45 protein-coding genes and 1 tRNA gene (2 of these 46 cut by a window edge) are annotated in these 57,671 nt (G+C 66.0%); 23 read left to right on the top strand and 23 right to left on the bottom strand.

Going from position 1 to position 57,671, the window contains the following annotated elements:
- Positions 1-358 carry the start of an alpha-hydroxy acid oxidase gene (locus SJY20_RS11460; RefSeq protein WP_380787058.1) on the bottom strand. The gene continues 815 nt to the left of window position 1, outside the view, so the window shows 358 of its 1,173 coding nt (coding positions 1-358); it begins with the start codon at positions 356-358; its stop codon lies off the left edge, out of view.
- A 208-nt stretch (positions 359-566) separates the two neighbouring features.
- Here SJY20_RS11460 and SJY20_RS11455 point away from each other — a divergent pair, with 208 nt between their 5' ends.
- The 8 genes from SJY20_RS11455 (at position 567) to SJY20_RS11420 (ending at position 10,318) form a co-directional block, all read left to right on the top strand.
- Positions 567-1,034, top strand: a complete 468-nt coding sequence (locus SJY20_RS11455; protein WP_380787057.1) for an NUDIX domain-containing protein — start codon at positions 567-569, stop codon at positions 1,032-1,034.
- Between the two features lie 132 nt (positions 1,035-1,166).
- Positions 1,167-2,651: a carboxylesterase/lipase family protein gene (locus SJY20_RS11450; RefSeq protein WP_380787056.1), complete on the top strand. Its 1,485-nt coding sequence runs from the start codon at positions 1,167-1,169 to the stop codon at positions 2,649-2,651.
- A gap of 168 nt (positions 2,652-2,819) precedes the next feature.
- Entirely contained in the window at positions 2,820-4,970 is a 2,151-nt protein-coding gene (locus SJY20_RS11445) for a TonB-dependent receptor (RefSeq protein ID WP_380787055.1), read from the top strand.
- A 7-nt stretch (positions 4,971-4,977) separates the two neighbouring features.
- The gene (locus SJY20_RS11440) at positions 4,978-6,375 is read left to right on the top strand and encodes an FAD-binding oxidoreductase (protein WP_380787054.1); all 1,398 of its coding nucleotides are present in this window, start codon (positions 4,978-4,980) and stop codon (positions 6,373-6,375) included.
- Between the two features lie 126 nt (positions 6,376-6,501).
- Positions 6,502-7,437: an alpha/beta hydrolase gene (locus SJY20_RS11435; RefSeq protein WP_380787053.1), complete on the top strand. Its 936-nt coding sequence runs from the start codon at positions 6,502-6,504 to the stop codon at positions 7,435-7,437.
- A gap of 8 nt (positions 7,438-7,445) precedes the next feature.
- Positions 7,446-8,750: an MFS transporter gene (locus SJY20_RS11430; protein ID WP_380787052.1), complete on the top strand. Its 1,305-nt coding sequence runs from the start codon at positions 7,446-7,448 to the stop codon at positions 8,748-8,750.
- Positions 8,751-8,846: 96 nt separating this feature from the next.
- Positions 8,847-9,599 (top strand): helix-turn-helix transcriptional regulator, encoded by a 753-nt coding sequence (locus tag SJY20_RS11425; protein ID WP_380787051.1) that lies wholly within the window; start codon positions 8,847-8,849, stop codon positions 9,597-9,599.
- Positions 9,596-10,318, top strand: coding sequence for a FadR/GntR family transcriptional regulator (locus SJY20_RS11420; RefSeq protein WP_380787050.1), 723 nt, complete (start codon positions 9,596-9,598; stop codon positions 10,316-10,318). Before SJY20_RS11425 ends, SJY20_RS11420 begins: the two co-directional genes overlap by 4 nt.
- A 194-nt stretch (positions 10,319-10,512) precedes the next feature.
- Here the strand turns inward: SJY20_RS11420 and SJY20_RS11415 are convergent, their stop codons facing one another.
- Entirely contained in the window at positions 10,513-10,809 is a 297-nt protein-coding gene (locus SJY20_RS11415; RefSeq protein ID WP_380787049.1) for a putative quinol monooxygenase, read from the bottom strand.
- Between the two features lie 71 nt (positions 10,810-10,880).
- Positions 10,881-11,681, bottom strand: coding sequence for a type 1 glutamine amidotransferase domain-containing protein (locus SJY20_RS11410; protein WP_380787048.1), 801 nt, complete (start codon positions 11,679-11,681; stop codon positions 10,881-10,883).
- Positions 11,682-11,792: 111 nt separating this feature from the next.
- Between SJY20_RS11410 and SJY20_RS11405 the strand changes: the two genes are divergently transcribed.
- Positions 11,793-12,704, top strand: a complete 912-nt coding sequence (locus SJY20_RS11405) for a LysR substrate-binding domain-containing protein (RefSeq protein ID WP_380787047.1) — start codon at positions 11,793-11,795, stop codon at positions 12,702-12,704.
- Here the strand turns inward: SJY20_RS11405 and SJY20_RS11400 are convergent.
- Positions 12,701-13,114, bottom strand: a complete 414-nt coding sequence (locus SJY20_RS11400; RefSeq protein ID WP_380787046.1) for a winged helix-turn-helix transcriptional regulator — start codon at positions 13,112-13,114, stop codon at positions 12,701-12,703. The genes SJY20_RS11405 and SJY20_RS11400 overlap by 4 nt on opposite strands.
- Before the next feature lie 83 nt (positions 13,115-13,197).
- Between SJY20_RS11400 and SJY20_RS11395 the strand changes: the two genes are divergently transcribed.
- Positions 13,198-13,929 carry an SDR family NAD(P)-dependent oxidoreductase gene (locus SJY20_RS11395; protein WP_380787045.1) on the top strand — a complete coding sequence of 244 codons (732 nt, stop codon included), beginning with the start codon at positions 13,198-13,200 and terminating at the stop codon, positions 13,927-13,929.
- A gap of 71 nt (positions 13,930-14,000) precedes the next feature.
- Positions 14,001-14,807: a transglutaminase family protein gene (locus tag SJY20_RS11390; protein ID WP_380787044.1), complete on the top strand. Its 807-nt coding sequence runs from the start codon at positions 14,001-14,003 to the stop codon at positions 14,805-14,807.
- Between the two features lie 67 nt (positions 14,808-14,874).
- On the opposite strand, the gene SJY20_RS11385 is transcribed toward SJY20_RS11390, so the two are convergent.
- The 7 genes from SJY20_RS11385 to SJY20_RS11355 all read right to left on the bottom strand — a co-directional run bounded on the left by SJY20_RS11385 (position 14,875) and on the right by SJY20_RS11355 (position 24,211).
- Positions 14,875-15,150 carry a hypothetical protein gene (locus SJY20_RS11385; protein ID WP_380787043.1) on the bottom strand — a complete coding sequence of 92 codons (276 nt, stop codon included), beginning with the start codon at positions 15,148-15,150 and terminating at the stop codon, positions 14,875-14,877.
- Positions 15,151-15,232: 82 nt separating this feature from the next.
- Complete coding sequence (locus tag SJY20_RS11380; RefSeq protein ID WP_380787042.1) at positions 15,233-16,255, bottom strand: oxidoreductase; 1,023 nt, start codon at positions 16,253-16,255, stop codon at positions 15,233-15,235.
- A 316-nt stretch (positions 16,256-16,571) separates the two neighbouring features.
- The gene (locus SJY20_RS11375; RefSeq protein WP_380787041.1) at positions 16,572-17,921 is read right to left on the bottom strand and encodes an MFS transporter; all 1,350 of its coding nucleotides are present in this window, start codon (positions 17,919-17,921) and stop codon (positions 16,572-16,574) included.
- A complete protein-coding gene (locus SJY20_RS11370) occupies positions 17,918-18,808 on the bottom strand; it encodes an ROK family protein (protein WP_380787040.1) in 891 nt (296 codons plus the stop codon). The genes SJY20_RS11375 and SJY20_RS11370 overlap by 4 nt, the downstream gene beginning before the upstream one ends.
- Positions 18,805-20,607: an alpha-amylase family glycosyl hydrolase gene (locus tag SJY20_RS11365; protein WP_380787038.1), complete on the bottom strand. Its 1,803-nt coding sequence runs from the start codon at positions 20,605-20,607 to the stop codon at positions 18,805-18,807. The genes SJY20_RS11370 and SJY20_RS11365 overlap by 4 nt, the downstream gene beginning before the upstream one ends.
- Before the next feature lie 14 nt (positions 20,608-20,621).
- On the bottom strand, positions 20,622-23,129 hold the full coding sequence (locus SJY20_RS11360) for a TonB-dependent receptor domain-containing protein (RefSeq protein ID WP_380787037.1): 2,508 nt from the start codon (positions 23,127-23,129) through the stop codon (positions 20,622-20,624).
- 98 nt (positions 23,130-23,227) lie between these two features.
- Positions 23,228-24,211, bottom strand: coding sequence for a LacI family DNA-binding transcriptional regulator (locus SJY20_RS11355; RefSeq protein ID WP_380787036.1), 984 nt, complete (start codon positions 24,209-24,211; stop codon positions 23,228-23,230).
- 232 nt (positions 24,212-24,443) lie between these two features.
- Here SJY20_RS11355 and SJY20_RS11350 point away from each other — a divergent pair, with 232 nt between their 5' ends.
- From SJY20_RS11350 to SJY20_RS11330, 5 genes are all read left to right on the top strand, one after another.
- Complete coding sequence (locus SJY20_RS11350; protein ID WP_380787035.1) at positions 24,444-26,729, top strand: TonB-dependent receptor; 2,286 nt, start codon at positions 24,444-24,446, stop codon at positions 26,727-26,729.
- Entirely contained in the window at positions 26,726-27,289 is a 564-nt protein-coding gene (locus SJY20_RS11345; protein ID WP_380787034.1) for a hypothetical protein, read from the top strand. The genes SJY20_RS11350 and SJY20_RS11345 overlap by 4 nt, the downstream gene beginning before the upstream one ends.
- Entirely contained in the window at positions 27,286-28,764 is a 1,479-nt protein-coding gene (locus SJY20_RS11340) for a PepSY domain-containing protein (RefSeq protein WP_380787033.1), read from the top strand. The genes SJY20_RS11345 and SJY20_RS11340 overlap by 4 nt, the downstream gene beginning before the upstream one ends.
- Positions 28,765-28,911: 147 nt before the next feature.
- Positions 28,912-29,130 carry a hypothetical protein gene (locus SJY20_RS11335; protein WP_380787032.1) on the top strand — a complete coding sequence of 73 codons (219 nt, stop codon included), beginning with the start codon at positions 28,912-28,914 and terminating at the stop codon, positions 29,128-29,130.
- Positions 29,131-29,233: 103 nt separating this feature from the next.
- Positions 29,234-29,776: a hypothetical protein gene (locus tag SJY20_RS11330; RefSeq protein ID WP_380787031.1), complete on the top strand. Its 543-nt coding sequence runs from the start codon at positions 29,234-29,236 to the stop codon at positions 29,774-29,776.
- A 724-nt stretch (positions 29,777-30,500) separates the two neighbouring features.
- Here the strand turns inward: SJY20_RS11330 and SJY20_RS11325 are convergent.
- Positions 30,501-30,791, bottom strand: a complete 291-nt coding sequence (locus SJY20_RS11325) for a hypothetical protein (RefSeq protein WP_380787030.1) — start codon at positions 30,789-30,791, stop codon at positions 30,501-30,503.
- A gap of 556 nt (positions 30,792-31,347) precedes the next feature.
- On the opposite strand from SJY20_RS11325, the gene SJY20_RS11320 reads away from it, so the two are divergent.
- Positions 31,348-31,527 carry a hypothetical protein gene (locus SJY20_RS11320; protein ID WP_380787029.1) on the top strand — a complete coding sequence of 60 codons (180 nt, stop codon included), beginning with the start codon at positions 31,348-31,350 and terminating at the stop codon, positions 31,525-31,527.
- 340 nt (positions 31,528-31,867) lie between these two features.
- Here the strand turns inward: SJY20_RS11320 and SJY20_RS11315 are convergent.
- The 8 genes from SJY20_RS11315 to SJY20_RS11280 form a co-directional block, all read right to left on the bottom strand.
- A tRNA-Glu gene (locus SJY20_RS11315) sits at positions 31,868-31,942 on the bottom strand.
- Between the two features lie 74 nt (positions 31,943-32,016).
- On the bottom strand, positions 32,017-33,390 hold the full coding sequence (locus tag SJY20_RS11310; protein ID WP_380787028.1) for a class II 3-deoxy-7-phosphoheptulonate synthase: 1,374 nt from the start codon (positions 33,388-33,390) through the stop codon (positions 32,017-32,019).
- Between the two features lie 93 nt (positions 33,391-33,483).
- The gene (locus tag SJY20_RS11305; RefSeq protein WP_380787027.1) at positions 33,484-34,422 is read right to left on the bottom strand and encodes a D-2-hydroxyacid dehydrogenase; all 939 of its coding nucleotides are present in this window, start codon (positions 34,420-34,422) and stop codon (positions 33,484-33,486) included.
- Positions 34,419-35,846, bottom strand: coding sequence for a cysteine--tRNA ligase (gene cysS, locus SJY20_RS11300; protein WP_380787026.1), 1,428 nt, complete (start codon positions 35,844-35,846; stop codon positions 34,419-34,421). The genes SJY20_RS11305 and cysS overlap by 4 nt, the downstream gene beginning before the upstream one ends.
- Positions 35,847-36,012: 166 nt before the next feature.
- The gene (locus tag SJY20_RS11295) at positions 36,013-36,741 is read right to left on the bottom strand and encodes a hypothetical protein (protein ID WP_380787025.1); all 729 of its coding nucleotides are present in this window, start codon (positions 36,739-36,741) and stop codon (positions 36,013-36,015) included.
- Between the two features lie 463 nt (positions 36,742-37,204).
- Positions 37,205-37,762, bottom strand: a complete 558-nt coding sequence (gene rpsI / locus SJY20_RS11290; RefSeq protein ID WP_380787024.1) for a 30S ribosomal protein S9 — start codon at positions 37,760-37,762, stop codon at positions 37,205-37,207.
- Positions 37,762-38,241: a 50S ribosomal protein L13 gene (gene rplM / locus SJY20_RS11285; RefSeq protein WP_332781816.1), complete on the bottom strand. Its 480-nt coding sequence runs from the start codon at positions 38,239-38,241 to the stop codon at positions 37,762-37,764. Before rplM ends, rpsI begins: the two co-directional genes overlap by 1 nt.
- Positions 38,242-38,364: 123 nt before the next feature.
- Positions 38,365-39,402 carry a COX15/CtaA family protein gene (locus SJY20_RS11280; RefSeq protein WP_380787023.1) on the bottom strand — a complete coding sequence of 346 codons (1,038 nt, stop codon included), beginning with the start codon at positions 39,400-39,402 and terminating at the stop codon, positions 38,365-38,367.
- Between the two features lie 61 nt (positions 39,403-39,463).
- Here SJY20_RS11280 and SJY20_RS11275 point away from each other — a divergent pair, with 61 nt between their 5' ends.
- The gene (locus SJY20_RS11275) at positions 39,464-39,928 is read left to right on the top strand and encodes a Fur family transcriptional regulator (RefSeq protein WP_380787022.1); all 465 of its coding nucleotides are present in this window, start codon (positions 39,464-39,466) and stop codon (positions 39,926-39,928) included.
- A 121-nt stretch (positions 39,929-40,049) separates the two neighbouring features.
- Here the strand turns inward: SJY20_RS11275 and SJY20_RS11270 are convergent, their stop codons facing one another.
- On the bottom strand, positions 40,050-40,607 hold the full coding sequence (locus SJY20_RS11270) for a GNAT family N-acetyltransferase (protein ID WP_380787021.1): 558 nt from the start codon (positions 40,605-40,607) through the stop codon (positions 40,050-40,052).
- Between the two features lie 66 nt (positions 40,608-40,673).
- On the opposite strand from SJY20_RS11270, the gene dxs reads away from it, so the two are divergent.
- The 3 genes from dxs (at position 40,674) to glpK (ending at position 49,151) form a co-directional block, all read left to right on the top strand.
- A complete protein-coding gene (gene dxs / locus SJY20_RS11265; RefSeq protein ID WP_380787020.1) occupies positions 40,674-42,599 on the top strand; it encodes a 1-deoxy-D-xylulose-5-phosphate synthase in 1,926 nt (641 codons plus the stop codon).
- 157 nt (positions 42,600-42,756) lie between these two features.
- Positions 42,757-47,607, top strand: a complete 4,851-nt coding sequence (locus tag SJY20_RS11260) for a Calx-beta domain-containing protein (protein WP_380787019.1) — start codon at positions 42,757-42,759, stop codon at positions 47,605-47,607.
- Between the two features lie 77 nt (positions 47,608-47,684).
- Positions 47,685-49,151 (top strand): glycerol kinase GlpK, encoded by a 1,467-nt coding sequence (glpK, locus tag SJY20_RS11255; RefSeq protein WP_380787018.1) that lies wholly within the window; start codon positions 47,685-47,687, stop codon positions 49,149-49,151.
- Between the two features lie 138 nt (positions 49,152-49,289).
- On the opposite strand, the gene SJY20_RS11250 is transcribed toward glpK, so the two are convergent.
- The gene (locus SJY20_RS11250; RefSeq protein WP_380787017.1) at positions 49,290-51,752 is read right to left on the bottom strand and encodes an alkaline phosphatase PhoX; all 2,463 of its coding nucleotides are present in this window, start codon (positions 51,750-51,752) and stop codon (positions 49,290-49,292) included.
- 49 nt (positions 51,753-51,801) lie between these two features.
- The gene (locus tag SJY20_RS11245) at positions 51,802-54,180 is read right to left on the bottom strand and encodes a TonB-dependent receptor (protein ID WP_380787016.1); all 2,379 of its coding nucleotides are present in this window, start codon (positions 54,178-54,180) and stop codon (positions 51,802-51,804) included.
- A 164-nt stretch (positions 54,181-54,344) separates the two neighbouring features.
- On the opposite strand from SJY20_RS11245, the gene SJY20_RS11240 reads away from it, so the two are divergent.
- Entirely contained in the window at positions 54,345-55,997 is a 1,653-nt protein-coding gene (locus SJY20_RS11240) for an alkaline phosphatase D family protein (RefSeq protein WP_380787015.1), read from the top strand.
- Between the two features lie 280 nt (positions 55,998-56,277).
- Positions 56,278-57,671, top strand: partial view of a TonB-dependent receptor gene (locus SJY20_RS11235; RefSeq protein WP_380787014.1) — the start only. The gene runs 1,792 nt beyond the window's last position; the window shows 1,394 of its 3,186 coding nt (coding positions 1-1,394); it begins with the start codon at positions 56,278-56,280; the stop codon falls past the right edge of the window.

Below are 57,671 nucleotides of genomic sequence, written 5' to 3'. Positions count from 1 at the left end.
GGTCTTCCAGTCGCGTCGTTCCCATCGTCGACAGGCTATAGAGTATGCCGTGCCGCGCGGCGGCGCGTGCGACGGCGAGCTCGGCATGGCCGTGGAACATGCGGGTGAGCCCCGTCGGCGCCAGCATCAGCGGCCAGCGTGACGGCTGTCCGAACAGCGTCGTGCCGGTCTGGATTGTCGAGACGTCATTCAAGACGTCCGGTACCAGTTCATAGTCCGAAAATGCGCCGACGTTTCGGCGCAGCGACACTTCGTCGTCGGCACCGCCGTCGATATAGTCGAAGATCGGTCGCGGCAGCCGTTTGCGTGCCATCAGGCGCAGATCGGCGATGTTGTTCGCACGTTGAAGTCGCGTCATGGGCCCTGCCACTGGTTGAAGTCGGTGCGGATTGCTCCCGTGATCAGGATGTCGGAGAAGCCATTTCAATCTGACCGCATTCGGAGCGAGCGACAAAACCATTCGCTGTGCCGGTCCGCTGCTTGGTTGTGCCCCCCAAACGGCATCGGGCGTAAACCAAGTTCTCGGGTACCTTGGGGCGAGTCGATAAAGGCAGAGGGATAGACGCGTGGGTGTACGTCATCGATTGATCGGCACGGTAGCGAGGCTCGCATGGCGGATCGGCAAGCCGCGCACGATCGGCGTTCGCGCGCTGCTGCTGGATCGGAACGAGCGGGTCGCGCTAGTGCGGCATACCTATGGCGATCACTGGTATCTGCCGGGCGGCGGCGTGAAGAAGGGCGAGAGTATCGCCGCCGCGCTTGTGCGCGAGCTTGCGGAAGAGGTGGCGATTACCGACCCGGTGATCGACCGGGTTCTCGGAGTCTATCACAGTCGAGGAGAGGGCAAGGACGACCACATCGTGATCTTCGTCGTGCGAACCGCGGCGAGCGGTATCCTGAGACGTGCTGACCTGCGGGAAATCGAACAGGCTGCTTGGTTCTCCTTGGATGACCTGCCGGAGATGACATCCCCCGCGACCCGACGACGCATCGCCGAATATCGGCAGGGTGCGACCGGCGCCGGGGCCTGGTGATACCGCCGCTTGCCGGTTCGCCGGACTGCACGATGAAAGCAACGATGGGCATAACGTGAGTTCGCGACGTGCTTTGCCGGGCTGCTACCTCTGTCCTCCGACCGCGGCTGCGGATCGGGAGGAGAGAACATCGTGAGCCAACCCATCGTCTCGACCGCCGACGGTATCGTGCAAGGGAGCGCCGGAGGCGACGTGCGGCGGTTCCTCGGCGTACCCTACGCGGCGCCGCCGGTAGGTTCGGACCGGTTCGCGCCGCCACAATCGGTCGTGCCGTGGCAAGGCGTACGCGACGCGACAATGGCCGGACCTAATGCGCCGCAGCGGACCAAGGCGTTCCCCGGCCTCGATACCGTACCGCTGATCGGCGAGGGCTGGGCGCCGGGCGACGAGTATCTGACGGCGAATATCTGGCGGCCCGACGACGACCGGACTGGCTTGCCGGTGATGGTGTTCATCCACGGCGGCGGGTTCGTGATCGGCAGCAAGGATGCGCCGGTGCAGGACGGCAGCACGTTCGCCCGCGATGGCGTGATCTGCGTCGCGATCAACTACCGCATGGGCGTCGACGGCTTCCTGCCGATCTCGGGCGTGCCGACCAATCTCGGCCTGCGCGACATGATCGCGGCGCTGACGTGGGTAAGGGACGGGATAACCGCGTTCGGCGGCGATCCTGACAACGTGACCGTGTTCGGTGAGTCCGCGGGTGCCATGGCAATCGCGGACCTGATCGCCTCGCCGCTCGCCAAGGGATTGTTCCGGCGCGCGATCGTCCAGAGCGGGCATGGCGGGATGACGCGGTCGGTTCCGGTGATGCAGCGGCTGGTGAAGAAGCTGGCCAAGATCCTGAAGATCACGCCAGACGCGGCCGGTTTCGGGAGCGTAGCGTATGACCGCCTGATCGATGCGGTCGAGGCGGTATCCGCACCGACCGCACGGATCGACCTGCGCGATGATGCTGGCCACGAGCCGGTGTTCGGGATCAGCCGCTTCGTTCCCGTCCACGGCGACGACGTACTGCCCCAGCGTCCGCTCGATGCGCTGGCGAATGGCGCGGGCTCCGAGGTCGACCTGCTGATCGGTACCAATGCGGAGGAGATGAACCTGTATCTCGTCCCCACCGGCGTGCGCGACAAGATCGGGCGGTTGCTCGCGACCTACGTCCTCCACAAATCCCAACCGCATGCGCGTAAAGTGCTCAAGGCGTACGGGATCGGTACGAAGGGCAGGAAGCCGGGGCAGGCGCTGACCGATGCGATGAACGACCTCGTCTTTCGCTGGCCCGCGCGGCGGTTTGCCGAGGCGCACAAGGGGCGCACGCACATGTACGAGTTCGACTGGCGCTCACCGATGTTCGGCGGCGAGCTCGGCGCGTCGCACGGCATGGAGCTGCCGTTCGTGTTCGACGCCTTGGCGTGCGTGACCGGCGAGCAGGGTCTGTGCGGACCCAATCCACCACAGGATCTCGCCGAACGGATGCACGCGCTATGGATCCGGTTCGCGACCGACGGCCGCCTGCCCTGGGTCGAATTCGATGCCGAAACGCGGCAGGTTTATTCGCTTGTCCGGCAGGAAGCGCGGCACGAGCCGGTCATGCCGGCCGCACCATTCCTCCCCTGAAGCGCCGAGCGAGACGATGGCGGCGACGCCTGTCGAACGTGCACCGATCGGCGAAGTCCGCGAGCCGGACGGCACAGTGCGAGACCTTTCATACAGGTAAGCTATCGGATAGCTTTGTCCTTGGAAGTAGCCGGCGAAGGATCGGCGCTCTGAAGGGATGAGGATCCAATGCGCTTCAAGACATTGCTCGCCGCAGGATGCGCCGCTGCAGCTCTCACGATCACGCCGGCCCTTGCGCAGGACGCGACCAAGCCGACGCCGCCCGCGAACTCCGACGACATCATCGTTACCGCCCGCCAACGCCAGGAATCGCTGAAGGACGTGCCGATCGCGGTGACCGCGATTTCGGGCGACCGGCTGAAGGAGTTGCAGGTCAACACGGTGAAGGACGTCGCGTCCTACACGCCGGGCCTCAACATCAATTCGGACAGCGTCGGCCGCGCCTTCGTCTCGATCCGGGGGATCGGCACGACGCTGATCGACACGGTCCAGCCCGGCGTCGGGATATTCATCGACGGCGTCTACCAGCCCAACACGTCGTACCTGAACTCGCCGATCGTCGACGTCGCGCGGATCGAAGTGCTGCGCGGCCCGCAAGGCACGTTGTTCGGCAACAACACGCTGGGCGGCGCGATCAACGTCATCACGCGGCAGCCTGGCAACGAGTGGGAAGGGCGGTTCGATGCGGCGGTCGCCGGCACCGACAACTACGCCTCGGTTTCGGGCTCGGTCAGCGGCCCCATCGTCCGTGATCTGCTCCAGTTCCGGATCGGCGCGTCCTATCACGAGCAGGACGGCTTCATGCGCAACACGCTGACGATCGGCGACATGAACCCGCTGAAGCAGCAGAGCATCGGCGGCACGCTCCGCTTTACGCCAACCGACTGGGCGGTGTTCACCGTCAACGGCAATTACGACCAGGCCGCCGGCGGCAGCACGTCGTACATCCATGTCGCCGGGCCGACCGATTACCGGCTCGACGGCGCGACCAACGTGCTGAACCGCGCGGTGATCGATTATTACGGCGCGAGCGTGAAGGGCGAGTTCGATGCTGCGTCGCTGAAAACCAAGATCACCGCGATCGGCGCCTACAACCAGAAGAACGTCGCCGGGATCAACGACGGCGATTTCGGCCCTGTCGACCTGCTCCGCACCCGTGGTGGTTCGACCTTGAAGACCAAGACCGCCGAACTGCGCTTCGATACGCAGTGGAGCGACGCGTTCTCGACGTTGATCGGGTTGTACGGCAACCGCTACACGCAGACGAGCGATCAGCTGACGACGATCGATTTTCGCGCGCTGCTGGGGCCGACCTTCCCGGCGCCAGCATCTACCACGCCGTCTTCGACCTACGTCCGAAACGACACGCGCGCGATCTTTGCAACGGCGTTCCTCAAGATGGGCTCGCTCGATCTCGCCGTCGGTGGGCGCTACGATCACCAGAAGCTGGTCGCGAGCCAGGTCAACGGTATCACGGTCTATACCGCGCCCGAGTACAAGAAGGACCAGTTCCAGCCGCGCGTCACGCTGACGCAGCACTGGACGCCCGCGGTGATGAGCTATGCCTCGGTCGCCAAGGGTATCCGCGGCGGTGGCCAGAACGGTCCGGGCACGCGGCCGGAGGATGCGACCTACAAAGGCGACAATGTCTGGACCTACGAACTCGGCACCAAGTTCGACGCGTTCGACCGTCGCCTGACGATCAACGCGGACGTGTTCTACAACGACTACAAGGACTTCATCGGCCAGAACTCACTCGCCCCGAACACCAGCGGTGGATTCGTCGCGATCAACCTCAACACCGGCACGGTCGAGAGCTACGGCGCTGAGGTCGAGGCGCATCTACGCGTCACCGATCATTGGCGGATCGACGCCGGCGCGTCCTACCTCCACGCGCGCATCACGGACGACAGCCAGTATTTCGCGACCACCGGCGTCCACGTATCGAGCGACCGGGTGATCTTCACGCCCGACTACAATTTCAACTTCAACACGACCTATACCGTGCCGGTCGGCGCCAATGCGGTGCTGCTCGACGCCGGCATCTTCGGCAAGGGCAGCCGGATCGGCTCGTCGCTCGATCCCGCCGTCGCGCCGCGGTTGTCGCCTTATGCGATCACCAATGCGTCGCTCGGGTTCCGCTTCTCGAGCGGCCTTACGGTCACCGCGTTCGGCACCAACCTGTTCAACACCAAGTTCATCGAAAGCTATATCGACAAGTCGGCGCTGGTGCGGGCGGGGCTCGCGCCGCTGGCGTCGAACCTGGCGATCCAGGGCGACCGCCGCCGATACGGCGTGCGCGCGAGCTTCCGGTTCTAGGATGACCATGCATCTTGCCCAGATCGAGCGCGCGCCGCTCGACCCGGCGTTCGTCGCGGCGCTCCAGCAGCGCTTCGGCGATGCGCTGCACATGACCGACGCGATGCGGCTCCACCACGGCAGCAGCGAGGCGCATTTCGCCCCGATGCTGCCCGACGCGGTCGTCTTCGCGCGATCGACCGAGGAGGTGGTCGATCTCGTCAAACTGTGCACCGCCGCCAAGGTGCCGATCGTGGCGTTCGGGGCGGGCACCTCGATCGAGGGCAACACGCTGGCGGTGCACGGCGGCGTCTCGGTCGACCTGTCCGAGATGACGCAGATCGTGTCGGTCAACGCCGAGGACTTCGACTGCACGGTACAGGCGGGGGTTCGCCGCGAGCAGCTGAACGAGCATATCCGCGACCTGGGGCTGTTCTTCCCGATCGATCCGGGCGCCAATGCCACGATCGGCGGGATGGCCGCGACGCGCGCGAGCGGGACCAACGCGGTGCGCTACGGCACGATGCGCGAGGCGGTGCTGAGCCTGCGCGTGGTGACGCCCGACGGCCGCGAGATCCGCACCAGCCGCCGCGCGCGGAAGTCGGCGGCGGGGTATGACCTCACCCGGCTGTTCGTCGGCTCCGAGGGAACGCTCGGCATCATCACCGAAGTGACGCTGCGGCTGCACGGCATTCCCGAAGCGATCTCGTCCGCGGTGTGCAGCTTCGACACGTTGAACGGCGCAGTGGACACGGTGGTGCAGGCGATCCAGATCGGTGTGCCGCTCGCCCGCGTGGAAATTCTCGACGACATGCAGATGAAGGCGGTCAACGCCTGGTCGAAGCTCGACTATCCAGAACTGACCACGCTGTTCTTCGAATTCCACGGCTCGCCGCGCTATGTCGACGAGCAGGCGGAAACGGTGCGCGAGTTGGCGGCGGCGAATGGCGGCGGCGACTTTCGCTGGTCGAACCTGCCCGAGGAACGCTCGAAGCTGTGGAAGGCGCGGCACGAGGCCTATTACGCGGCGGTCAATCTGCGGCCCGGTGCGGTCGGCTGGGCGACTGACGTGTGCGTGCCGATCAGTCGGCTGGCCGAGTGCATCGGCGAGACCAAGGCCGATTTGCAGGCGTCGTCGGTCCCCGCGACGATCCTGGGGCATGTCGGCGACGGCAATTTCCACGTCGTCTTCTCGATCGATCCGGAGTCCGAGGCGGAACTGGCGGAGGTGTCGGCGATCAACGCGCGGATGGTCGAGCGGGCGCTGGCGATGGACGGCACCTGCACCGGGGAACACGGCATCGGCATCGGCAAGCAGGACTGGCTGGTCGCGGAACTCGGCGATGCGGTCGATCTGATGCGGACGCTGAAGCACGCGCTCGACCCCCACAACCTGTTCAATCCGGGCAAGATCTTCGCGTTCTGAAACTGCTCCCCTCCCTGGAAGGGAGGGGCGGGGGGTGGGTTGGCTTATGGGCAGGCGCTAGTGTTCGCCCCGAGCCGACCCACCCCCGACCCCTCCCTTTCAGGGAGGGGGGAAGAAGGATTTATCATGGACAGCCTGCGCCTCGTCGACCCTACGCTCCGACCGTTGCTGGAGATGATGCCGCAGATATCGCTTACCGCGGACATCCTGCCGGCGATGCGCGACCGGCCGTCTATGCTGCCGCCCGCCGACGAGACGCTGGCGACGCTGGAGATCCATACGGTTCCGGGGCCGGCTGGAGCGCCCGATATCGACCTGCACGTCTTTCGCCCGGCGGGCGTCACCGGCGTCCTGCCGTGCATCTATCACATCCACGGCGGCGGCTATGTGATGGGCAAGGTCAGCGACTCCGATCCGCTGCTCCGCCCGCTGGCCGCCGATCTTCGGTGCGTCATCGTGTCGGTCGAATATCGCCTGGCGCCCGAGACGAATTTCCCCGGCCCGATCGAGGATTGTTATGCCGGGCTCGCCTGGGCGATCGCCCATGCCGGCACGCTCGGGATCGATCCGACGCGGCTCGGCGTGATGGGACAGAGTGCAGGCGGCGGGTATGCCGCAGCGCTGGCGCTGATGGTGCGCGACCGCGGTGAACATGCGCTCGCGTTCCAGCATTTGATCTACCCGATGCTCGACGACCGGACCTGCACGGCATCGCCGCATCCCTATGCCGGCGAGTTCATATGGACCGCGCAGAGCAACCGTTTCGGCTGGACATCGCTGCTCGGACACGCCCCCGGTGGCGACGACGTGTCGCCCTATGCGGCGCCCGCCCGCGCGACCGATCTCTCCCGCCTTCCGCCCGCCTATATCGCGACCGGCGCGCTCGATCTCTTCGTCGACGAGGACATCGACTACGCGACACGGCTGATCCGCGCGGGCGTGCCGGTCGAGCTTCACGTCTATCCCGGTGGCTATCACGGCTTCGACATCTTCGCCGACGGTGCGGTCTCGCAACAGGCGCGCCGCGACAGTCTCGAGGCGCTGCGCCGCGCGCTTGCATAAGGACTCACATGACCGATTTCGCCCGACCGATCGAGGTCCCCTCACCGCCGTTCGCAAGGACGCTGTTGCCGTTGTTCGCGCTCGCGCTGGCGATGGCGGTCGGCTTCACGATGATGGGCTCGTTCGGCACGGTCCAGGAGGGTGCCAAAGCCGAACTCCACCTCAGCGACTATACGCTGAGCCTGATCCAGGGGCTGTCGGCGGCGCTGCCGCTGGCCGTGTTCTCGATCCCGATCGGCATCATGGTCGATCGCTACAACCGGGTGCGGATGATGATCGCGCTCGCTCTCGTGTGGACGCTGGGCACACTGCTGACCGGGCTCGCGCACGGCGTGCCGTCGCTGTTCGTCGCTAGGATGCTGACCGGGATCGGCACGACCGGCGCGCTGACCGCGGCGCTGTCGCTGTGCGCCGACTTTTGCATAGCGACGCAGCGGGGCAGGGCGATGCTGGTCGTCAACCTCGGCAAGTCGCTCGGTCTCGCGCTCGCCCTGGCGTTGTCGGGCGCGCTGTTCGGCCTGTTCGCCCATGGCGGCGCGCCGGCATGGGTCGCAGGCATGATGCCGTGGCGTAGCGTTCATCTGTCGCTCGCGGTCATCAGCGTGATCGCCATCCTGCCGCTGTTCCTGCTGCGCGAACCGGCGCGGCAGGAGGTTGCGGCGGGTACGCATGCGCCGTTCAAGATCGTTGCCGGCGAGCTCTGCGCGCGTCGGGTGTTCCTGATCCCGTTGTTCATCGGCCAGATCAGCGTGGTGATGGCCGATGCGGCTGCCGGGATCTGGGTCTCGCCGGTCCTGTCGCGCAATTTCCACCTGGAGCCAGATCAGTTCGCCAGCTGGATGGGCGCATTGCTGTTCGGCGCTGGCGTGCTGGGCACGATCATCGGAGGCCTGTCCGCCGACCGGGGCCAGAAAAGCGGCCGGCGTGGCGGCCTGTTGATCGGCGCGATCGTTGCCGCCGCGGTAGGTGTGCCCGCTGCGTTGTTCCCGATCATGCCTTCGGTCCCGCTGTTCGGGGTCGCCGTCGGTCTACTCATAACGTGTGGGGCAGTGACTGGGGTCGTGACCTCGGTAGCGTTGACCGTGCTGATCCCGAATGAACTGCGCGGGCTGTGCATCGGCGCGTTCATCGCGATCGCCGGGCTGATCGGCTACGGCCTCGCACCGACGCTGGTCGCGGCGGCAAGCGGTATGCTCGGCGGCGAGGCGCACCTCGCACAGGGGCTCGCGATCGTCGGCGTGGTGACCAGCGCCATCTCCGTCATCGCCTTTACGATGGCAATGCGCCGGGCACCTACGTCGGCAACAGTCTGACCTGTAAGATAGCTATTGCAGAAGCTATCCGATAGCTGCATGGTCGACCCAATCCCGGCAATCGGGAACAGGAGATCGGTGTTGGGCGAGGCAGGCATGCAGAAGGAACGCGTCACGGTGTCGCCCGAGATGGCGGCCTTCATCGGCGAAGGTACGGTAGACGCGACGGCCTTCCCCGCCGATGCCGTCGTGCTTTGCTTTACGCTGGGCGAGGAGGCACCGGCGCACCTTACCGTCACCACCGGCGCGCTTCCTGCGGAGGAGCGCGCGGTCCTCGTGCTTGCGGTCGAACGCGGCGCCTGCCTGCGGGTCTTCGATTACGCGCCCGACGCGGACATCGCGTGCCATCTGCCGAGCGAATTGCGGATGATCGTCGCCGCGATCCGCGATTGCGTCCTGCCCGAGCCCTGGCGCAGCACGCATCGTTCGGCAAAATGCATTGAGCTCCTGTCCAGCACGTTCCAGCGGATCGTCGAGGACGACCTCGTGCCGCTCGCGGGCGCCGGGCAGCTATCCGCCCGCGACAGCCAGCGGATCGTCGCGGCCAAGCGGATGATCGACGAGCGCTGGGGCGAGAAGATGACGCTCGATTCGATCGCGCGCGCCTGTGGTTTGAACCGCGCTAAGCTGACACGGGGCTTCCGCGACATGTTCGCCTGCACGGTCGCCGACGCTTTGCTCGACCGACGGCTTGGGGCCGCGCGTCAGATGCTGATCGCGACCGACTTGCCTGTGTCGTCGATCGGCTACCAGTGCGGCTATCTCAACAACGCCAGCTTCACGCGGGCCTTCTCGCGGCAGTTCGGGACCACCCCATCGTCGCTCCGTGCACCACGGCTCGCGGCATGAAAGCGCCAAGCCTGCGACTGGTCGAGGGCGGCTCGCTCGTCGACCAGGCGGTCCATGCGGTCCGCACGCATATCCGCGCCAACGACATGAAGGTCGGCGACACCCTGCCGTCCGAGGGTCATTTCGCGACCGAACTGGGCGTCAGCCGACCGGTGCTGCGCGAGGCGTTCGGCGCGTTGGCAGCGTTGCGACTCATCGACGTAGGCAACGGTCGGCGGGCGCGCGTTGCCGCGATCGACGGATCGGTGATGGCGACGTCGCTCGATCACGCGGTGGCGACCGCGCAGATCTCGATGGTGCAGATCTGGGACGTGCGCCGCACGCTGGAACTCCGTACCGCCGAACTCGCCGCCATGGAACGCAGCGACGACGAGGCGCGGACGATCGTCGGTCTGGCCGAGGCGATGGAAGCGGCCGGTACCGATGTCGATACGCTGACCCGCCACGACATCGCGTTCCACCAGGCGATCGCGCAGGCCGGACGCAACATGCTGTTCCTGCAGATCATCCGCTCGTTCGCACCGATGATGGTCCACGCAGTGCCCGCCGCCTGGGCAACGCGAACCACCGCGCGACAGCGTACCGCCGTGCTCGCGCACCATCACGACCTGGCGCGAGCGATCGCCGACCGTGATCCGAAAGCTGCGATCGCAGCTATGAACACGCATTTCGTCGCATCCATCGGAGATCTGTTCGCGCGTCGTGAGAATGGGATTTAGCCGGCATCCGCTAGTCAGGATGCCGTAACCATGACGTCACCCCCGACGCGTCGACAACAGCGCCGGGGACGAGGACCACGGAGAGTGATGTATCGGCGGCCTAAGCGGGCATGATTGACGCGCCGGCCACTGCGAGAGCGAGCAGGACGGATTTCGTGCCGACCATGCCAGGTTTCCTGGACTCGTCGAGTTGGTCAGGCCACGGACGCGGGATCGAGCGTCACGGCGGTCCGCTCGGCGAGGTCGGCGATCGCCGATACATAGCTCTGGAAGTGCGGCGACGCGCGGTGCGCCGCGACCGCGTCTCCATCGACGTAGAGCTCGTCGAGCACGAAGCGCGCCGGATCGCTCTGGTCCTGCCACAGGTCGTAGCGCAAGTTGCCGGGCTCGCCGCGGCTCGGCGTGATCATGCCGTCCAGCAGGGTCCGCAACTGCGCGGCCTTGCCGGGGCGAGCGGTGAGAATGGCGACGATTTTAACGGGATCGAGCATGGTATCGTTCCTTGTTGAATAAGTTCGCGTGGCGGGGCGCGCACGAAGCGCCCCGCCGGTCGCGTGCGTACTCACACGATCGAGAGCGAGCGGTCGAGCGCCTCGATCAGCGCCGCGGCGAGCGGATGATCCGAGGCCATGTTCTGGCCGGTGATCAACTCGCGATCGACGACCACATTGGGTGCCCAGTCGACCGCACCGGTGGTCACCTCGGCACCCGCCAACCGGAGCGCGTCGGGCATGTAGAAGGGCAGTTCGGCGTTGAAGAAATTGTCTTCCGCCCACTTCTCCTCGCTGGTCGAGAACACCGTCGTGCGATAGCCGGCATAGGCCCAGCCCTGGGCCAGATCGGCGGCCGCGGCGGCATCCCCGGCGACCAGAGCCGCCCGAAAATCGCGCGCGCGCGGCAACGCGGCAGCGAGAGCGACGGGGCCGTGGCAGAGCAGGGCGGTTGGCTTCGCGGCCTCGTGGAAGTGACGCAGGATCGTTCCGACGTCTTCGTCCTGCATCAGGTCGACGACCGGGGCATGGCCACCGGGCACGAACACGCCGGCAAAGTCGTCCAGCCCGTCGTCGATCACCGAGCGCAGCGTGCGGACCTGGTTCATCGACGGATCGTTGTCGTAGAAGCTCCTGGCCCGGGCATGGGCGGCCTCGTCATTGCCGAAATGCTGCGCGACATCCGAGACGTCGTCGATGTGCGGCTTGGTGCCGTTCGGCGTGGCAAGGACGACCTCGTACCCGGCGGCGATCAGCGCCATCGACGGGATCGTCGTCTCGTTGAGGTACTGCCCGATCGCAGCCGAGCCGCCGCCGCGCAGTTCGATCTGCGTGGCGTTGGAGCCGAGCACGAGTATCTTTGCCTTGGTCATTGGGAGCTCCGTCGAATTGCTGTCGGTGGTGACGGGAGCAACATGGCGGCCGAACAGGTATTCAAGAACTTCATTTCCTGAATTATGGATATGATCATAGGAGCATATCTCGTGCGCTACGACCTCAACCTGCTGCCGATCTTCGTCGCTCTGATCGAGGAACGCAGCGTCACGCGCGCCGCCGAACGCGTCGGCATGACGCAGCCCGCGCTTTCCAACGCGCTCGGACGGTTACGCCTCATGTTGCAGGACCAACTTTTCGTCCGCGAGCGCTATGGCATCCAACCGACGCCCATCGCCCTGCAGCTTGCGCCGGTCATTGCCGAGGCGCTCGCGATGCTCGACGATGCCGTACTGGGCCAGCAAGACTTCAACCCCGCCACTGCCGAACGCGTGCTGACGATCGCGCCCAACGGTTACGTCGAGTTCGTGCTGGTGCCGGCGATCGTCGCGCGACTTCAGGAGACTGCGCCCGGCATCAGGCTTCAGTTGACGCCGTACGGCAACGATCTGGCGGAAACCGGCGTCATTTCCGGGACGACCGCGCTGGTGCTGGGTCGCATCGTCGATCCGCCCGATAATTTGGTCGTGCAACACGTGATGGACGAAGGGCTGGCCTGTATCGTGCGGGCGGGGCACCCCGACATCGGCGACAGCATTACCCGGGAGCAGTTCGAAGCGCTGAAGCACGTCAACGTCGTGCCGCCCGGTCGCATGCGCGCGGGTCTGTTCCAGGCGCTGTCGCAGCAGCAGCTGCGGCGCGACGTCGCGATCTCCGTCACCAACTTCTTCGCGGTTGCCGAGATGGTGGCGGTCACGGATTACTGCGCGACATTGCCCAAACTGATCTGCCGCCGGCTGGCGCACGACCCCCGGCTGAAGGTGCTACCCGCGCCGGTCGATCTCGGCACCTTCCCGGTCGAGATGGCATGGCATGTGCGCTACCGCCACGACCCTGCGCATCGTTGGCTCAGGACATTGATCGGCGAGGTTGCGGGAAAGCTTGGGGCGGCCGGCAGCTAATACGCTGTCGACGAAACCTCCTTCGCACGACCCGCGCGATCGTCGGCAGCGCTTGCAGCGGTGAGCGCGTCGCCGTGCGCCAGCGCCCAGGCGCAGAGGGCCTCGAACGGATGCCGCAGAGAATGGCCGAGCGGCGTGATCGCGTATTCGACGCCTATCGGCGCGGTCGGGAGCACGGTGCGCGTGACCAAGCCGTTTCGTTCGAGCCGCTTCAGCGCGTCGGCAAGCGATTTGTGCGTGATCCCGTCGAGCCGCCGTTTGATCTGATTGAAGCGCGACGGCTTCGGGCAAAGGACCGTCAGGATCATGATGGTCCACTTGTCCGCGATCTTGTCGAGGACCGGGCGGATGCGCGCCATGTCGGCGAGCACTTGCGCCGAGCAAAGGTCAAGGTCGGTATCGTCGGCCATATCTACGCTATCCAAGGTGCGTTCTTGATAGCAGATATAAGAGGTATACCTGGCATGTCATCGTTCAAGCTGAGGATTTCACGATGGCGAAGATGACGGACAAGGTTGCGCTGGTGGTTGGCGGCGCAAAGGGCATCGGCTTCGCGATTGCCGAGCGGCTGGCGGCGGAGGGCGCCATGGTCTTCCTGACCGGGCGGCGTGTCGACGAGGTCGAAACGGCGGCCGAGCGGATCGGCGCGCGCGCGCACGGCGTCGTTGCGGACGCGAGCGTGCCGGCGGATCTGGCGCGCGTGGTTGCGACGGTGCGGGAAGCGCATGGCCGGATCGATGCTCTCGTCCTCAACGCCGGCATTTCCGAGCCAGCGACGCTGATCGACGAGACGCTCGAGCATTTCGACCGCCACTTCGCCGTCAACGTGCGTGGCCCGGTCTTCGCGTTGCAGGCTGCGCTGCCTGTATTGAGCGAGGGCAGTTCCGTCGTCCTGGTCGGGTCGATCGCCGATGTGGCCGGTATCTCGCCTTACGGGACCTATGCCGCGACCAAGGCCGCGCTGCGTTCTTATGCGCGGACCTGGACGATCGAACTGGCGCCGCGCGGCATCCGCGTGAACGTCGTGGCGCCGGGGCCGACCGACACGGCCATGATGGCAAGCGTTCCCGAAGCGGGGCGTGCCGCCCTGATCAGTCCCATTCCGCTGGGCCGCATGGCGCGTCCTGCCGAGGTGGCTGCGGCGACGCTCTTCCTACTCAGCGACGAGGCAAGCTTCATCGCTGGCGCAGAGTTGTGCGTCGATGGCGGCATGCGGCAAGTTTGAGATATGCCGCCACCGCCGCGCGCGACGGCGTCGGCCTTTGATCGACAGCGCCGTGCTCCCATCTACTGGCGATGAACGATGATCTGATGCACCTTGGCCTAATCGATGAGGACGAGATCCTTCTCGACGAAGCCGCGCTCGCGCTGGCGCTTCTCGACCATGCCGGCACCGACCTTGCCCCTTATGACGACGTGCTCGAGGCCATCGACATCCGGCTGGCGGCCGTTGCCGGCGGTTCGACGGCAGCGCCGGAGCAGGCTGCCGCGCTTGCGACGGTTCTTGCCGAGGAGTTCGGGTTCGTCGGCGACGCCGAGACCTATGACGATCCCGCCAACGCCGACCTCATCCGCGTCATCGATCGGCGACGCGGCCTGCCGGTCAGCCTGGCCATCCTGTATGTCGCGGCCGCCCGCAGGCTTGGCTGGGTGGCCAATGTCCTGGACGTGCCGGGACATGTCCTCGTGCTTATCGGCGAGGAGGCCGCTCCGGTCGTCATCGATCCCTTTCGCGGTGGGATACCGGTCGACCGGGACCAGCTCGTCGCGCTGGTCGCGGCGATGGATCCGTCCCCCGCGGCCGTGCGGCATATCGCGGCGATGCCCAACCGTGCCGTGCTGGTCAGGCTGCTGCTCAACCAGGCAACGCGTGCGGAACAGGGCGGTAAGGGACGGCGCGCGCTCGAGCTGTATGGCCGGATGACGATGATGGCGCCGGGTTACGGACACGCCTGGTGGGAGCGCGCACGCCTGGAGCTGGTCGACGGCGACGTACCCGCCGCCAGGCATAGCCTTGCGGCGATGCTGGAGATCACGCGTGATCCTCAACTGCGGGAACGCGTGTCGGCGATGCTGGATGCCCTCGGGACGGGTTCCGCCTGAGTCGGTCGCCAGAGCTATTACCGGCGTGACGATCGAGCACCGCAACCGATGCTCGCGTCCATCGCCGTTATCGATCGGGGTCTTCGATCGCCACAATGTCTTGGTTCGACAGCCCGGCATCCTCGTCGCGCAGGAAGCGCAGGAGATCCTCGACCTCGCGAGCACCGAACCGAAGGTCGAGGTCGTCCATCTCGATGCGAGCGGTAGCCCGTTTCTCCGCCGGAAAACCTTCGATGATCTGGACGCAGTGGGTCAGCGTACCGCGACCCGCAACGCGATCCTGCCCGGCGCCTTCTTCGGCGGCATAAACCGTCGCCGGCTCGCTCAATGGGTACGTCGTCATGCGCCTGTCCTGATAGTGATCGTCGGAAGGGGCAACGCGCAAAGCTTCGTGGCGGGGGCACAGCGGTACCGTCCGCTGGGCGCTATAGCGATACTTCACCGTGTCGCGTCGCGCTGCGCAAACCGGCGTCCAGCACCTCCATCACCATCATGGCCTCGGTCCCCGGGACAGGATTTGGTCCTTCTCCCCGGATCGCGGCGCCCAGATCGTGCCAGAATTTACGGTAGTCGCCGCGGCAGTTCGGCAGTGTCTCGGTCCGCTGCGGATCGCAAAGAGTGAGCGAACCCTGGTCGGGGTCGTACCCCCAATGCTGCCCACCGGGAGCCTGTCCCGCGACGGTGGCCGCCTCCTGCGGATCGACGCCGTGCTTGATCCAGCTGCCGCGGGTTCCGTGAACGGCAAACCGCAGCCCGTTGGCGGCCACCAGCTTGCTCGAATGGAGAATGACCCGCTTGTCCGAATAGCGAAGCACTGCGTGGAAATAATCTGGTGCCGGCGCGTCCGCGCGCAGCGTCGTGATGTCCGCGCAGATCGCCTCGGGGCGCCCGAAGAGCACCAGCGCCTGGTCGATGAGGTGCGGGCCGAGGTCCTGCCATGATCCCCCCTCTCTGGCTTCCTTCCAAGTCGATGCCACGGCGGGACGCCAGCGATCGAAATGACTTTCGAACTGGACGATCTCGCCCAGTCGTCCATCGCCGATCAGCTTTTGCAGCGTCAGGAAGTCCGCGTCCCAGCGGCGGTTGTGGAAGATGGTGAGCAGCTGATCCGTCGCCTCGCTTGCGGCAAGGACCCGCCGTGCATTGGCAAGAGACGTCGCGAAGGGCTTGTCGATCAGGACGTGCCTGCCCGCTTCGAGCGCCGCGATCGCGTGCTCGGCATGAAGCGCATCGGGGCTCGAGACGATCACCAGGTCGATGCCGGGTTCCTCCAGCAACGCCGCGACGCTGGGGACGACCCGCATATCGGGAAGGTCCGCATGCACCTTGTCACGGTCGCGCGATACGACCACGCGGAGTTCCATGCCGGGTGTCGTGCGAACATAGGGCGCATGGAACGCCCGGCCGCCGAGACCATAGCCAACCAACCCCACCCCGATCGTCTGCATCTTTCGAACCCTTTCCGGCGAAGCGATGGCGCAGGTGTAAGCGGGCCACCCGGTCAGGGCCACGCGCATTTCCGGGGGGCTTGGCTTTCGTCAATCGTATCGGCTGAAGGGCGGACATGACGGGGTGTGTATCGATTTCGACGATCCGAGCTCGGTACTTGCCGCTAATCCTATGCATGAGCGCCACGACCGGGCGCTCGACGGTGCCGCGGTCGGCGTGACGTCCCGGCCTTTTCAACGACGCCACCCTTCGCATCGCCCACTGAGTCAGTGCTCGCGCGCCATATTGCGGCGATCGATCCGGTTTATCCGTACGTTAGTGCGTGTTTTCGGCGGTTCTTAACAAGGATGTCGAAGCGCCCATTGTGACCCGCGCGGTCGCGATCGCGCCTAGGATCATCAGGGCGCCGGACAGATACAGGATGTTGCGCGGCTCGCCGCCGAGTACCGAATGATAGAACAGCGGCACCGTCAGGCTCTCGATGATCATCGGGATGACGATGAACATGTTGAAGATGCCCATGTAGACGCCGTTGCGCTCGGGCGGGATCATGTCGATCAGCATGATGTAGGGATTGCCCATCATGCTCGCCCAGCCGACGCCGATGCCGAGCATCGCGACGAACAGTCCCGCTTCGTTGGCGATGCCGGGGATCGTCATCATCGCCACGCCCGATGCCAGCAGGCAGGCGGCATGCGCTTTCTTGGCGCCCCAGCGACGGGCGAGCGGCACCAGTGCGATCGCCGCGACGAACGCGATCGCATTATAGAACGCGCCGAGCTGGCCGACGGTGAGCACGGTATCGCGGAACGCCGCGCTCTTCGCATCCGACGTGCCGTGCAGCGAGCGTGCGACCGCGAAGGTGATGAACTGCCAATAGGCAAACATCGCATACCATTGGCACAGCATCGCCAGCGCCAGCTGTCGCATCGGCTTGGGCATCTCGACCAATGCAGTGCTCAGATCGCGCAGCGTGCCGCCGAGCGTCAGTGGTTCCTTCGCCAGCCTTGCTTTCTCTTCGGCGGGCAAGGGCAGTTCGGGGACGCGGACGACCGACCAGACGATCGTCGCCAGCGACAGCACCGCGCCGATCAGGAACGCGATCCGGGTAATGTCGGGAATCCCGTTGCCGTCGATGGCGTCCTTGTTGAAGCCGATCCACACCAGCAGCGACGGCGACAGATAGGACAGCGTCTGCGCGAGGCCGGTGAACGCCGACTGCGTCAGGAACCCGGCGGCGCGCTGGTCGTCGGGCAGCCGGTCCCCGACATAGGCGCGGTACGGCTCCATCGTCACGTTGTTGGCGGCGTCGAGCACCCACAACAGGCTTGCCGCCACCCACAGGCTCGGGCTGTACGGCATCGCCAGCAGGCACAGGCTGCACAGCACCGCGCCGACCAGGAAATAGGGGGTGCGCCGGCCGATCCGGGTCGAGGTGCGGTCGCTCATCGCGCCGATCAGCGGCTGGATCAGCAGCCCGGTCATCGGCCCTGCCAGCCACAGCAGCGGCAGGCTCGCTTCGTCCGCACCGAGATAGCCGTAGATCGGCGCCATGTTGGCCTGTTGCAGGCCGAACGAGAATTGCAGCCCGAGGAACCCGAGGTTCATCTCGATCAGGCGCATCAGCGAAAGGCGAGGTTTGCCGAGGAAACCGGGTAGAGTCATCGACAAGCCCTTTGTGCGAGTGCCAGCGCGCCGAGCAAACCGGCGCGGTCGTCGAGGCCGGGATGGACGATCAGCCGGGCGTAATCCCCGGTGCCGAAATAGCCGCCCGCGAGCGTGGCAGCTTCGTGACGGACGCGGTCTAGCAAGCCTGGCGTGGCGAGCACGCCGCCGCCGAGGATGATCCGACGCGGCGACAGGAGCGCCTGTTGCGCGACGACGAGTTGCGCGAGGTAATAGGCGATGATGGCGTGCGCAGGATGATCCGCGGCAAGCTCGGACAGCGACGCGCCCCAGCGTGCGTGGATCGCAGGGCCGCTCGCGAGGCCCTCCAGGCAGTCGCCGTGGAACGGGCAGGTCCCCGCGAAGTCGCGATCATCGGCATGGCGGCGCGGCAGCATATGGCCCATTTCGGGGTGGCGGCTGCCATGGACCGGGCGGTCCTCGATCAGCGCACCGCCGCCGATCCCGGTGCCGACCGTGACGTACACCGCGATATCGGCGCCGACTGCTGCGCCCCACAGGCTTTCGGCCAGAACCGCGCCGTTGACGTCGGTGTCGAAGCCGACCGGGCATGCAAGCGCGCGCGCGAATGGCCCGACCAGGTCGGTGCCGCTCCAGCCGCGCTTTGGCGTTTCGGCGATCGTGCCCCAGTGCGGCGACGAGCGGTCGAGGACGATCGGCCCGAACGCGGCGATCCCCAGCGCATCGAACGCGCCCCATTCGGCTTGCGCATCGGCGAAGAAGGCGAGGGCGGCACCGAGCGTCTCGGCTGGCGTGGTGGTCGGCACGCGCGCGGTGCGCAGCATGGTGTCGGCATCGCGCGCCACGCCGAGGACGAACTTGGTGCCCCCCGCCTCGATACAGCCGAACAGCGGGGCGGCGGTCATGCGGTCGGTCCCGCCCAGACGACGCTCCAGGGCGCGATCGTCAGCGTGTCGACGAACTGCGTGTCGGACAACCGGTCATGGCCGTCTGTTATTGCCACGATCGTCACGGGCGTGTCGGAGAAGTTCAGGAACACCCGGTCGCCCCCGCAGCCGATCCCGAGCACGGCCGGGTTGCCGGTCGTGATCGCACTCGGCCCACCTGCACCGCCGCTGGCGATCCGTGCGGCGCGCAGGGCTGCGAGATCGCCGCCGATCCTTTGCGCGGCGGCGCCATCTAGCGCGGCCCAGTCCATCTCGGGCCGGTGGAGCCAGCGGCCTTCATGTGCCCGTTCGGGATCGCTGAGATAGCTGGTGTCGTTGAGCAGACCCGCCTCATCGCCCATGTACGTCGTCGCCAGCCCACCGCTCGCGATCGACAGAACATTCAGCAGCGCGATCCGACGAAACGCCATTTCGCGCGCTTCGTCGTCCGCCGCAGCCTCCAGCCCGGCGAGCGACGCCATCGTCCCGTTCGAACCGTGGAGCACCGAACCGTCCGACTGGAACGGCGCGCCGCGTGCCCAGCTGCCGTCGCCGCCTTCGAGGAACCGCGCGGCTATCTTCAGCCGTGCGACCGGATCCGGATCGATTTCCGCCAGGTCGCCGATTACCGCGCCCCAGCCGATATCGTCGTGGCACCGCGCGTAGCTCAGCCAGTTGGCGCCACGTGGAAGGCCGCCGCTCGCCTCGACGATCGCGTGGGGGAGGGTGGCAGACTGTTCGGCCAGCGCGACCCAGCCCGCGACCATCAGTGAATTGTTGTAGACCAGATGGCATTCGGGCTCGAACCCGCCATCCCAGTCCGCGCCTTCGTCAGCGCCGAAGTACGGCGGCACCAGCGCGGTCGGGACGATCGCCTCGGCCTTCAGCAGCGTCGCAGGCGCGACGATGTCGAGCGCGGCGCGGAGCGCGCGGACGATGAAATGCGCTTCGGGACGGTTGCGGCAATCGGTGCCGATCTGCTTCCACAGGAACGCGATCGAATCGAGCCGGAACGCCTCGAAGCCGTGGTTCGCCAGCTGCAGCATCGTGTCGACGATCGCCAGCATGACCTCGGGGTTCGACCAGTTCAGATCCCATTGGAACGGGTAGAAGGTCGTCCAGACCTGCCCGCCCATCGCTGGGACATCTGTGAAGTTGCCCGGCGCGGTGGTCGGGAACACTTCGGGCAGTGCCTCCTCATACGCCTGAGCCTCGTCCTCGCTCAGCACATGATAGAAGGCACGGTAATGCGGATCGCCCGCGAGCGCCGCCTTCGCCCAGGCATGATCGTCTGCGGTATGGTTGAGCGCGAGATCGACGCACAGGCTGATCCGCCCCTCGCGCAGCCGGGCCGCGAGCCGCTCGACCTCGGCCATCGTTCCCAGCCGGGGTTCGATCGCGAGATAGTCCGCGACCGCGAACCCGCCGTCGCTGTCGCCCTCGCGGGCCTTCAGCAACGCGAGCAGATGCAGATAGCGGACGCCGAGTGATTCGAGATGATCGACCTTGCCGGTCAATCCTTCGACAGTGCCGGCGAACCGGTCGACATAGGTCGAATAGCCCAGCATGTCGGGCGCGACGAACCAGTCGGGATCGCCCAGCCGCGTATCGTCGAGCGCGACCATCGCCGCCGGGCGCTCGGCCGCTCGGTCGCGGAGGATCATCTCCATCCGCGGCCAGAGTGTCGCCAGCCGATCGGTGCCGTACAGCCGTTCGAGCTGGCGTTTTAGGAGGGGGGCGAGCGCGTCGAGACGGCGCTCGGTGGAGGAGAAAGTCACGCTCACCCGCCCTATCAGAAGCCGACGCGGACCGCGGCGGAGATCGTCCGGCCGGTGATCGAGCGTGCCCGGACGATGCCGTTGGTCGGGATCGTGCCTTCCTCGGCTTCGGTGATGCCCTTCACGTCGAACAGGTTGTTGCCGTTGACCGACAGCGTGACGTTCTCGACGGGCCGTACCGACACGAACGCGTTGACCTGCGTATAGCCCGGCATCTTGAGCACATTGTTGTCCTGCGCATAGCTGTCGGTGGTACCGATCACGTTGGCGCCGACGGTGAGCCGGCCGACATCGACCTGCGGAGTCGCCTGGAAGATGAACTTGGCCTGGCGACGCGGGCGGTTGCCCTCGACTGCGGGGTTCAGGACATCCTTGGTGATCTCGGCATCGGTATAGGTGCCGCCTGCCGACAGCGAGAACGGTCCGCGGGCAATCCGACCCTCGAGCTCGACGCCCTTCGCCTCATATTGGCGATTGAAGAAGCGCTGCGTCGTCGCCTCGAAATTCTGCTCCTCGGTACGCGCCCAGAAGCCGGTGGCGTAGAGCGAGAGGCCGTTCTGGCGGAACTTGAACCCGCCTTCGAGCTGACGGACGAAATCGACTGCCGCGCCTTCGTCGGTCAGGCCGCCCGTCGTCGTGTTGATCGACGGGCCGAACAGCAGGCGATCGGCATTGGCGCGACCGCCGCGGCTGTAGCGGCCGAAGATCGCAGTGCTGTCGGTCAGGCGGAAGTTCGCGCCGCCCGAATAGGAGAGGTAGTCGTAATTGTAGTTGAGCGGCGAGCGGCGCGTCGGGATCACCGCGACCAGACGCTCGGCTGCCGAGATCACGCCGTTGCCATTGATGTCGAAGCTCGTGATGCCGCTGCCGAAGCCCGCACCCAGATCCGCGCCGGCGACGCTGCCGCGGGCCCGACCGAAGTCGTAGCGCAGCGATCCGTCGATGTTGAGCCGGCCGATCTCGAACCCGAGCTGCGCGAACGGCGCATAGGTCGTGTAGTCGAGATCGTACGACCGGCGGCAGCAATTGCCGAATCCGTATGCCGAATAGCCCGGCGTGCCGTTCTGCGTGACCGGAACGCCTGCTGCTGTACGCACGTCGACCAGCACCGAACGGCCGTCATCCGCGACGGTCTGGACGAACGAGTTCCACAGCCAGTCGCTCTTGATGTCCTGGCGCGAGGCATAGAAGCCGCCGGTGATCGACAGCGACCCCGTGCCGACTGGCACCGAGCCGTTGAGGCGGATGTCGTTGGTGATGTTGTTGAGGCTCTTCAGGTCGACGTCGAACAGCACGACGTTCGCAAGCAGGCCGTTGCCGTTGAGCGATGCCGGATTGGTGATCCGCTGGCCGCTCTGCGATCCGCTTGCATAGAACAGCTGCGAGCCGGCGCCGCCGATGCCGTTGGCGATCGTCTGCGCTGAACCGACGGCCGACGGGAACGGCGAGGTGAAGCCGCCCGAGATATCCGAATAGCGGAACCGCTCGACGATGTTCCAGCCGTCCGCGACCGGGATTTGCGTCTCCAGCCCGGCCGAATAGACGAGCGGATGCTGGCCGTCGGCGATCGAGCGCGTGACCAGCTTGTTGTCGCCGTCGAGCGTCTGCACGGTGCGGATGTTGCCACTGTGCAGCGTGCCGTTGTTGATCGAGAAATTGGCGATGTTGCTGTAGGTCGGATCGCTGTTCGTGCCGGTCACCTGCACCGGGTTCGGCAGATAGCCGATCGCGCGGTCGTCGAGATACTTGCCGTACAGCCGGACATAACCACCATTGCCGAACGACTTGGTGATGTTCGCCTTGAACTGGCCGCCCTTGACGCCGTCATAGCCAACCTGCCGCTGGCCATCGCCGATCCGGTAGAAGCCGCCGAAATGATAGGTCAGCGTGTCGGACAGCTTGCCGCCCTGGTCGAAATCGACGCGGAATTCGCGGTAGTCGAGCCCGCTGGTCAGCTGGAATGCGCCGCCTTCCTGCTCGCCGGTCTTCGAGAGGAAGTTGATGACGCCGCCGGGCGAGTTCGACGCGAAGGTCGATGCCGAGCCGCCGCGAACCGACTCGATCGTCCGCACGTTGAAATCGGCGCGCAGGAAATTGTCCGCGTTGCCGAAGGTGATGTCGCCGAATTCGAGGATCGGCAGGCCGTCTTCCTGCAGCTGGAGGAACTTCGAGCCACCCGATGCGACCGGCAGGCCGCGGACCGAGATGTTCGCGTTGCCGTCGCCGCCCGACGCCTCGACGCGGATGCCGGGCAGGTTGCGGAGCAGCTCGCCCGAGGTGCGGGGTGCGAGCTGGACGAGCGCGTCCGACGTGATCGAGCTGGTCGTGATCGAGGTGTTGAGCTTGTTCGTGCCGCGCGCGACCGCGGTCACGACGATGTCGTCCTGCGGTGCGTCGGCTGAAGCAGCGGCGGTGTCGGCAGGCGTGGCGGCCGGATCGGCCTGCGGTGCGGTCTGCGCGGCCCCTGCGGTTGCGAACGTTGCGGCGGCGATGCCAGCCAGCAATGCGTGACGTACTTTCATGCGATCCTCCCTGCGCGACGGCTTTCTGAGAAGCCCAAGGCCGCCTCCTAACTTCCCTGCAATCGATTGCAACATCTTTTCACAATCGATTGCAGGAATCAGGCGGACTGTCTCTCAACAAGCACAGCGGGGACGATTGCGGACTCGGCGGACTCGCCGGCGATACGCTTGAGAAGCCGGTCGACCATCAGTTCGGCGCCCATCGCAAGGTCCTGGCGGATCGTCGTCAATGACGGTGATGTGTGGGCTGCCAGGGAGACGTCGTCATAGCCGACGACCGCCGTCGTGCCGGGAACGTCGATCCCGGCCTCCGCCAGCGCCCGCAACACGCTCATTGCGGCGACGTCCGACGCGGCGAAGATGGCGTCCGGAATTGTACCGCCAGCCAGATGCTCCGCGACCGCCGTATGAACCGCTTCCGGACTCATCGGTGTCGCCAGCACAGTGTACGGGATACCGGCCCCGTCCGCTGCCGCCGCGAACCCCGCAAGCCGGTCCGCAAACTCGGGCGGGGCAGGGTCGCCGACGAACAGCAGCCGCTGCCGGCCTTGTCCGATCAGATGCTCCGCAGCCAGCCGCCCGCCCGCGACATTGTCCGAACCGATCGTCAGGTGATGCTGGCCGGGACGGTTCGCGCCCCACACGATCAACGGCCGATAGCGCTGCGAAACCCGCTCGATCGCCGTGAACTGGTCCGACTGGCCGACCAGCAGCAAGCCGTCGATCCGCCCGCTGTCGACCAGCCGTTCGAGCCAGTCGTCCGCATCCGGAATGACCCGCGACAGCAGGATGTCATAGCCGCGCTCGACCAGCAGGTCGGCGAGGAACCCGAGCAGCGACAGGAAGAACGGATCGGTCAGATGCTGCGTCTTCGCATGCCCGAGCGGCAGGACCAGCCCGATCGCGCCGGTGCTCTTCATCCGCAGGTTGCGCGCAAGCTGGTTCGGCCGGACGTCATGCTCGCGCGCCAACACGCGAATCCGCTCGCGAGTCTGCGCATTGACGGAAGAATGCCCCGCCAGCGCGCGCGAAACCGTCGCGGTCGAAACGCCTGCGAGGGCGGCGAGGTCGGCGAGCTTCATTGCTTGATAATCCTCGTCGATACGCCTGATGGTGCACGTCGTACGATCGGCGCCCGAATGCAATTGCGCGAAGCGAGACAGCGCTTCGGGTCGGATGTTCGATATGCACCTTACGGCGGAATTGCCGAATGGTTTGGGAGATCTTTCTTACGCATCACGCAAAACCACTTCGCTCAAATGATATTGCCTCGCAATAGAGATTTGGCTAGGGGCGGCGTCAGGGGGATTTGTCATGCGCGATATGGTAATTTTGATGGCGGGTGCGGCGCTGTTCGGGACAGCGCCCGCGTGGGCGCAACAGGCGTCGCAGACGTCCGCGGAGCCGCAGGGCGACGACATCATCGTCACGGGCGAAAAATCGAACCGGACGCTGCAGCAGACACCGACCAGCGTCGCGATCACGACGCCGCAGCGGATCCGCGACGAAAATATCCAGACGATCCAGGACGTATATAACCGCACTGCCAATATGTCAGAGACCTATGGTTCGGCGGGTTTCACGATCCGCGGGATCAGCAACACCGGCGTAGGAGCGGGCGGTAACGCCGATACGGCGAGCGTCTATATCGATGGCGCGCCGATCCCGCGCGAGGCGTTGTTCGGTGGTCCGACCGACCTGTGGGATATCCAGCAGGTCGAAGTGCTGCGCGGGCCGCAGTCGACGATCCAGGGTCTTAATGCGCTCGCCGGCGCAGTCGTGTTGAAGACGCGCGATCCGTTGACGACGGAATACAGCGCCGATGGCCGGATTCTGTGGACCGAACATAACGATCGCACCTTCTCGGCCGCGGTCGGCGGACCGATCATCCGCGACGAACTCGGCTTCCGCCTGTCCGCGGAGCAGCGCTCCGACCGCGGCATCATCCGGAACGTGACGCGGGGCGGCTATGACGATTCGCTGCGGTCGCTCAACCTGCGTGGCAAGCTGAAATGGACACCGACGGCCTTGCCGGGGCTGGACGTTCAGGCGAGCTACAACCGGGTGCGGCGTGACGGCGGCTATCTCTACGAATATTCGCGCACCGACGTGCCCGATTTCTATGATCACCGCATCAGCACAGGCGACCAGCCAAGCCGCGGACACATCAAGTCCGACATTGCCGTGCTAAATGTCGGCTACGAAATCACGCCGCACCTACGACTGTCGAGCGTTACCTCGCACAACCGCGTCAGTTCGCGCGCGGTGATCGATTCCGACGGCACCGCCGCCGATCTTCAGACGATCGACAACCTCAACCGCTACAGGACCTGGACCGAGGAAATTCGCCTGAATTACGATGGCGAACGGTTGAGCGGCGTGCTCGGCGCGTGGGCCTATCGCCGGACCGGCGGCCTCAATGCCGAGAACCAGCTGAACATCCCGACGCCGACCGCGACGATCAGCGGGCTGTTGCAGGGCGGCGGGTTCCCTGCCGCCGCGGCGGGGCAGATCGCGAGCGCCTATGCCGCCGTGCTGCCGCAGATTCCGGTTTATTATCTCGGTGACCAGTCGGAGAACGTGCGCACCGCCGCGCTGTTCGGCGATGGCCGCTACCGTGTAACCGATCGGCTGTCGCTGATCGCGGGCTTCCGTTACGATCACGAGGAGAACCGCTACACCGCGGAGACATCCGCGACCTTCACCGGCACGCTGCCCAGCCCAACCGCGTTCGGCGCGCCGGGCTCGCTGCTGAACATCGCGGTGCAGCAGATCAACCGTGGCGTGTTGGGGCTCGTCTCCAGTGCGTCGTCGGCGCGCGCGTCGAATGCGCGCAGTTTCGATGCCTTCCTGCCCAAGGCTGGGATCAGCATGGAATGGACCCCCGATTTGACCACCGCCTTCACCGTGCAGCGCGCCTACCGCTCCGGCGGTTCGAGCCAGAACCCGGCGCGCGCGCTGCTGGCGCCGTACGATCCCGAACATAGCTGGAATTACGAGGGCTCGCTGCGGTCTCGCTGGCTGGACGGTCGGCTGACGGTGAACGCCAACGTCTTCTATTTCGACTGGAAGAACCAGCAGACCAACGCGTTCTTCGGGCTCAACGCCTATGACTACAACACGGTGAATGCCGGCAAGTCGCACCTCTACGGGTTCGAGCTCGAGGCACAGGGACGGCTCAGCCGCATGCTCGACGCCTATGTGTCGCTCGGCCATGTCCGTACCAAGTTCGACGATTTCGATCTGCCAACGGGGTCTTCAGGCTCCGTCGACCTTGCAGGGTCGGAGTTCCCCTACGCGCCGCACTGGACCCTGGCCGGCGGCGTCAACGCGCATGTCGGGCGTATCAGTGGCAATCTGAACGCCAATTATCGCGGACCCGTCTATACCGATGTTGGCGTAACACAGGTTCAGGGCAAGCTTCCGGGACGCACCGTCGTCAACGCGCGGCTGGGGTATGACGTCGCCGGCTGGAGCGCGTTCGTCTTCGCACGCAACCTGCTCGACGAACATTATAGGCAATATGATTTCGCGAGCAGCGGGCGTGCGATCCTGGGCGATCCGCAAACGTTCGGCGTGGGTCTGGAACTGCACCTGTGAGCGCGCTGGGGGCCCTGATCGGCTTGGCGGGCGGCGGCGGGGGCGCCGTGCTGCTGCGTCGCGCCTGGGCCGATAGGACGCGTGAGCGACCGGGACTGATAGCGGGCGGCTGGGGGTTGATCGCCGTTACGATTGCGGGCCTCGCGTTGTGGATTGGGCCGGTCAGGGGAACGGCGATCGCTATCGGTGCGGCCGGGTTGGGCGTGCTCGCGGTGGTCGCACACGGCTATGAACGGCGCAGCGCGCGGAGCGGGCGGGGGGCGTCGCTTGCCCCGGAACCGCTGGACGGTCCGTCGCGGCAGTGGCGCGGCTGGCTCAAGGGCTTGCTGGCCGGACCGCTCGGCATGACCGCGGCGATGGGTCTCGCCTTCTGCTACGCCACCTGGGCGCCGGGCGATCCGCGTACGCGCATCATCATCGGCGGGTTGCTGATGCCGGTCGCCTGGGCGCTGGCGATGACATGGACGCTGGCCGACCAGCGGCTGCTACGCTCGCTTGCCGTCTTGACGGGTACGACGATCGCCGGGTTCGCGCTCGCTGCGCTGAAAGGGATGGCATGACCGTAATCGCCAAGTCCGACCGCCCGCGCGGCTGGCCACTATCGTCCGCGACCGTGCGCGCGGTGCTGAGCGGTCATGGGATCCTCGGCCTCGCCTTCGCCGCGATCATCTATCTGATCTGTCTTACGGGCACGCTGGTCGTGTTCGTGCACGACCTGCAGCATTGGGAGCAGCCGCGGACTCCGGCTGTTACCGCAATCGGGGAAGCGCCACTGTCGCGCGCGATCGATACGGCAAGGCGCGCCGCCCCCGCCGATGCCGCGCTGTACGTCACGCTACCCTCGGCAAACGAACCAGGCGCAACGATTACGGCCTACAGCCCGACCTTCGATCGCGACTGGTCGATTGACGCCGTCGGCGATCTCACGACACAGGCGACTCCGGTTTCGCAATTCCTGCTCGATCTGCATATCGCGCTTCACCTGCCGCGCAGTTGGGGTGGGTTCCTCGTCGGACTTGCCGGCGTCGCACTGCTGTCGTCGCTGATTTCGGGCATCCTCGCACATCCCCGCATCTTCAAGGACGCCTTCCACCTGCGCCTCGGCGGATCGCGGCGGTTGCAGGAGGCCGATCTGCACAACCGGCTCGGCATCTGGGCCTTGCCGTTTCATATCGTCATCGCGCTGACCGGCGCGCTGCTGGGTCTCAGCACGATCATCGTCGGCGCGCTCGCGATGCTGCTCTACCGCGGCGATACGGCCAAGGTGTACGGGCTGTTCGTCGAGCCGCCACCGGCGGTGAATGCGGGCGCAGCGCCGCTACCGCGCATCGGCCCGTTGCTCGCGGAGGCCCGCCGTCGTGCGTCGGGCGCCGAGCCGCACCAGATCGTCATCGAACGCGCCGGCCGCGCCGATGCGCGAGTGACCGCTACGTCTGAACGCGACCGACTGCTGGTGCCGCAGGACACGACGATCTTCGATGCCGGGGGGCGCGTCGTGCAGGACCGTCATCCGCGCGATCTCGCCGCAGGCACCAAGATTCTCGGCGGGATCGGCCAGCTGCATTTCGGCTGGTTTGGCGGGCTGCCGGTACGGCTGATCTACGGCCTGCTCGGTCTGGCGTTGTGCGTCCTTACGTCGAGCGGGGTGACGATCTGGCTCGCAAGACGCCGCGACCGGGGCCGCGCCGTGCCGCAATGGGAGCGGCTGTGGGCAGCGGTCGCCTGGGGCCAGCCGCTCTCGCTGGCATTAGTCGGCGCGCTCGGTCTTGCGATCCCGACTGCGGGAGCGGCGCTGGTGTGGTTGTGGCTTGCCGCTACGATCGGGCTTCTCGCGGTCGCCGGCGTATCCCGCTGGATCAAGGGACCGGTGGCCGCCCGCTGGCTGCGGCGCGGGCTCGGCGGCGTGCTGGTCCTGCTCGCGCTGCTTCATCTCGTGGTCGCGCCGTTTGGCGGCACGGGGTTGGCGATCGACGGCGTCCTGCTGATCGCCGGCGGGTGGCTCCTGATCGGGTTACGGAAACCCGTGGCGGGATGACCAATCCGCAGTCGCTCGACAGCGAAGCTGCGCTGCGCCGCCGTTAGGCGGTGCCGGCCGGTCCTTCGACTTTCACCCGCGACGCTGCCTTAGCTGCGAGCGCTACACATCTGCTGGCAGAACCGGCTGCACGTTTATGAATGGCGAATGCTCTTTCTCTACGTCCTGACGCTGGCCTCGGCGCTTCACCACGCCGACCTTGCGGTTATCGGTCCTGCAGCGACGCCCGAAGTCAACGCGGTAAACTGCGGCGCCGATGTGCCCAGCTACCTGCAGTTCGCGGTGGCCATCGACGGCGAGAGGCGCCTCGTGCAGAGGCGCGGCTGGAAGCGGGTTTCTTCGCACAACCCGTTCATGAACGAATAGGAATTGCCGCACGCCGTCGCGGTTGCCGGCGCGTAACGCGCCCGTCGGATCGGCTTTACCAGCGACACGATTCCTCGGGGTTCTCGACGTTCCCTATCCGGCGATGGTTGCGCGTCTGGAGCAGTTCGCCAACGCCATCTCCCCCGAACCTATGGTCGATGCGCTGATTGACACCGGCACGATGACCCGCGCGCGCGCCGAGGTAGCGGCCCCGTTCCGGAAGTTCATGGGCGAGCGCATCCTAAAGCACGTCATCGAGCCAGCAGGGCAGATTGAAAGCTATGGCAGCCATGTCGTCGTCCCGCGAACCACCTTCAACGCGACGACGCATCCCAGCGAGACTTTTCACGGCTCCAGCTACCGGTTCGAGATGCTCGACAAGCACGGGGCGCCGCTGTGCGCAAATGGGGCAAGGCACTGGCGCCGCGTTGCTGACGTCCATCTCCCTCCAGCCACCTTCGCACAGGAGTTCAGTCTCGACAGCTTCATTGGCAAGCTCTCCGTCGTGCGCGGCGAGGTCATTCTGACGCGCTGCGATATAGGCAATTCGCGGTATTTGCTCCGGGACGGATTCGGTGGCGCGCTACCGAAAGGATGGCAGGTCAACCTATGCGGACGTGATCGCCAGTTATACTGCGCAGGGTAGTCGCAACGTTCTAACAATGGACGACTTCGCGGACTTCACGCCGGGGAGGAACTGCCACTTGCTCGATGCGCTGAGCCGGTCCGATGCGGCAAGTTTGAAGCATGCACCCGCAACCTACGGATTGAGGGAAGCACCGCGACGCAAGGCTCGCTGGTCGGGCAGTATTATCTCATGGGTGTGACGGAGACGGGGCCGGAGCTTCTTCGGAGGCTCGACGGGCTGTTCGACTGGTGGTTGAGCTACCGGGCGATGGATCGGGACGCGCAGGGTGCGTGGCACGTCAAGCGGGACGAGATGGTGCTCGTCCCGTCAGCGCCAAGCGTACAGAAGCCGCCCTTCTCCTATATTTAGACCAGGCCGCGACCGCCGAAGCCGAGCAGGAGCGCCGCGAACTTGATCGCAGCGCGATGGAGGACGTCGTCCGCGGGCGCTGCCCGATCTCTCCGGCACCAGAGGTTATGGCGACGTCCGCGGATCGGCGGCGTCCCGGCCCTGCAGTCCCGCGGAGCGCGCCGCGACGGCTTTGAGGGGGGCGACTGCTACGCAGATGACTGCCGAAACGCTTGCGGCGCGCTTGATGTCGGAGCCTGCGGCCTCGGGTTCCAACCGTCCGGATGCGAAGCGCGCGCGACAGGCGATTTCCGACTGGCAGGGGGCACGGGAGACAGCGCTTCAGGCGGGGCACGCCACTGGCATGGCGGACCCGGCGCTTATTGATCCCACCTTAACTGCAGTCTGCACGATGCCGCCTGATGCCTGATGCGCCCATCGGCGGAAATCCCGCCTCGTCGCCCCCTAGGCTCGGTAGCCAGATACTCGACCCGAAGACCGAGGCGCCGGCCCGCGGTATCGCCGTGGCGCTGTAGAAGCAGCTGGTCACCGATAGGAATGGCTTGGCCATGGTCTCCGGCGCCGCACCCGCGAATGGCGTCGGCGCGACGATGCATGCCAAGGCAAAGGTGAACGCGATGGAGGTCAGCTTTGCGCCCGTGCCAAGCGGGATCCGCGTCGGCATGGACATACGCCAGCTGGCGGCCCGACATTTCAAAACGCGACGCGCATCGTCGGCAGCGCTCCGGTTTCAAAAGCCCTAGGCGAGGGCGATTCGTACGGCAACGATAGAGGACGAACAGACTATTTGTGACGCGATGAATGGATGCACGAGCCGCTATCTGCCTCAGGACTGACAATAACGAAAAGCCCTATGTTGAAACTGGAAGAGTTTGCGCAAAAAATCGCACTGAACCGCTTCTCAAGCCGTCCAACGTCGCTGGGTGCATCAGTTCTTGCCGGGCCGAGCCTCTGGTCAGATAACTAGGCAGCCCGTAGTCTGGCCGATCTCTTCGATGCGTCTGCCGTTCGTGATCCCCAGGAGAAAGAGCTCGCCAATGCCAGATCGCCGACGGAGTCGCGCTTCTCCGTCCAACCGCCGAACGTATGAACAGATCGCTCGCGATGAGCCGCGAGAGTTTGCCGTCCAGAAGTCGGCGTAGACGCCGGCATTCTTCGACCACCCCCTCGATCCGAACATCGCTGGCAATGTTGGTCTCGAGCCAGCGCTGCTTGGACGCATGCGTCAGCTGCGCGTGAAGCTGTCCGACGCGGCGTTCGCCAGCGCCGACACCACTTCTAACCTTCCACATGTCGGGCCGCAGTCTGGTCCCGGACGGGCGGTACAGCGCCAACGCGAGAAGGTGCAGATCGCCCTGCTCGCGCCCACCGCCCTCTTCAGCGCCTCGACCACGGGCTAGTCGTTGGCCAAACCCCGTTAGATGTCGCGGAAACCGCCATGGGCGCGGGCGCCCTTGCACCCAGACGATCATGTGCTTGGTCATGGACGCGACGTCCTTGCGCAATCCCGCCTTCACGACCCGCGTCGAGACTTTTCCGGAAGACGGACGGGGTCGTTCGTGTCGAGCAACTTCTGCTAGAACTGCCGGCTGCCGATCTATCGCAGCGGTTTTAGGTTGTGGCGCCGCGAGTACGTGTCAGTCTCGCGATGCCGCCAGAGCTGCGCAATCGCTCGTCCCGCTGTACCAAGATAAGGCTAAACAACAGTAACGGGGAGACTTCCGCGGGTTCGGTAGAGAATGGTGACCCCTACGAGAATCGAACTCGTGCTTACGCCGTGAGAGGGCGTCGTCCTAACCGCTAGACGAAGGGGCCGTTAGCAGAGGTGGGCGTCTACGGAAACGCGCCGGGGGCGTCAAGCACGTTGCGGGCCCCCGGGGCGGTTTTTGTCAGGCCGCGACCTTCTTGCGCTCGGCCATTTCGGCGTTGAGCATTTCCGCGAGCAGGAACGCGAGCTCGAGGCTCTGGCTGGCGTTGAGGCGCGGGTCGCAGTGCGTGTGGTAGCGGTCGGCGAGGCTCTGTTCGGTTACGTCGATCGCGCCGCCGGTGCATTCGGTGACGTTCTGCCCGGTCATCTCGGCATGGATGCCGCCGGCGTGCGTGCCCTCGGCGCGGTGCACCGCGAAGAACCCGCGGACCTCGGCGAGGATGCGGTCGAACGGCCGCGTCTTGTAGCCGTTGGCGGCCTTGACGACGTTGCCGTGCATCGGGTCGCAGCTCCACACCACCGGATGGCCGGCGCGGGTGACGGCGCGGACCAGTTTCGGCAGATGCGCCTCGATCTTGTCGAAGCCGTAGCGCGTGATCAGCGTCATGCGGCCGGGGACGCGGCCGGGGTTGAGCGTGTCGAGCATCCGCAACAGCGCGTCTGGCTCGAGGCTCGGGCCGCACTTCACGCCGATCGGGTTGCCGATGCCGCGCAGATACTCGACATGGGCACTGCCTTCGAACCGGGTACGATCGCCGATCCACAGGAAGTGCGCCGAGGTGTCGTACCAGTCGCCGGTCAGCGAATCCTGCCGGGTCAGCGCCTGTTCGTAGCGCAGCAGCAGCGCCTCGTGGCTGGTGTAGAAGTTCGTCTGCGCCAGCTGCGGCACGGTTTCGGGGTCAATGCCGCATGCGGCCATGAACTCGAGTGCTTCGCCGATCCGATCCGCGGTCTCGGCGTATTTCTTCGACCAAGGGCTGCGGACCATGAAGTCGTGCGTCCAGCGATGCACCTGGTGCAGGTTCGCATAGCCGCCACTGGCGAACGCGCGCAGCAGGTTGAGCGTCGCCGCCGACTGCGAATAGGCGCGGATCATCCGCTGAGGGTCTGGCGCGCGCGCTTCCGGGGTAAAGGCGATGTCGTTGACGTTGTCGCCGCGGTACGATGGCAGCTCGACGCCGTCGATCGTCTCGGTGTCGGTGCTGCGCGGCTTGGCGAACTGGCCGGCCATGCGGCCGAGCTTCACCACCGGCAGCTTGGAGGCGTAGGTCAGCACCACCGCCATCTGCAGGATCACGCGGAAGGTGTCGCGGATGTTGTTGGCGCTGTGCTCGGCAAAGCTCTCGGCGCAATCGCCGCCCTGCAGCAGGAAGCCGCGCCCGGCAGCAACTTCGGCAAGGCTGGCGGTCAGGTTGCGCGCCTCGCCGGCAAACACGAGCGGCGGGAAGGTCGCCAGCGTGTCTGTCGCGGCGTCGAGTGCGGCCGCGTCGGGATAGGTGGGAAGCTGGCGCGCTTCGCCTCGGGTCCAGCTGTCGGGGGCCCAGTTCGCGGCCATGATGATCGTTCCGTCGCTTTTTTCAGGTGGCAGGCGGCATGCGCCCGTCCGCCGGTCTTGGCAACGTAGGAAAGCTTGGGCGGCTTGCTGCGGTCAGTATCCGGCGGTGGCGTCGGTGACGTTCTTCATTGGCTGTCCGGCGAGGAACGCGGTCAGGTTTTCGACGAACAAGGCTGCCCCGCGCGTGAACATCGTGGTCTGGCTGCGCCCAGACAGATGCATCGTGATCATCGCGTTGGGCGCAGACCAGAGCGGGTGGTCCGCTGGCAGCGGTTCGGGATTGGTAGGGTCGAGGAACGCACCGGCGATCCCGCCCGAATGCAGAGCCGCGACCAGGGCGTCGTCGTCGATCATGTCGCCGCGGGCGATGTTGATGAGCCAAGCGGTGGACTTCATCGCGGCGAGCTGCTCGGCCCCGATCACCGCCTTGGTCGCGCCGGTCGATGGTGCGGCCAGGATCACCCAGTCGAACCCGCCGAGCCGCGCCGCCCAGGCGTCGGGGGTTAGCGTGCCGTCGCGGCCGCTGCGGGTGACGCCGGTCACGTCGACACCGAACGCGGTCAGCCGGTCGCCGATCATCCGTCCGATCGTGCCATAGCCGACGACCAGCGCGCGGCTGCCGTACAGGACCAGCTTGCCGGGTGCGTCCTTCGGCCATTCGCGGCGGTCCTGCGCGCGGACGACCTGATCGAACCGCTTGGCGGCGACCAGCACGCCCATCAGCGCATATTCGGCGACGGTGTCGGCGTTCAGGCCCGAACCATTGGTCAGGATCGCGCCCTTTTCGCGGATCACGTCGAGCGGGAACGCGTCCAGTCCGGCATAGATCGTCGACACCCATTTCAGCTTTGGACCCGCCGCGCGGACTGCGTCGCGGATGAGGCCCTGAGGATGGAAGTCGACCCAGGCAATATCGGCGTCGGCGATCATCGCCTTGGCGTCGTCGGGTGTGGTGAACCATGCGACGTCGAGGTTTTTGGGCAGCCTGGCTTCGAGCAGCGGCCGGGCGAGGGCGGGGAGGACGGCTTTCATGACAATTTCCAATCCCAGGCAAGCGCATCGCCGTCCATGACCTCGACCCCCGCGGCGGTCAGCGAATCGCGGATCGCATCGGATCGAGCGAAATCCTTCGCGGCGCGCGCCTCGCGGCGTTCGGCGAGGCGCTCGTCGATGGTCGCTTCGTCGATCGTCGCGTCGACCGGCCGGATACGCAGGTCCTCGCGGCGAAGCGTCAGTAGATCGAGTCCGAGGACCGCGTCGAAATCAGCCAGCGCGGACAGCCGGTCGGCAGGGGAGACGCGCTTGTCGCCGAGCAGCTCGTCGAGGATCGGCAGCGCACGCGGCGTGCCGAGATCGTCCGACACCGCCTCGTCGAGGCGGTCGCGATACGGAGCCGCACTGCCCGACGGGCCGCCTGCGGGACGGGCGTGCAACGCGTCGACCGTGATCGCCAGCCGCTTCAGCCGTGTCGTCGCGGCCGCCAAATTCTGCCAGGAGAATTCCAGCTCGCTACGATAATGCGCCTGCAGGCACATCAGCCGATAGGCGAGCGGGTGGAAACCGCGGTCGACCAGCGTCTGCAGCGTGGTGAACTCGCCGCCGGATTTGCTCATCTTACCAGAGCGTTCGACCAGGAAGTTGTTGTGCATCCAGAGGTTCGCGCCGGTGTCCGCGCACGCGCAATCCGCCTGGTTCTGCGCGATCTCGTTGGGATGGTGGATCTCGCGGTGGTCGATCCCGCCGGTGTGGATGTCGAACTGTTCGCCCAAATATTTCTTGCTCATCACCGAGCATTCGAGATGCCAGCCGGGGGCGCCGCGACCCCAGGGCGAATCCCATTCCATCTGCCGGTTTTCGCCCGGCTGCGAGGTGCGCCAGATCGCGAAGTCCTGCGGATGACGCTTGCCGGCGACGGGATCGATGCGGCCCTCGCCGACATCGTCCTGCGAGCGGGCGAGTTTGCCGTAGTCCGGAACGGTCGTAGTATCGAAATACAGGCCGTCGGGCAGGACGTAGCAATGCACGTCGGCGATCCGTTCGGCGAACGCGATCATCTCTGCGACATGGTCGGTGGCGAGCGGGAAGCGCGACGGTTCGCGGATGTTAAGATCGCTCAGATTACGTTTGAACGCCTCGGTATAATGCCTTGCGATCGCCCAGATATCCTGGTTAGCGGCGCGGGCGGCTGCCTCCATTTTGTCGTCGCCGACGTCGGCGTCCGACGTCAGGTGGCCGACATCGGTGATATTGATGATGTGGGTTAGCGCATACCCCTTCCACGTCAGCACACGCGACAGCGTGTCGGTGAAGACATAGGCGCGCAGGTTGCCGATATGCGCGTAATTGTAGACCGTCGGCCCGCAGGAATAGATGCCGACATGGTCCGGGTCGATCGGCACGAAGGGAGCGATCTGGCGGGTGAGGCTGTTGTAGAGCATAAGGGGAGCACCGGTCATGCCGCGACCCTTAGCCGGGTGAGGGGCAGGGGGCAAAGGGGTGGCTCGCGCAACCGGAGCTACGCGATCATTCAAGCGCACCGCTCCGTTTCATCGATCGAATCGCCCAGCCGCAGGCGGAAGGATAAAGCCTCCGCCCACGGTCCGGCGCCGCAGCGTTTCCGGTCTAGCGCTTGCCGTAGCTCGCGCCGGTATAGTGGGCGTTGCCGTCGTCCACCGCCAGCGTGAAGCCATACTCGCGACCACCCGGGCCGAAGAAGCCGCCGATGAGCTTTCCGGTGGCGCCGCTGGCCGTCGTCACGGTTCCATCGAACCGGGTCGTCCCCGGGACCAGCGTGGCGGTGAAGTTCAGCGTGTAGGCTCGGTCGCCTACAGCGTTCAGCGTTCCCTTCAGCACGCCGCTCGGCAGGTCGAAGGTGACGTTGCTGACGGTCTCGCCGCCGGTCGCATCCTGACGACTGGTCGTCCCGGTGAACAGGACCCCGAGTGCGACGACAGCCGCGTAGCTGCCTGATGACAGTTCGCTGGTCGATAGCGTTCGGGCACCCCCGACCAGGATCAGCCGGGACGCGTCGGTTGCACCGGGCGCCGGGTCGGGCAGGTTGACCCCGTATGCGGCGGTGAACGTGTAGGCGAGACCGAGGCGCGTGGGGACGCACCCGAACCCCAAGGTGTTGGCGCCCGCCGTGTAGCTGACACCCTGATCACCCGGCGCCGGCGTATCGCGCTGCGCTCCGGTGAACACGGACTGGGCGGTGCCGTCGCGCAAGAGCGTCGCGTTGCGGGTCGCAGCGTCGAGTTGCAGGACTAGCGGCGTCGCGACGAAATCGCCGATTGCGGCCGCGGCCGACGAATAGCGATAGGCGCTGGGTGAGTCGAAAGCGCCCTTTGCCACTACCTGCGCAGCTAAGCTCAGATTGATCGCCTGATTGCGCGAAAGATCGCATGGCGAAACATAGGAAGTCGGCGTGGGGGTAGGACTGGGTGTCGGGGTGGGAGCGGGGGTCGGCGTCGGCGTTGGCGCAGGGGTCGGCGTCGGGGAGGGCGTCGGCGTTACGGTGATGGGAGGCGTCGTTCCCGAACCGGACCCGTCATCGCCGCCACAACCCGACGTGAGAACGATCAAGCTGCACGCGGCAACCCCGGATAACAGCTTCCGCATTACGCCAGCCCCCTAAACTTCGATCATGTTACGTTTCTTACAAATCGACAGTTCACGCATTATCGTGCCGGGGTCAACGGCGACTGGTCGCAGAAACATCCGATCCCGAATGATGAAAACCCGCGCCTCGGGCCGCAAACGAAAAAGGGCGGCCCGTTGCCGGACCGCCCCTTCGTACGCGATACTGAAGAGCCGTTTAGCGCTTAGAGAACTGGAAGCTGCGACGGGCCTTGGCCTTGCCGTACTTCTTGCGCTCGACGGTGCGGCTGTCGCGGGTCAGGAAGCCTGCTGCCTTCACGGGGGCGCGCAGGATCGGCTCGAACTTGGTCAGCGCCTGGCTGATGCCATGCTTGACCGCGCCGGCCTGGCCCGAAAGACCCCCACCCTTGACGGTGCAGACGACGTCGTAGGCGCCATCGCGCTCGGCGATCGTGAAGGGCTGGTTGATCACCAGGCGCAGCGTCGGACGGGCGAAATAAGTCTGCTGGTCACGACCGTTGATCGTGATCTTGCCCGAACCCGGCTTGATCCAGACGCGTGCGACGGCGTCCTTGCGGCGACCGGTCGCATAGGCACGGCCCTGCTTGTCGAGGATCTGCTCGCGCAGCGGCATCGGCTCGCGGACCGGCTCGTTCGAGACCGGTGCCTGGATGTCGCCTTCGGCAGCCGGAACCGTCGAAGCGGTCGGTGCTGCGGGTGCAGGCGTGTTGGTCAGGCTCGCGAGATCGGCGAGCGACTGGCGGTTGTCGGACATCAGTTGCCCACCTTGTTCTTGCGGTTCATCGAGCCGATGTCGAGGACTTCGGGGTTCTGGGCTTCGTGCGGATGCTCGGTGCCCTTGAAGATGCGCAGGTTGCGCATCTGCTCGCGGCCAAGCGGACCACGGGGAATCATGCGCTCGACGGCCTTTTCGAGAACGCGCTCCGGGAAGCGGCCTTCGAGGACCTTGGCGGCGGTGATGCCCTTGATGCCGCCGGCGTAACCGGTGTGGCGGTAATAGACCTTCTTCGCGGCCTTGTTGCCCGTGAAGCGGACCTTGTCGGCGTTGATGATGATGACGTTGTCACCGCAATCGACATGCGGGGTGAAGCTCACCTTGTGCTTGCCGCGCAGGATGTTGGCGACGATCGACGCCATACGGCCAACGACCAGACCTTCGGCATCGATAATATGCCACTTCTTCTCCACCTCGAACGGCTTGGCCGACTTGGTGGTCTTCATGAGCGCCTTCATGGGCGTTTGACCTTCCAGATTGAATGCAAGCGCACCAGTCCGAAGGCCAGCGCGATTGCGGGCCTAATGTCCAAAGGGGGTCGATAAGTCAAGCATTCCGCCACTTTGCTGACGGGTACCATGTTACCCGATGTGCGGACGGCCGATTGCATGCGCTGCGAACACGGCGGCAATCAGCAGCAGCGCGGCGTTGGCCTGGTGCGCGACCGCGACCTCGATCTGCACGCCGGTCATCAGCGTCGCGATCCCGAGCATGACCTGCAGCGTAACCAGACCGACGACGTAGAAGCCGGCCTGGCTGCCCGCCTTGGTCGCCCGGACCGCGAGCCACAGCAGGCCCGCGGCGGCGGCGAAGGCGAACCAGCGATGGATGAACTGCACCACGACGGGGTTGTCCACCGCGTTGGTCCAGCCGGGCGACAGCATCGGCACGCCGGCCGGGAACAGCGTGTCGCCCATCAGTGGCCAGCTCGCAAACGCATAGCCGGCGTCGAGCCCCGCGGTGAACGCGCCATAGACCAGTTGCACGAACAACAGCGCCAGCGCGACGATCGCCGGGCGCGCAAGTCGAGCGGGTGCGGCCAGCGGCGACCGATGCAACGCGAGGAGGTCGAGCGCGGTCCATACGATCCCCGCCAGCGTCACCAGCGCGGTCATCAGATGGACGGCGAGCCGGATGTGGCTGACGTCGGTGCGCACGGCGAGACCCGAGGAGACCATCCACCAGCCCACCGCACCCTGCAATGCGCCGAGCGACAGCAACGCAGTCAGCCGCCAGCCATAGCCGACCGGGATCCGCTTGGTCAGCGCGAACCAGATCAGCGGGACAGCGAACGCCAGCCCGATCGTCCGCGCCAGCGCGCGGTGCAGATATTCCCAGAAGAAGATCGCCTTGAACCCGGCCAGCGTCATCCCGCTGTTGAGCTGGGTATATTCGGGGATGCGCTGGTAATTGGCGAACTCGGCCTGCCATTGCGCGGCGTTTAGCGGGGGGATGATGCCGGTGATCGGCTTCCATTCGGTGATGGAAAGCCCGGAATTGGTCAGCCGGGTGATGCCGCCGACCACGACGATTCCGACGATCATCGCCGCGACCACGAACAACCAGATCGCGACGGCGCGGGGACGAACCTTGATGAAGGCGGCACTGGGCTGGAGCATGCCTAGGACATAGGCGAACCGCTGCCTTGTTGCCAGCAGCGCACGGCCTTAAGTTCGCGTCATGGCAACAGCGCACAAGCATCGCGAACCGCAAGGCGACGACCTGACCACCGCCGCTCGCACCGCGCTCGAGAAATCGGGCGAACAGTGGACGGCGATGCGCGCGAGCGTGTTCGCCGCGCTGGCCGGGTTCGACAAGCCGGCCTCGGCCTATGACATCGCGGAGGCGGTCTCGAAGGTCGAGGGGCGCCGAGTCGCGGCGAACAGCGTGTACCGGATCCTCGACCTGCTGGTGGCGGCGAACGTCGCGCGGCGGGTGGAGAGCGCCAACGCCTATGTCGCCAACGCGCATCCCGACTGCGTCCACGACTGCATCTTCCTTGTGTGTGACCGGTGCGGGCAGACCACGCATATCGACGACGACCCGGTCACGCAGGGCGTCCGCCGGGCGGCGCGGGCGGCGGGGTTCGAGCCGGTGCGACCGGTGATCGAAGTGCGCGGGGTTTGCGCGGCCTGCGCGGTCTGACGGACTCCGTTCTTTTACCCACCTTCCGTCATCCTGACGAAAGTCAGGACCCAGAGCCCCAAGCGCTGCCGCCCGTAACCCTGGGTCCTGACTTTCGTCAGGATGACGGGGGTGGAGGGGGTTAGGACGGGGGAGGGCTTGGAGCGACGAGCATTTTCCCCATCCGCACCATCGGCACCGGCGTATCCCCCGGTGTCTCGATCCACTCAATCGGCGCATAGCCGCACGACCGGTACAGCGGCTCGCCCGCCAGCGTCGCCATCATTTCCGCGCGGTCGAATCCGGCGTCGCGCGCCGCGGCCTCGCACAACGACAGGATCAGTCGCCCGATCCCTTGGCGGGTGCGGTCCGGATCGGTGTACATCGCCCGGATCCGTGCCGCATCGGTCGCCGGATCGAGCAGCGCGGCGTTGCGGAGCGATGCGCTGTGATCGCCGCCGTACAGCGTCGCCCGCCGGCTCCACCCACCGCAACCGACCAGAATCCCGTTCGAATCATGCACCAGCAGGTAGGTCCGGTCGGCGATCAGCTGGGTGTCCAGTCCCATCACCGCGCGGCTCGCGACGACCTGCGCGGGGGTCAGGAAGGCGTCCTGCAACCGATCGATCGCGCGCGCCATCAGCGCGGCGATCGCAGGAATGTCCGCCTCGGTGGCGGGGCGATGCGTGAAGTCCGTCATGTCGCTATCGTAGCGCGACGATCGGTAACAATCGACACGATACGTCGGCTGCGTTAAGCTGTTCAGATGTCCGATTTGCCTGCAACGCCGCTGCTCGACACGGTGACGAATCCTGCCGACCTCCGTGCCTTAAAGCCCGACCAGCTGCGCCAGCTCGCCGACGAGCTCCGCGCTGAGACGATTTCCGCGGTGGGCACCACTGGCGGGCATCTCGGGTCGGGGCTGGGCGTGGTCGAGCTGACCACCGCGATCCACTATGTGTTCGACACGCCGCGCGACACTTTGGTGTGGGACGTCGGCCATCAATGTTATCCGCACAAGATCCTGACCGGCCGCCGCGATCGAATCCGCACGCTTCGCCAGGGCGGCGGTCTCAGCGGCTTCACCAAGCGGTCGGAAAGCGAATACGACCCGTTCGGCGCCGCGCATTCCTCGACCTCAATCTCGGCCGCTTTGGGATTTGCGACCGCCAACAAGATCGCCGGCAAGCCCGGCAAGGCGATCGCGGTGATCGGCGACGGATCGATGTCGGCCGGCATGGCCTATGAGGCGATGAACAACGCGCAGGCCGCGGGCAACCGGCTGGTCGTGATCCTCAACGACAACGACATGTCGATCGCGCCACCGGTCGGCGGGCTGTCGGCGTATCTCAGCCGCATCGTCTCGAGTCGCGGCTTCCTGGGCCTGCGCGAACAGTTGAAGCGGCTGGCGCGGAAACTGCCGCGGCCGTTCGCCGAAGCGGCGCGCAAGACCGACGAATTCGCGCGCGGGATGACGATGGGGGGCACGCTGTTCGAGGAGCTCGGCTTCTATTATGTCGGCCCGATCGACGGCCATAATCTCGAGCATCTAATCCCGGTGCTCGAAAACGTCCGCGACGCCGAGGAAGGCCCGATCCTGGTCCATGTCGTGACCAAGAAGGGCAAGGGCTATGCCCCCGCCGAGGCGGCCGCGGACAAGTATCACGGTGTGCAGAAGTTCGACGTGATCTCGGGCGTCCAGACCAAGGCACCACCGGGACCGCCGCAATACCAGAACGTGTTCGGTGCGCAGCTGCTCAAGGAAGCGGCGAACGATCCGCGGATTTGCGCAATCACCGCGGCGATGCCGTCGGGCACCGGGCTCGATGCGTTCGCGAAGGCCTATCCCGATCGCTTCTTCGACGTCGGCATCGCCGAGCAGCACGGCGTCACCTTCGCCGCCGGTCTCGCCGCACAGGGGATGCGACCGTTCTGCGCGATCTATTCGACCTTCCTGCAGCGCGCTTATGACCAGGTCGTCCACGACGTCGCGATCCAGAACCTGCCGGTCCGCTTCGCGATCGACCGCGCCGGGCTGGTCGGCGCCGATGGTGCGACGCATGCCGGGTCGTTCGACGTCACCTACCTAGCCACGTTGCCCAATTTCGTCGTGATGGCGGCGGCGGACGAGGCCGAGCTCGTCCATATGACGCACACCGCCGCGCAGCACGACAGCGGGCCGATCGCGGTGCGCTATCCGCGCGGCAACGGCACCGGCGTGGCGTTGCCAGAGACGCCGCAGCTGCTCGAAATCGGCAAGGGCCGCATGGTCCGCGAGGGCAAGACGGTTGCGATCCTCAGCCTCGGCACGCGCCTGGAGGAAGCCCTGAAGGCCGCCGACATCCTCGAGGCAAAGGGCCTGAGCACCAGCGTCGCCGACCTGCGCTTCGCCAAGCCCCTCGACGAGGCGCTGATCCGCAAGCTGTTGGTCACGCACGAGGTCGCACTGACGATCGAAGAGGGCGCGGTCGGCGGCTTCGGCGCGCATGTGCTGACGCTTGCGTCGGATGAGGGCCTGACCGATGTCGGGCTCAAAATCCGGACCTTGCGCCTGCCCGACGTATTCCAGGACCAGGACAAGCCCGACGTCCAGTATACGCAGGCCGGTCTGGATGCCGATGCGATCGTCGATACCGTCCTGAAGGCACTGCGCCACAATCGCGCGCCGCTGTCGGACATCGCCCGAGCCTGATAAAAACGAACCCAACGTGACGACGTAATGACGTCAGTGTCACGAATCTGTTGCATCTCGCTGCCATGTCGCGGGAATGACGTCACTTTAGCGCGGTGATGTTCGTCGATTCGATTCGGCTGCGAGGCCGGGGAATGCAAACAGGGGTTCTACAGGCATGGCTATTCTGGGTGATATTGCGGTCGTCGGGTTCGGTGCGGATACCGGTGTCAAATCCTTCTCCTTCGTGATCCTCGCGGACCTTGCGGGACAGACGATCAATTTCACCGATAATGGCTGGCTCGCCGCCGGCGGGTTCCGCGCAGGCGAGGGCGTCGTATCCTATACCGTGCCAGCCGGTACCGCGATCGGCACCGTCGTCACGATCTCCGGGCTGACGTCTTCGTTCAATCCGTCGACGACCGGTGACTCGATCATCGCGTATACTGGCCCTGCGACCGCGCCCAACCTGCTGTTCGCGGTCGATTTCGCCGACGGGAACGCGACCTATGCGCCCGACGCGATTAACACCAACACCTCGGCGGTGCCGACCGGGCTGACCTTCGGTGAGAACGCGCTTGCGTTCGCCGCGGACAACGCCGCGTACACCGGCCCGCTGACCGGCACGCGCGAACAGATCCTGGCGAACATCGCCGACGAAACGCTGTGGACGCAGAACGATACCGCTGGCGTCACCTATCCCGCAGGCTTCACCGTCGGCGGTGCCGCTGCGGTCGGCAGCTTCTCGATCGCCGATGCCAGCGTCGTCGAGGGCAATGCCGGTACCACCACGATCGAATTCGTCGTCACGCGCGCCGGTGGCAGCAGCGGCGCAGTGACGTTCGACTATGCGGTCGCAGCCGACACCACCGATGCCGCCGACCTGACCGGCCCGCTGGGTGGCCAGGTGTCGTTCGCGGACGGTCAGACCGAAGCGCGGATTTCCGTCTCGGTGGTCGGCGATACGCAGTTCGAATCGAACGAGACCTTCCTGGTCGCGCTGTCGAACGCGTCGGCGGGGACGTTCACCCGCGGCATCGCGACCGGCACGATCGTCAACGACGATGCAGATACGGCAGCCGCGACGCTGTCGATCGCCGACGCTGCGATCGTCGAAGGCAATGCCGGCACCACCGCGCTGACCTTCACGGTCACGCGCGACGGCGACGCCGCCGGTGCCGCCTCGGCAAGCTATGAAATCATCCTGAACGGTACCGCCAGCGCAGACGACCTCGGTTCGCAGCCGATGACGGGCACGGTCAGCTTCGCGGCTGGCGCAACCACCGCCAGCGTGATCGTCCAGATCGCCGGCGACGTCCGTATCGAGGGCGACGAGACCTTCGGCGTCACGCTCACCGCCCCGGTCGGCGCGACGCTCGGCGACGCCACCGCGATCGGCACGATCCGCAACGACGATGCCGCCAACGTCTTCATCAACGAGATCCACTATGACGACGCCGGCACCGACGCTGGCGAAGCCGTCGAGGTCGCCGGCGTCGCCGGGACCGACCTGACCGGTTATTCGCTGGTATTCTACAACGGCAATGGCGGCGGCGTGTACGCGACGCAGACGCTCAGCGGCGTGATCGGCGACCAGGACGACGGCTATGGTACGCTGTCCTTCGCCGGCCCCGCAGGCGGCATCCAGAACGGATCGCCGGACGGCATCGCGCTGGTCGGCCCCGGCGGGACCGTCATCCAGTTCCTGTCCTACGAAGGCGTGATGACCGCGACCGCGGGTGCGGCCGCCGGCATGGTCAGCACCGACATCGGCGTGTCCGAGGAGAGCGTCGCCGACGGCTTCTCGCTGCAGCTGACCGGTGACGGATCGAACTATTCGGACTTCAGCTGGGCCAGCGCACAGCAGAACACCTTCGGCGCGATCAACGCCGGCCAGAACTTCCTGTCCGCGACTTCGCCGGGCTTCGTGCGGATCTCGGACGCGAGCGTGCAGGAGGGCAATAGCGGCGTCACGCAGATGGTGTTCACCGTGACGCGCGCCGGCGGCGGCGCCACCGCGGCGTCGGTCGACTATACGCTCCACCTGAACGGCAACGCCGACGCCGCCGACCTGGCGCCGGGTACGCCGACGTTCGGCACGGTCAATTTTGCGGCCGGCGTGTCGTCGCAGCAGATCGTCATCGGCATCGCTGGCGACACCGTCGGCGAATTCAACGAGACCTTCGGGATCGATATCGGCAACGCGGTCGGCAACATCACGATCTCCGACGGCACCGCGGTCGGCACGATCGTCAACGACGATCCGCTGACGCTGGGCATCTACGACATCCAGGGTGCTGGCCATCGCTCGGCCTATGTGGGGCAGCTCGTCACCACGACCGGCATCGTCACCGCGGTCGACAATAACGGCTATTACATCCAGTCGCAGGTTGGCGACGGCAACCGTGCGACCTCGGACGGCGTGCTGGTCTTCACCTCGACTGCACCGACGGTACGCGTCGGCGACCTCGTCAACGTCAGCGGCACGGTCGCCGAATTCGTTGCGGCCGCCGGATCGCTCAGCGTCACCGAGCTCACCAACCCGACCAACCTGACCGTGGTGTCGCACGACAACGCGCTGCCCGATGCGATCATCATCGGTGCGGGCGGCCTGTTGCCGCCGAGCGAAGTGATCGACGACGACAACTTCACCTCGTTCGATCCTGCGACCGACGGCATCGATTTCTACGAGAGCATGGAGGGCATGCGCGTCACTGTCGAGACGCCGCAGGTCGTCAGCGCGACCAATGAATTCGGCGAGACCTATGTCGTGGCTTCGGCGGGCGTCGGCGCGACCGGACTCAACGACCGCGGCGGCATCACGCTTTCGGCAGGCGACGCCAACCCGGAGCGGCTGCAGATCGACGCCGACAGCGACCTGTTCGCCGGCTACGTCCCCGCGCATACCCAGGGCGACGTGCTGAGCAACGTCACCGGCATCATGAACTACGCCTTCTCCAATTATGAAGTGCTGGTGACCGAGGCGGTGACCGTGCTGCAGGACGCAGCGCCGCCGACGCGCGAGACCACGACGCTGGTCGGCGACGCCGATCACCTGACGATCGCGAGCTTCAACGTCGAGAATCTGGATCCGGGCGATGGCGCGGTGAAGTTCAATCTGCTCGCCAACGAAGTGCGATACGCGCTGGGTGCACCCGACATCATCGGCCTGCAGGAAATCCAGGACGCCGATGGCGCCGGCAACGGGGCCAACCTGTCGGGGCAAGCCACCGCGCAGGCGCTGATCGACGCGATCATCGCGGCCGGCGGTCCGACCTACAGCTATGTCGAGGTCGCGCCCACCACGGCAAATTCGACTGGTGGCGAACCAGGCGGTAACATCCGCAACGGCTATCTCTACAACGACGCCCGCGTTGACTATGTCGCGGGTAGCGCGGTCACGGTCGGCGGTTCCGCCTATGTCGGCACGCGCTCGCCGCTTGCCGCCGACTTCCTGTTCAACGGGCAGAAGGTCACCGCGATCGACGTCCACTTCACCTCGCGTGGCGGATCTGACGAGGCATTCGGCGACACCCAGCCGGCGAACCAGGCCGGTGACGGCGCGCGCACCGCGCAGAACGTCCAGCTGCGGACCTATGTCGACGGCCTGCTTGCTGCCGACCCGGCGCTGAACGTCGCGATCATGGGCGACTTCAACGGCTATTATTACGAGACCGGTCAGCAGGCGCTGACCGCGGGCGGCGTGCTCACCAACCTGTACACGCTGCTGCCCGAGGAGGAGCGCTACTCGTACCTGTTCGAGGGCAACGTCCAGGCGTTCGACAACATCATCGTCACCGGCGGGCTGCTCAACGGCGCGCAGTTCGATGTCGTGCACTACAACGCCGAGCAGCCGGACTCGGCCGGCCGCGCCACCGACCATGACCAGGTCGTAGGACGCTTCGCCTTGCCGAGCATCGTCAACGGCACCGCCGGCGACGACACCCTGACCGGGACCGCGGGCAACGACACCATCAACGGCCTGCTCGGCAACGACACGCTCTATGGCCAGGCCGGCAACGACACGCTGTTCGGCAACCAGGGCAACGACATCGTCCACGGCGGTGACGGTAACGACACGCTTTACGGTGGCCAGGGCAATGACGTGCTGTACGGCGACGCGGGTGACGACGTGTTGCAGGGCAATCTGGGCAACGACATCCTCAACGGCGGCACCGGCAACGACACGCTGATCGGTGGCGACGGCAACGACATCCTGTACGGCAACCAGGACAACGACGCGCTGGATGGCGGCGCGGGTAACGACCAGCTGTACGGCGGGCAGGGCGACGACACCCTCACCGGCGGCACCGGTGACGACGTGCTCGAAGGCGGCAAGGGCATCAACATCCTGAACGGCGGCGACGGCAACGACGCGGCCAGCTACGTCAATTCCTCGGCGGGCGTAACCGTCTCGCTGCTGTTGCATGACCAGGCGCAGAACACCGTCGGCGCCGGGACCGATACGCTGATCGGCATCGAGCAGCTGGTCGGTTCGCGCTTCGACGATACCCTGACCGGCGATGCCAACGCCAACATCCTGTTCGGCGAAGCCGGCAACGACGTCCTGATCGGTGGCTTCGGCACCGACACGCTGATCGGCGGCGCGGGTAACGACACGCTGTACGGCAACCAGGACAACGATACGCTGCTCGGTGGCGCCGGCAACGACACGCTGTTCGGCGGGCAGGGCAACGACGTGCTGTTCGGCGAGCTTGGCAACGACGTGCTGCAGGGTGGCGTGGGTAGCGATACGCTGTTCGGCGGCGCTGGCGCGGATACCTTCCGCTACACCCAGGCGGCGGACTCGACGGTCGCAAGCTACGACGTGATCGCCGATTTCGAAACCGGGGTCGACCGGATCGACCTGCTCGCGGTGCGCACCGGTGCGGCGGATTCGTTCAGCATCACGCATTTCGGCGGGCTGAGCTACGTCGATGTCGATCTGGGCGGCGACGGCACGATCGACATGCACATCGGCTTCCTCGGCGAACAGGTCGTGGCACCGACGGACATCCTCTGGGCGTAACTTGCACCGTCCTGCGCAGCGGCATTCCGTTGCGCAGGACGGCGGTATAGGAACGACGGCGCACAAGGAGAGCGCCGTTGTCCCATATCCTCGCGATCGATCAGGGTACGACGTCGACCCGCGCGATCGTGTTCGACGACCAGGCCCGCGCCCTGGCCACCGCGCAGACCGAACTGCCGCAGCATTATCCGCAACTCGGCTGGGTCGAGCACGACCCCGAGGACATTTGGCGCGATACGCTCGCCACCGCACGCCAGGCGATCGCCGAGGCCGGCGTCCCGATCACCGCGATCGGCATCACCAACCAGCGCGAGACCGTCATCGTCTGGGACCGCAGCGACGGCGTCGCGATCCACCCCGCGATCGTCTGGCAGGACCGCCGCACCGCCGACCTGTGCCGCGACCTGAAGTCCGACGGTGTTGAACCGATGGTCCGCACCCGCACCGGATTGCTGATCGACCCCTATTTCTCCGCGACCAAGCTCGCCTGGATTCTCGACGCGGTCCCCGACGCGCGCGCCCGCGCGGAGCGTGGCGAGCTCGCGTTCGGCACGATCGAGAGCTTCCTGCTCTGGCGACTGACCGGTGGCGCGGTACACGTGACCGACGTCACCAATGCCGGGCGCACGTTGCTCTACGACATCCGCAAGCAAGACTGGGATGCCGAGCTGTGCCGGCTGTTCCGCGTGCCGATGGCGATGCTGCCCGCGGTCCACGACAACGCGCATATCTTCGGCACCACCAGCCTGTTCGGACCGCCGATCCCGATCGCGGGGATCGCGGGTGACCAGCAGGCGGCGCTGTTCGGCCAGGCGTGTTTCGCGCCCGGCATGGCCAAGGCGACCTATGGCACCGGCTGCTTCATGCTGCTCAACACCGGCGAGCAGGCGGTGTCCTCCGACAACCGGTTGCTGACGACGCCGGCCTACCGGATCGACGGGCGGATGACCTATGCGCTGGAGGGCTCGATCTTCGTCGCCGGTGCCGCGATCAAGTGGCTCCGCGACGGTATCGGCGTGATCACCAGCGCGAGCGAGACGCACGACATGGCGACCGAAATACCCGACAACCACGGCGTCTACATGGTGCCGGCGTTCGTCGGGCTCGGGGCGCCGCACTGGGATCCGGACGCGCGCGGCGCGATCTTCGGCCTAACACTCGGCGCGACGCAGGCGCACCTCGCGCGGGCGGCGCTGGAGGCGGTCGGATACCAGACGCAGGACCTGGCCAACGCGATGGTCGCGGACGGCGCCGCGGTGCCCGCCGCGATGCGGGTCGATGGCGGGATGGCGGCGAACGACTGGCTCTGCCAGTTCCTCGCCGACATGCTGCGGGTGCCGGTCGAGCGGCCGGTGCACCTGGAGACGACGGCGCTGGGCGCGGCGTTTCATGCGGGGTTGGCGACGGGGGTGTGGTCGGGCCTCGACGCGCTGGCGCGGACGTGGCGGCAGGGCGCGGTGTTCGCGCCGCAGATGGCAGGGGAGGCGAGGGCGACACTGATCGCCGGGTGGCGGACGGCGGTGCGGAGGACCCTCAGCGATTGAACGCACTGCATGCCGATCCTCCGCATCCCGGCGAAAGCCGGGACCCAGGGTTACAAGCGATAGCGCCTGTAACCCTGGGTCCTGACTTTCGTCAGGATGACGGAGGGGGAGTGACGGAAGCGGTGGGGGATTGAGCCCTTACAGCCCGACCACCCCGCCATCGACCTTCGTGATCACCACGGTCGCCGAGCGCGGCCGTGACGGTACGGTCACCGCACCACCCTGGTTCGCCGGCCAGCTGCTGGTGATGTTGGTCGGTCCGCCATTCTCGCCGGGATGCTGGATGTTCAGGAACAGCGAGCGGCCGTCCGGCGTGGTGTGGATCCCGGTGATCTCGCACTCCTTCGGCCCCACCAGGAAGCGGCGGAGCGATGCACCCGGTGCCTTGCCGACCCGCGTCGTCACGGTGCTGGTCGCGCCGCCCAGCGTGTTGGTCACAGACTTGGTGGCGCCGTCGTTCACCGTGCCGGGGATTGCCGCCAGCATCATGCAGTTGGTGACGTCGGTATAGGCACCGTCGTCGGTCTGCAGCCACATCACGGGCGTGATCAGCCCCGACGCGTTGCTGGGCAGGCCGAACCACATCCCGTCGGGGGACGAGAAGTCGTTGGTGGCATCGAGCCCCGACAGGTTGATGTTGGCGGGGTCGAGGTCGCTACCCGCGCCGAACGCGTAGATGTCCCAGGCGAACGTGGTCGCTTCCGACGTGTCGCCGGTCTCGCGCAGGCGGATAACGTGGCCGTTGACGTTGCCAATGCCGGCGGCGCGTCCGTCGATCTTCGGGTCGGTATAGGCACGCGGGTTGGGCGCATCGGCGCCGGCCGCGGTGCGCGACGTGTTGTTGGTTAGCGTGCAGTACATCTCGCCGGTCGCCGGGTTCACGGCGGTCCATTCCGGGCGATCCATCTTGGTCGCGGCCAGCACGTCGGCAGCGAGCCGCGTGTTGATCAGGACGTCGGCCTGGTTCGCGAACGAATAGGTCGCGTTGGCAGCGGTCAGCGAACCCTGGCCGAACACCAGCGGCAGCCACTGGCCGGTGCCATCGGCGCCGAACTTGGCAACGTATAGCGTGCCGGCGTCGAGATACTTGTCGCCCATCGCCAGCCGGTTGGCGTTGGTGGCATCGGCCGCGGACCACGCCGCATTAGACACGAACTTGTAGATATATTCGTTCTGCGCATCGTCGCCCATGTAGAAGGCGGGCCTCACGCCGGCGATGGTGCGGCCGATCTGGCACCCCTCATGGTTCATCCGGCCGAGCGCGGTGCGCTTGCGCGGCGTCGACGCCGGATCGAACGGATCAATCTCCACAACCCAGCCATACTGGAAGATCTCGTTGCGGAAATCGCCTGTGCCGTCCGCCGGCGCACCAGCCTGTGCGGTGACGTTCCAGCGCGAATAGGCGGTGCTGGTCGCATCCGCCGGCGTCACGGTGGCCCAGCCGTAATTGCCGGCGCTGTTCTCGCTCTTGCCGTAGCGCGCGAGCGAGGTGTTTGCCTTGATGCCGACCGCGCCGGTCGCCGCGCGCCGCGCCGCATCGCCGGTGTCGCGGCGGAAATAGCCGACCCAATTCTCTTCGTTGGTCAGATAGGTGTTCCACGGCATCGTGCCGTTGGCGCAGTTGTTGATCGTGCCGCGACCTGCGGTGGCATCCGGTGAGAACCGCGTCTTCAGACTGTCGTTGCCGCGGACCGGGCCCGAGAAGCTCATCGGCGTCAGCGGCGTGATGCGACGGTTGAACGTCGAGGCGGGCGCATAGCTCCAGTCGGCAGCGCGATTGACCTCGATCACCGAGACGCCGTGGCACTCCATTTCCTTCAGCGCCTCGGCTTCGGGGCGGGCGCCGGCGACCGTGGTCGCACCGTTCGGGTGCAGATAGGCTTGCGTGATGTTCTCGTGGTTCAGCACCAGCAGGCCGCGCGTGTTGCCGTTGGCGTCGGGGGCACCGGCCGCGGACAGGCCGAAATAGCTCATGCCGTCGTGATGATCGCCCGCACGCCGCGCGAAATTGGTGTCGGTGCCGTTGTTGGCATAGGCGGCGACGCCGCTCGCGATCGGGTCACCCAGGCGGTACAGCACGGTAGCGGTGTAGCCGGCCGGCACCGCAACGATGTCGGCGAGGCTCTTGGGGACTGCGACGAAGCCGAGCGAGGCGGCGCCGATCGTGACCGTGGTGTCGGCGGTCGTGGCGCCGCTGGCCGCGGTCGCGGTGAAGCGGAACACCAGCGCGGTGCCGTTGGCCACACCCGGCGCGATGAACGTCGCGGTCGCTGTGTTGGCGTTGGTCAGCGTGACGGTCGGACCGCTTACCTGGGTCCACGCGACGCCGTCTACCTGGCCGACGGCCGACCCGGTTAGCGTCACTGGACGCCCTGCTGCTGCGTTGGCACTGGACCCCGCGGTCACCGTGACCGGGCTCGAGCCGTTGCCGCCATCGTCGTCGCAGCCGGCCAGCAGCATGCCGCCGAATACCGCGGCGGTGGCGGCGGTCAGGCCGCCCATCAGCGTCTGGCGACGCGAATAACGGACTTCGATCAGGTCGTTCAGATGCGGGTTGGCGCTAGGATTGGTATCGATATCGCCGTCGGTATAGTTGGTCATCGTAGATCCCCCCGGGGAGTGGTCAGAAATAGTAAGGCGGTATGGCGCGTCAGAACTTCGCGCCGAGTTCGACGCCGTAGAAGCGTGGCTCGCCGGCGATGTAGGTCGGGATGCCGAAGCCGCCGCCGGTGTTGCCGGCGTCGATCAGGTAGCGCTTGTTGGTGGCGTTCCTGACGAAGCCGCCGACGCTGTAGCGGCCTTCCGCGAACTCCAGGCCGGCACGCAGATTAACCAGCGTATAGCCGGGCGTGCTGATCGCCGGGTTGTTCGGAAGTTCGAAGAACACCTTCGTGCGGTAGGTCACGCTGGGCGTCGCATACAGCGTCACCCCGCCGACCGGCGCGCGCAGGATCGCACCACCCGATGCGGTGGTCTTGGGCTGCAGCCGGAACTGGTTGCCCGCGAACACGCCGTTCGAGGCTTCGTCGCCGATCCCGCCGTCGATGTACGCGAACGCGCCGAACAGCGAGAGGAAGGGGGCGAGGCGCAGATTGCCTTCCAGCTCGACGCCCAGATTGTTCGCCGACCCGGCGCTGCGCGTCGTCGCCACGCCGTTTTCGGTGATCGAGACCTGGAAGCCGTCATAGGTCTGGTAGAACACCGAGGCGGCGCCGCTGAACGGGCCGACCTGCCCCTTGATGCCGCCTTCGTAGTTCCAGACCTTTTCCTGCGGGACGATCTGCAGGTTAGGGGCGACGCCGAACGCGGTGTTCTGCGCGGCGAGCTGGACCACCGGCGAGCGGCGACCTTTGCTGATCGTCGCGTAGAGATTGAGATCGTCGTTGAGCTTCAACAGCGCGTTGACGCGCGGCAGGATGGCGTAAAAGCTCTTTTCCGCGACGAACTTGTTACCGTTGGTGTTGGCGGTGCCGAGCAGGCTTGTGCGGATCCCGAGCCCGGCGAGCAGCTGCGAATTGGGCTGGATCGACGAATAGCCCGACTGGCGATCCTCGATCAGCACCCGGGCCCCTGCGGTGAGTTCGAGGGCAGGGGTCGGAATCCAGGTGGCGTCGGCGAACATCGAATAGGTGTTGTTGCGGCCGTAGTTGGTGAACTCTGACCGGTACGGCACCGCGGTCAGGCGCCCGCCGCTGAGCGCCGCGGTGGCGCGGGTGGCGGGGATCGTGCCGTTGGGCGCGACGCAGGCCGTCATCGTCGGGATGCCTCCGGCGTTCAGCGCGGTCCGGATCGGCGCATAGGCGGCCGACACCGAGCAGGCGAGGTAGGTGCCTTCCTCGGTGGCGAATGGCACGCGTTGGAAACCATTCTCGAAGAACGCGTTCCAGCCGACCGAGGCGCGGTATTTCGGCCCTTCGAAGGCGAAGCGGCTCTCGTGGCTCCACTGGTCGCCCTTGGCGTCCTCGGCGAACTCCAGATAGTTGGCGGGGCCACCATCGGCGTCGAAGATCTCCAGCGCGTCGAACCGGCGATAGCCGTTGACGGTGGTGAAGGTGATCCCCGGCGACACGTCGACCGCGACGGTCAGGTTGGCATCATAGACATTGCGGTCGAGCCCAAGCTTCCGCGCGCCCAATGCGGACAGGCTGTCGGGCGATCCCGAAAGTTCGGCGTAGCCATAGTCGCCGGTCTGGCCACCGGTCGGGGCATGCGCACGGCTCTTGAACGCGGTGCCGGGGTTGCGCTGGCCGTCATAGGTGAGGACCAGATCGGCGGTGATGCTGTCGCTCGGGCGATAGCGCAGTGAGCCGCGGATGCCGCGCTGGTCCTGGCCGTTCAAGTCGTCCTGGTCGACGCCGCCCTGGTTCTGGTTGGGGACGTTGGCGTCGCCGGCAATGTTGCGGACATAGCCGTCGCGATATTTGTACGCGAACGCCAGCCGCCCGGCGAGCACGTCGTTGCCGGCGTTGAGGAAGCCCGACACCTGCGTGCGGTCGTAATTGCCGTAGGATCCGTTGATCGCACCGGAGAACCCGGCTTCGGGGCGCGCCGAGATGACGCTGACCGCGCCGACCGCGGCGGCTGTGCCGAACAGCGTCGCCTGCGGACCCTTCACGACCTCGATCCGCTCCAGATCGTACAGGTCCTGATAGGCGCCGCGCGACCGGCTGATGTCGATGCCGTTATAATAGAGCGTGATGCGCGCGCCCTGCTGCGCGGAGCCGCTGTCCGAGGTGATGCCGCGGATGACGAAGCCCGGGTTGTTCGCGCTCTGCTCCTGGATCTGCAGGCCGGGGATGAACTGCGCGACTTCGGCGAGCGAATTGACGCCGATCGCGGCCATCCGCTGTCCGGTGATGGCCGTGACGGTAACGGGCACGTCCTCGATCCGCTGTTCGCGCTTCTGCGCGGTCACGACGATGTCGTCGTTTCCGTTCTGCTCGGGCGCTACGCTGGCCTGTGCCAGCGCCCCCGTCGGGCAGGTGGCTGCCAGCGTCGCAAGTGCGAGGCGTGTAATCGTCCGTGTCATGAAGTTCCCCGTTCCGTTGCGGCGTGCCTAGGCACCGGACGTGACGATACGGTGTCGAAACAATGAACGACGGATGACGGCAATATGACGGTGTGTGTCACATCGTTGCCACGTTCGTGTAGCGATCCCGGGCTAGCGGACGGGCTCATTCGAAGGGGCCTTTCATGACCATCACCCGCCGCGCCGCGCTTACCCTGATCGGGTCGGGCGCGGCCATCAGCCTGCCCGCGCTTCCGCTCGCGGCCGCAACGACGGGCAGCGTTCGGTTCGATCACGGTGTGGCGAGTGGTGACCCCGGCGCGGACGGAGCGATATTGTGGACCCGCGCGACGTCGGCGCAGACCGGCGACATCGCGCTGGACTGGCACGTGGCCGAAACCGCCGACGGCAAACCTCTTCGCTCTGGGCGCGTCACCGCCCGTGCCTCGCGCGACTTCACCGCGAAGGTCGAGGCGACCGGACTGCAGCCGGGTCGCGACTATCATTACTGGTTCGCAGCGCCGTCGGGCGACCGCTCGCCGACCGGCCGTTTCCGCACGTTACCCAAGGGCAAGACCGCCGACGTCGTGATGGCGGTGGTGTCGTGCCAGGTCTACTCGGGTTTCCTGAACGTCTATGATGCGATCGCCGGTCTCGATCGCCTCGACGCAGTCCTCCACCTTGGCGACTATATCTACGAATACGGCCCCGAAGGCTTTGGTGGTGAACTGGCCAAGGCGACGGGTCGCGTCGTCGATCCGCCTCACGAAATTCTGAACCTTGCCGACTATCGCGCCCGACACGCGCAGGTGAAGCGCGATGTCGACATGCAGGCCGCACACGCGCGCGCCGCCTTCATCTGCGTGTGGGACGACCACGAAATCGCCAACGACGACTGGATGGGCGGCGCCGAGAACCACGACCCGAAGACCGAAGGCGACTGGAAGGCGCGCAAGGCGGCGTCGATGCAGGCCTATTTCGAATGGATGCCGATCCGCGATCCGAAACCCGGCCAGCCCTGGGAAGCGATCAACCGCAGCTTCGATTTCGGCGACCTCGCGACCGTCGTGATGGTCGAGACGCGGTTGCTTGCACGCAGCAAGCAGGTCGCCAGCAAGGGCGAGGGCATCGCGCCGGCCGATTATGCGCCGATGATGGCCGAACGTGCGCTGCCCGACCGCGAACTGCTAGGCCCCGCACAACTCGGCTGGCTCGAACGTACGCTTGCCAGTTCGGTCGCAGCCGGCCGGCCTTGGCAGGTGCTCGGCAACCAGGTCGTGATGGCCAAGGTCGCCGGCCCCGACCTCGAAAAGCAGATGGGTCCGGAAAAGTACGCTGCGACGATGGCGAAGCTGCCGGCGATGTGGCGGGACCGGCTCGTCGCGGGGTTCGCATCGTACCGCGCCGGCCTGCCGTTCAACTTCGACAGCTGGGACGGCTATCCGCCCGCGCGTGAACGGTTGTACGCTGCGTTCCGTCGCGCCAAGTCGCGTCCGATTGTCCTCTCGGGCGACAGCCACGCTGCATGGGCCAACGATCTGCACGACGCATCGGGCAATCTGGTCGCCGCGGAGTTCGGGACGACGGCGGTCACCAGCTCGTCCTATGGCGTGTTGCTGCCCGGCTTCGGCCAGTACATCGCCGACGCCAACGACGAGGTCCAGTTCTGCGATCAGGATCACAAAGGCTATCTGCTGCTGACGCTGACGCCCGAGCATGCCGTTGGCGACTTCCGCACCGTTTCGACGGTGGTCGCCAAACCGTTCCAGTCGGCCAGTGCGAAGCGGTTCAGGGCGGTTGCCGCGAGCCCCGACAAGGTGCTGGAGGACATGGGCTGATTTCCCGATCTGCGTACTTGCCGCAGCGATCGGGGTGTGGTTGCTGTGCTGCACAATAGGTGTGCGGCGCTGTCCTTATACTGTACTTAGCACAAGACCCGACATCTACGCTGTCCCAAAGACCCGATAGATTCGGACTTTTTCCCAACGAAAACTAATCATTCCTGTCTTAGCCGTTTGACATGCTCCCGGTATATGGTAGCCCTACCATCGCACAGTTCATCAGGGTGTGCGTAATCGTACAGACGAGCCGAAGAGTTCGTTTGCGAGGAGGGGTGTTATGAAAAGTTTTACGGGGGCGCTTGCGCGTTCGGTTTCGGCCATCGCTATCGTTACGTGTCTGTCCGCGCCGGGTCTGGCTGCGGCACAGGTCGCTCAGGGCACGGGGATCACAACCCCACAGGCGGGTGCCACGGACGCGACCGGCGCGCCGATCGCGAGCCAGGATCCGCAGGCCACGACATCCACGGATGACGACGTCGTCGTTACCGGCATCCGCGCCAGCCTTAATCGCGCGATCGACATCAAGCGCACATCGGCGGGCGTCGTCGACGCCATCTCGGCCGAAGATATCGGCAAGTTCCCCGACACCAACCTGGCCGAATCGCTGCAGCGTATCACCGGCGTGTCGATCTCCCGCGCCAACGGCGAAGGCTCGCAGGTCGCGGTCCGCGGCTTCAGCGGTGGCTTCAACCTGGTGACGCTGAACGGTCGTCAGCTAGCGTCGACCAGCATCGATACCAGCACGGGCAACGCGTTCGCGACCGGCACGGGCCGCTCGTTCGACTTCCAGAACCTGGCGTCCGAAGGCGTCGCCACGCTGGAGGTCTACAAGACCGGCCGCGCCAACATTCCGTCGGGCGGCATCGGCGCTGCAATCAATGTCGTCACCCGCCGCCCGCTCGATTCTCGCGAGCCCGGCCTGTCGGGTTCGATCGGCGCGAAGGCGCTGTATGACAGTTCGGTCGAGAAGGCTGAGGCCAATCTGAAGAAGGTCACGCCCGAACTGTCCGGTCTGATCAACTGGAAGAATCCCAGCGAGACCTTCGGCATCAACCTCTTTGGCAGCTATCAGCTGCGTGAATCGGCATCGGTCCAGTCCAATCCGAACTATTGGAACATCGTGCCGGTCGCGGACTTCCTGAATACCGCGGGCGCGTACATCACGGCGGCGACGAAGATCACCAACCGTCCGACGACGCCCTATGTGCAGATCCCGAACGACAGCCGCTACCAGTTCTCGGAGAACCGCCGCGAGCGTATCAACGGCCAGGCCAATATGCAGTTCAAGCCGACCGACCGGCTCGAGATCACGATCGACGGACTGTACGCCCGCAACAAGCTGAGCGACGAGCGCAGCGAGCAGACGAACTGGTTCCAGCGCCCGTTCAGCGACGTCACGTTCGACGACAACAAGCAGATGCAGACCGCTATCGTCCTCGCCGAGACAAAGGTTGCGGATAAGGGCTACGAACAGCAGCGGTTCGCTACCAAGACCGAGCTCTACTCGTTCGGCGGCAACGTGAAATGGGACTTCACTGACGTGCTGTCGCTGAAGCTCGACGCGAACCATTCGAAGTCGACGACCAATCCGGATAATGCAAACGGAACGTCGGCAACGACGATCTCGATCGGCGCACCGGTGCGCGCGAGCCACAAGGTCGACTTCAGTAG

This window comes from Sphingomonas sp. R86521 (assembly GCF_042466235.1).
Taxonomy (GTDB): Bacteria; Pseudomonadota; Alphaproteobacteria; order Sphingomonadales; family Sphingomonadaceae; genus Sphingomonas.
The sequence above is the reverse complement of the archived record's forward strand: the minus strand, read 5'-3'. Positions and strand labels throughout refer to the sequence as shown.

Excerpts from the sequence above, each read along its gene's own strand:
- SJY20_RS11340 (WP_380787033.1), top strand. The coding sequence starts at position 27,286 with ATGACCGTAATCGCCAAGTCCGACCGCCCGCGCGGCTGGCCACTATCG.
- SJY20_RS11250 (WP_380787017.1), bottom strand. The coding sequence starts at position 51,752 with ATGACCAACTATACCGACGGCGATATCGATACCAATCCTAGCGCCAAC.
- SJY20_RS11430 (WP_380787052.1), top strand. The coding sequence starts at position 7,446 with ATGACCGATTTCGCCCGACCGATCGAGGTCCCCTCACCGCCGTTCGCA.
- SJY20_RS11375 (WP_380787041.1), bottom strand. The coding sequence starts at position 17,921 with ATGACTCTACCCGGTTTCCTCGGCAAACCTCGCCTTTCGCTGATGCGC.
- SJY20_RS11420 (WP_380787050.1), top strand. The coding sequence starts at position 9,596 with ATGAAAGCGCCAAGCCTGCGACTGGTCGAGGGCGGCTCGCTCGTCGAC.
- SJY20_RS11385 (WP_380787043.1), bottom strand. The coding sequence starts at position 15,150 with ATGACGACGTACCCATTGAGCGAGCCGGCGACGGTTTATGCCGCCGAA.
- SJY20_RS11240 (WP_380787015.1), top strand. The coding sequence starts at position 54,345 with ATGACCATCACCCGCCGCGCCGCGCTTACCCTGATCGGGTCGGGCGCG.
- SJY20_RS11310 (WP_380787028.1), bottom strand. The coding sequence starts at position 33,390 with ATGGCCGCGAACTGGGCCCCCGACAGCTGGACCCGAGGCGAAGCGCGC.
- SJY20_RS11350 (WP_380787035.1), top strand. The coding sequence starts at position 24,444 with ATGCGCGATATGGTAATTTTGATGGCGGGTGCGGCGCTGTTCGGGACA.
- SJY20_RS11245 (WP_380787016.1), bottom strand. The coding sequence starts at position 54,180 with ATGACACGGACGATTACACGCCTCGCACTTGCGACGCTGGCAGCCACC.
- SJY20_RS11395 (WP_380787045.1), top strand. The coding sequence starts at position 13,198 with ATGGCGAAGATGACGGACAAGGTTGCGCTGGTGGTTGGCGGCGCAAAG.
- SJY20_RS11390 (WP_380787044.1), top strand. The coding sequence starts at position 14,001 with ATGAACGATGATCTGATGCACCTTGGCCTAATCGATGAGGACGAGATC.
- SJY20_RS11335 (WP_380787032.1), top strand. The coding sequence starts at position 28,912 with ATGCTCTTTCTCTACGTCCTGACGCTGGCCTCGGCGCTTCACCACGCC.
- SJY20_RS11445 (WP_380787055.1), top strand. The coding sequence starts at position 2,820 with ATGCGCTTCAAGACATTGCTCGCCGCAGGATGCGCCGCTGCAGCTCTC.
- SJY20_RS11360 (WP_380787037.1), bottom strand. The coding sequence starts at position 23,129 with ATGAAAGTACGTCACGCATTGCTGGCTGGCATCGCCGCCGCAACGTTC.
- SJY20_RS11280 (WP_380787023.1), bottom strand. The coding sequence starts at position 39,402 with ATGCTCCAGCCCAGTGCCGCCTTCATCAAGGTTCGTCCCCGCGCCGTC.
- SJY20_RS11270 (WP_380787021.1), bottom strand. The coding sequence starts at position 40,607 with ATGACGGACTTCACGCATCGCCCCGCCACCGAGGCGGACATTCCTGCG.
- cysS (WP_380787026.1), bottom strand. The coding sequence starts at position 35,846 with ATGACCGGTGCTCCCCTTATGCTCTACAACAGCCTCACCCGCCAGATC.
- rplM (WP_332781816.1), bottom strand. The coding sequence starts at position 38,241 with ATGAAGGCGCTCATGAAGACCACCAAGTCGGCCAAGCCGTTCGAGGTG.
- SJY20_RS11410 (WP_380787048.1), bottom strand. The coding sequence starts at position 11,681 with ATGACCAAGGCAAAGATACTCGTGCTCGGCTCCAACGCCACGCAGATC.
- dxs (WP_380787020.1), top strand. The coding sequence starts at position 40,674 with ATGTCCGATTTGCCTGCAACGCCGCTGCTCGACACGGTGACGAATCCT.
- SJY20_RS11425 (WP_380787051.1), top strand. The coding sequence starts at position 8,847 with ATGCAGAAGGAACGCGTCACGGTGTCGCCCGAGATGGCGGCCTTCATC.
- SJY20_RS11435 (WP_380787053.1), top strand. The coding sequence starts at position 6,502 with ATGGACAGCCTGCGCCTCGTCGACCCTACGCTCCGACCGTTGCTGGAG.
- rpsI (WP_380787024.1), bottom strand. The coding sequence starts at position 37,762 with ATGTCCGACAACCGCCAGTCGCTCGCCGATCTCGCGAGCCTGACCAAC.
- SJY20_RS11320 (WP_380787029.1), top strand. The coding sequence starts at position 31,348 with ATGCGTCAGCTGCGCGTGAAGCTGTCCGACGCGGCGTTCGCCAGCGCC.
- SJY20_RS11325 (WP_380787030.1), bottom strand. The coding sequence starts at position 30,791 with ATGCCGACGCGGATCCCGCTTGGCACGGGCGCAAAGCTGACCTCCATC.
- SJY20_RS11305 (WP_380787027.1), bottom strand. The coding sequence starts at position 34,422 with ATGAAAGCCGTCCTCCCCGCCCTCGCCCGGCCGCTGCTCGAAGCCAGG.
- SJY20_RS11415 (WP_380787049.1), bottom strand. The coding sequence starts at position 10,809 with ATGCTCGATCCCGTTAAAATCGTCGCCATTCTCACCGCTCGCCCCGGC.
- SJY20_RS11275 (WP_380787022.1), top strand. The coding sequence starts at position 39,464 with ATGGCAACAGCGCACAAGCATCGCGAACCGCAAGGCGACGACCTGACC.
- SJY20_RS11380 (WP_380787042.1), bottom strand. The coding sequence starts at position 16,255 with ATGCAGACGATCGGGGTGGGGTTGGTTGGCTATGGTCTCGGCGGCCGG.
- SJY20_RS11330 (WP_380787031.1), top strand. The coding sequence starts at position 29,234 with ATGGTTGCGCGTCTGGAGCAGTTCGCCAACGCCATCTCCCCCGAACCT.
- SJY20_RS11355 (WP_380787036.1), bottom strand. The coding sequence starts at position 24,211 with ATGAAGCTCGCCGACCTCGCCGCCCTCGCAGGCGTTTCGACCGCGACG.
- SJY20_RS11370 (WP_380787040.1), bottom strand. The coding sequence starts at position 18,808 with ATGACCGCCGCCCCGCTGTTCGGCTGTATCGAGGCGGGGGGCACCAAG.
- SJY20_RS11400 (WP_380787046.1), bottom strand. The coding sequence starts at position 13,114 with ATGGCCGACGATACCGACCTTGACCTTTGCTCGGCGCAAGTGCTCGCC.
- SJY20_RS11260 (WP_380787019.1), top strand. The coding sequence starts at position 42,757 with ATGGCTATTCTGGGTGATATTGCGGTCGTCGGGTTCGGTGCGGATACC.
- SJY20_RS11440 (WP_380787054.1), top strand. The coding sequence starts at position 4,978 with ATGCATCTTGCCCAGATCGAGCGCGCGCCGCTCGACCCGGCGTTCGTC.